Below are 55,771 nucleotides of genomic sequence, written 5' to 3'. Positions count from 1 at the left end.
CCAGCCGGCGCGAGCTCGTGACCGGCGAGGTGAGCGTGACCGGCGCCTGGGCGCTCCTCGCCGGCTCCTCGGCCCTGTTCGTGGCCGCCGCCGCGCTCATCGCCCCGCTCTGCGGCGCGCTGGCGCTGCCGGTGCTCGCGATCCTCCTCGGCTACTCCTACGCCAAGCGGTTCACCTGGGCGGTGCACCTCTGGCTCGGGGTGGCGCAGGCGCTCGCGCCGATCGGCGTCGCCATCGCGCTCACCGGCCGCGCCACGCTGCCGGCGGTGGTGCTCGGCGTCGGCGTGGGAGCCTGGATCGCCGGCTTCGACGTCTTCTACTCGCTGCAGGACATGGAGTTCGACCGCGGCGAGGGGCTCCAGTCGATCCCGGCCCGGTTCGGCGTCAGGGGCGCGCTCGCCTGGGCGCGCGGCCTGCACCTCCTCGCGGCCCTCTGCATCGCCGGGGCGGGGCCGCTCGCCGGCCGGGGCCCGGGCTGGCTCGCCGGCGCCGCCATCCTCGCCGGCGTGCTCGTGGCCGAGCACCGGCACGTCGCCCCCGGCGGCGCGCTCCGGCCGGAGCGGATCGGCGTCGCCTTCTTCAACTACAACGCCTTCGCGTCGGTGGCGTTCGCGGCCGCGGCCCTCGCCGACCTCGCCCTGCGCGCCTGAGAGCCGCGATGAGCCCCGCCCTCGCCGACCCCGGTTCCCCCCGCCCCTTCGCCCGCGCCGAGCTGGCGGTGGCGGACGCCGTCGGCTCGCTCATGGAGCTCTGGGGCTTCCGCCGGCAGCTCGGACGGATCTGGGCGGTGCTCTTCCTCTCGGAGAAGCCGCTCGCGGCGCCGGAGCTCTGCGACCGGCTCCAGATCTCCACCGGCCTCCTCTCCATGAGCCTCGCCGAGCTGCGCCGCTGGGGGGTGGTGCGCCCCGTGGACGTGCCCGGCGACCGCAAGGAGCACTACGAGGCCGAGACCGACGTCTGGAAGATGGTCCGGCGCGTGCTCGCCGAGCGCGAGCACAAGGCGGTGGAGGAGGCCCTCGCGGCCTTCGACCGCGCGCTGCGCGAGGTGAAGGCGGCGCGGGTGGACCAGGACCCCGCCATCCGGGCCGCCGCGAAGTTCAAGCTGGAGCGGCTCGAGCAGCTCGTGGCCCTCGCGCGCACCGGGCTCGCCATGCTCGACAACCTCCTGCGCGAGGCCCGCGCCGAGCTGGGTCCGCTGCGGATGCTGTCCGAGCTGCTCGGGAGACGCCGGGGCTAGCCTCTCCCGGGACGCCCCGCCGGACCGGACCGCCGCCGAAACCCCGCGCCGCGGTCCGGGCTCCAACGATCATGCCCGAGATCCACGGAAGGAAGACGATCGCCCTGGCCCTCGCCTGCCTGCTCGGCGCGGCGTGGGTCGCCTGCTCCTCGTCGTCGAGCGGCAGCGGCACCAGCCTCGCCGACGCCGCCACGGTGGATCAGACCGCCACCTCGGCCGCCGCGGCCGTGACCCAGTACCAGCAGGCGGTCGCCAGCGCCACCACCCCGGCCCAGTGCCAGGCGGCGCTGCAGCAGTACCTCCAGCGGATGCAGCCGCTCATGGGCCAGCTCCCGGGCATGTCCACCCGGATGGACGACTACCTGCGCGGCGCGGGCACGCCCGCCTCCGCCGACCTGTCGTGCGGCACCCAGGCGATGGCGGACGAGATGGCCCATCACCAGGCGGTGGCCTGCACCAGCGGGGACATGGCCGCGAACCAGCAGGAGATGGAGCGGCACGTCCAGGCCATGCAGCAGTTCACGAGCCACATGGAGCTGCGGGCGGGCGGGATGATGAGCGGCGGCGGCATGATGGGCGCCGACGCCGGCTGGATGGCCGGCTACACCGACGGCGGCTGGAGCCTGCCGGACGGCGGCATGATGCGCTTCGACGAGCCGATGCCCGGCTGCACCTACGCCGGCGGCGCCTGGCAGCCGCCCGACGGCGGCTGGTGGATGGACGGCGGCTGGACCCTGGACGGCGGGATGATGGGCGACGGCGGCATGATGGGCGGCGGCCCGGGGGCGGACGGCGGCGTGACGATGGACGGCGGCACGATGATGGACGGCGGCGTGCCGGACGGGGGCGTCATGATGGACGCCGGGACGATGATGAACCGGTGAGGGGCGCGGCGCCGCGCGGCCCGCGCCTCAGCAGGGATACTTCTCGCCCTCCAGCACCGCGTCGGCGAGGAGCCGCTGCGCCTGGAGCAGCCCGGAGGCGTCGTACTTGGTGAACCGGCGCACGCCGGCGAGGAGCATGGTGAGCTCGTCGCCCTCGGCGCAGCAGAAGGCGGCCTTGCGGGCGGCGGTGCCGATCCGCTCCACCGCCCCGAAGGCGAAGACCTTCACCGCGGCGGCCATCACCGCCCGCCGCCGCTCCGGCAGGGCCGCGCCCTTCTCGGCCCGCAGGAGCGCGCTCTCGAGCGCGAAGATCTCGATGGCCACGTCGGCGAGCGCGAGCAGCACCTCCTGCTCGTCCTTGAGGCCGCCCCGGTACCTCTGCACCGCCGCGCCGGCCACCACCAGGAACGCCTTCTTGAGGTGCCCGAGCGCCGCCCGCTCGACCGCGAACGGCACCGCGGCGTCCACCTCCTCGTAGGAGGGCGAGAGGAGCGACTCGACCGCCTTCATCACCTCGCGCTGCAGCGGGATCTCGCCCTTCATGGCGCGCCGGAGCAGCGTCCCGGGGACGAGGAGCCGGTTGATCTCGTTCGTGCCCTCGAAGATCCGGTTGATCCGCTCGTCGCGGTAGAAGCGCTCCGCCGCGTACTCCTGGGTGAAGCCGTAGCCGCCGTGGATCTGGACCACCTCGTCCACCACGCCGGCGAGCACCTCGCTGCAGAACACCTTCGAGATGGCGCACTCGATGGCATAGTCCTCGATCGCCTTCTGGTAGAGCTCGTAGTAGCCCGGCGCGTCCCTGGGGATGGCGGCGAGCCGCCGGTCGAGGAGCCCCGCCAGCCGGTAGACCACCGACTCGGAGGCGAAGATCGAGGCCGCCCCCTCGGCCAGCTTCTGCCGGATGGCGCCGAACCGCGCGATGGGCGTGTCGAACTGCTTGCGCAGGTTGGCGTACCTCGCCCCCTCGCCGAGGGCGTGCTTGGCGGCGCCGGTCACCGCGGCGCCCAGCTTGAACCGGCCCACGTTGAGCACGTTGAAGGCGATCTTGTGCCCCTTGCCGATCTCGCCGAGGACGTTCTCGACCGGCACCCGGGCCCCCTCGAGGATGATCTGGGTCGTGGAGGAGCCCTTGATGCCGAGCTTCTTCTCCTCGGCCCCGACGGTCACGCCGGGGAAGCCGCGCTCCACCAGGAAGGCGGTGAAGTGCTCGCCGTCCACCTTCGCGAAGACGGTGAAGAGGTCGGCGAAGCTGCCGTTGGTGATGAACTGCTTCGTGCCCTCGAGGACGTAGTGCGTCCCGTCGGCCGAGAGCTTCGCGGTGGTGCGCGCGCCGAGCGCGTCGCTGCCCGAGCCGGGCTCGGTGAGGCAGTAGGCGCCGATCCACTCGCCGCTCGCGAGCTTCGTGAGGTACTTCGCCTTCTGCGCCTCGGTGCCGTAGTAGACGAGCGGCAGGGTGGCGATGCCGGTGTGGGCCGACCAGGTCACCGAGAAGGAGCCGGCCGGGGCGATCCGCTCGGCCGCGAGCATGCTCGTCGCCTTGTCGAGCTCGAGGCCGCCGAAGGCCTCCGGCACGTCGATGGCGAGGAGCCCGAGCTCGCCGCACTGCTTCATGAGCGCGACCGCCACCTCGAAGTGCTGCTTCTCCATCTCCTCGGCGCGCGGCCAGATCGAGTCCTGCACGAACCCCTCGGCGGTGTCGCCGATGGCCCGCTGCTCCTCGGTGAAGTCCTCCGGCGTGAAGACGTCCGCCGGGGCCGCGTCGGCGATGAGGTACTCGCCGCCGCCCGGCCGCCTCGGGTCCGCCGCGCGCTTCGCTCCCTGCTCCACCTGCTCGACCTTCGCCACGTCCGCCATGGTTCACGCCCTCTCGAAGACGGCGGCCGCGCCCATGCCGCCGCCGATGCACATCGACACCATCCCGTACCGCTCGCCGGCCCGGCGCATCCCGTGCAGCAGCGTCGCCGTGAGCTTCGCCCCGGTGCAGCCGAGCGGGTGGCCCAGGGCGATGGCGCCGCCCGACGGGTTCACCCTGGCCGGGTCGAGACCGAGCGCCCGCACGCAGGCGAGCGCCTGGGCCGCGAACGCCTCGTTGAGCTCGATCCGCCCGAGCGCGTCCTGCGAGACCCCCGCCAGCCGCAGCGCCGCCGGGATCGCCTCCACCGGTCCGATCCCCATCACCTCCGGCGGCACGCCCTTCACCGCGAAGGAGAGGAAGCGCGCCAGCGGCTCGCGCCCGGTGCGGCGCAGGAAGTCCTCCGAGACCACCAGCACCGCCGCGGCCCCGTCGGTCATCTGCGACGCGTTGCCGGCCGTCACCGTGCCGTCCACCTTGAACGCCGGCTTGAGCTTCGCGAGCCCCTCGGGCGTGGTGTCGGGCCGGACGCCGTCGTCGGCCTCGACCCGCTCCACCGCGCGCTCGAGCTTGCCGCCCACCACCGCCGCCGACTCCGCCTCGACCGGCACGAGCTCGTCGCCGAAGGCGCCGCTCGCCTGCGCCGCCGCGGCGCGCCGGTGGCTCTCGGCGGCGAAGGCGTCCTGGTCCTGGCGCGACACCCCGTGCCGCTCGGCCACCAGCTCGGCGGTGATCCCCATCGCCGCGAACGACTCCGGCCAGCTCGCCACCAGCGCCGGGTTGGCGCTGAACTTGTTGCCGCCCATGGGGACGAGGCTCATGCTCTCCGCCCCGCCGGCGACGATGCAGTCGGCGAAGCCGGCCATGATCCGCTCGGCGGCGCTGGCGATCGACTGCAGCCCGGAGGAGCAGAACCGGTTCACGGTCTGGGCCGGCACCTGGTACGGCAGCCCGGCCCGGAGCGCCGCCACCCGGGCCAGGTTCATCCCCTGCTCGCCCTCCGGGAAGGCGCAGCCGAGGATGACGTCGTCGATCTCGAGGGGGTCCACCCCGGCCCGCTCCATCACCGCCTTCACGGCCGCGGCGGCGAGGTCGTCGGGGCGCACGTGGCGCAGCTTCCCCTTCTTGGCTTTCGTGCCCGGGGTGCGGCAGGCGGCGAGGACGTAGGCGCTCTTCATCGTCGAGTCTCCGTGCGTTCCGGCGGGCTAGTTGCGGAGCGGCTTGCCCTTCTTGAGCATGTGCTGGATCCGCTCCAGCGTGCGCTTCTCGCCGCAGAGCGAGACGAAGGCCTCGCGCTCCTGCTCCAGCAGCCACTCCTCGGTGATGGGGGTGCCGGCCGGCACGTCGCCGCCGGTGATGACCCGGGCGATGGTCTTCCCGAGGTGCTCCTCGTACGCGGTGATGAAGCCGCCCATCCGCAGGTTCCAGAGCTGGGAGGCGAGGCTCGCGGCCACGCCCCGGCCCGGCGCGGCGAGCCCGGTCGCGAGGGCGCGCGGGCGGAAGTTCGCCGCGAGCGCCAGCGCCTTCCGCTTCGCGTCGGCGACGAGGTCGTCGGCGTTCATGGTGACGGCGTCGCCGGGGCGGAGGTAGCCCATGTCGCGCAGCTCGGCGGCGGAGGTGCTCACGCGGGCGGTCGCGATCTGCTTGAAGCTCTTGAAGAGGAAGGGGGACACGTCGGTCTCCCACTGCTCGGCGAGCCGGATGGCCCGCAGCGCCAGCTCCTTCGTGCCGCCGCCGGCCGGGAGCAGCCCCACCCCCACCTCCACGAGCCCCATGTACGTCTCGGAGTGCGGGTTCATCGCCGTGGCGTGGAGGCAGACCTCGCAGCCGCCGCCGAGGGCGAGCTGGTGCGGCGCCGCCACCACCGGCACCTGCGCCAGCGCGAGCGCCATCGTGGCCCGCTGGAACCGCTGCACGGTGAGGGCGATCTCGTCCCACTCCCCCTCCACGATGGCCATGGCGAGCAGCGCCAGGTTCGCGCCGGCCGAGAAGGCCGCGCCCTGGTTGGCGATGACGAGCGCCTGCCCCTCCCGCTCGGCGCGCGCGAGCGCCTTGTGGACCATGGCGAGCGTGTCGTTCCCGATGGCGTTCATCTTCGAGTGGAACTCGAGGCCGAAGACGCCGTCCCCGAGGTCGAGCACCGAGGCGCCGGGGTTCCGCTCCACCACGCCGCCCGCCTTCACGAGGGCGAGGTCGATCCGCCCCTCCGGCCGCGGGACCTCGCGGAAGGCGCCGGTGGCGAGGTCGAGCACCTCGCGCCGGCCGCCCTCGACCCGGTAGAAGCGCTCCACCTCGTCGAGCCGCGCCGGGATGGCGCTCCCGTCCTTGCGGGCCCGCTCGCGGAAGCGCGCCACGCCGATGGCGTCGAGCATCTCGAACGGGCCGAGCTCCCAGTTGAAGCCCCAGCGCATGGCCCGGTCCACCGCCGAGACGTCGTCGGCGATCTCCGGCACGCGCCGGAAGGCGTAGAGGAGCGTGTCGCGCAGGTTGCGCCAGGCGAGCTCCGCCGCCGGGTCGTCGCCGGCGAGCACCGCCCGGAGCCGCGCGGCCGGGTCGTCGATCCCCTTCGTCGCTTCCACCGAGGCGAAGCGCGGCCGCCTCACCGGCTCGTACCGGCCGGCGCGGAAGTCGAAGTAGCGCTCCGTGGTGGCGCCGCCCTCGCCCTTCTCCTTCTTGTAGAACCCGGCCTTCGACTTGTTGCCGCGGAGCCCCTGCTTCACCATCTCGCGCAGGAAGTCGGGCAGCCGGAAGACCTCGCGCTCCTCGTCCTGCTGGAGCACGGCGTGGGAGTTGTCGGCGACGTGCAGGAGGGTGTCGAGCCCGACCAGGTCGGCGGTGCGGAAGGCGGCGCTGCGGGGCCGGGCGGTGGCCGGACCGGCGGCGGCGTCGGCCTCCTCCACGGTGAGCCCAAGCTCCAGCACGTGCTTCACCACGTTGCAGAGCGCGAAGACGCCGATCCGGTTGGCGACGAAGTTGGGCGTGTCCTTGGCCCGGACCACCCCCTTGCCGAGCCGCCGCTCGAGGAACGCCTCCACCCGCGCGACCACCTCGGGGTCGGTGTCGGCGCAGGGCACCACCTCGACGAGCCGCAGGTACCGCGGCGGGTTGAAGAAGTGGGTCACGAGGAAGCGGCGGCGCAGGTCGGCGGGGAGCGCCCGGGCCATCGCCTCCACCGAGAGGCCGCTGGTGTTGCTCGAGAGCACCGCGTCCGCGGAGAGGTGGGGCGCCACCCGCTCGAAGAGCCTCTGCTTCACCGAGAGGTCCTCGAGCACCACCTCGATCACCCAGTCGCACCCGGCGAGGCGCGGGAGGTCCTCGTCGAACCCGCCCACCTCCACGAGCGCCGCCTCGGCCCCGGTGAAGAAGGCGGCCGGCTTCGCCGCCTTCGCGGCGTCGAGCCCGGCCTGGGCCTGCGCGGCGGTGAGGTCGAGCAGGAGCACCCGCGCCCCGGCGTTGGCGAGGTGGGCGGCGATCCCGCCCCCCATCACACCCGAGCCGAGCACCGCCACCTTGGAGAAGGGTCTCATCGACAGGCTCCGTCCTTTCGCTTCGGTCACGGGCGCACCAGCTCCTTCAGGATCTCGCGCGCCACGATGAGGCGCTGGATCTCGTTGGTGCCCTCGTAGATGGAGGTGACGCGCACGTCGCGGGCGTAGCGCTCCACCGGGTGATCGCGCAGGTAGCCCTGGCCGCCCATGAGCTGCACCGCGGAGCGGCAGGCCCGCTCGGCCGCCTCGGTGGCGAAGAGCTTGGCCATCGACGCCGCCTTGGCGTAGGGCCGGCCGCGCTCCTTCTGGAAGGCCGCGCTCGCGAGGAGGAGCCGCGCCGCCTCGAGCTCGGTGTAGGCGTCGGCGAGCATCCACTGCACGCCCTCGAACGTGGTGACGGGCTCGCCGAACTGCACACGCTCCGACGCATACCGGGTGGCGTAGTCCATCGCGGCGAGCCCGATCCCGAGCGCCAGCGACCCCACGCCGATGCGGCCGCCGGCGAGCTCGGCCACCGCCACGCGGAAGCCGTCGTTGAGCCGCCCCAGGAGCGCGCCGCGCGGGACGCGGCAGCGCTCGAGCCGGACCTCGTTGGTGGCGGAGGCCCGCTGCCCCATCTTGTCCTCCTGCCGGCCGACGACGAGGCCGCGGGTGCCGGCCTCGACCAGGAAGCAGCTGATCCCCTTCCCCTTCGGCGCGGCGCGGTCGGTCACCGCCCAGACCACGAAGACGCCGGCGTAGGGGGCGTTGGTGATGAACCGCTTCTCGCCGTCGAGGACGAAGGCGTCGCCGTCGGCCACCGCCTGGGTGACCATCCCGGCGGGATCGGAGCCGGCGCCGGCCTCGGTGAGCGCGAAGCTCGCCGCCGGGTACTCGCCGGAGCTGATGCGCGGGAGGTAGGTCGCCTTCTGCTCCTCCGACCCGACCGCCTGGATCACCTCGGCGACCATGTTGGTGACCGAGACGCTGGCGGCGGTGGCGGCGCAGGCGCGGCCGAGCTCGGTCAGCACGAGGGAGAGCGCCACGGTGCCGGCCTCGGCCCCGCCGTAGCGGCGGCGCACGTTCATCCCCATGAAGCCCTGGGCGGCGAGCTTCCCCAGGTTGCCGACGAAGGTGCGCCGGTCGAACTCGCGGTCGAGGAGGCCGGCGACCGGCTCGAGCTCGGCCTGGGCCAGCTCGCGCGCCGCCGCCTGGATCGCCTTCTGCTCCGGGGAGAGGTCGAGGTCCATCGCCGCTGCTCCAGGAGAGCAACGGCCGGGCCAGGGGCACACCCGTCGGACGCGCCGCGGCAAGCGGCCGTGTTTCCGCTGATTTTCAAGACTGACCTCAAAATCGACCCGCCCGGAACTTCCAGACGCGGAACGATCCGTTCCATTATTGGAACAGGTGGCTTTCCCGAACCCGGAACACGGAGGAGCGATGCGCCAGGACCTCGACCGCAAGCCCATCGTCTGGGCCTTCAGCACGAGCCGGCTGCGCCACGTCTTCGAGAGCGTCGCCCCCACCTACGCCGACCGCGCCGACGTCCGCGTCTTCCACTCCGGCTTCGAGGAGGCGCTCGCCACCGCGCGCGAGCTCACCGAGTCGGGCGAGGAGGTGGACGCCTTCATCGCCGCCGGCGCCAACGCCGCCTACCTGCGCGACCACGCCGCCGTGCCGGTCTCCTTCGTGCGCGCCACCACCCTCGACGCCCTCGAGGCGCTGGCGCGGGCCCGGCGGCTCTCGCCGCGCGTGGGGGTGGTGAACTTCCGCAAGGTGGTGCCGGGGCTCGACCAGGCCCGCCAGTTCCTCACCGGCCTCGAGCTCGAGCAGCGCCCCTACCTCACGCTCGAGGAGGCGCGGGCCGCGGTGGCCGACCTCGCGGCGCGCGGCTTCGAGGTGGTGGTCGGCACCGGGCCGGTCTGCGACCTCGCCGAGCGCGCCGGGCTCCAGGCGGTGCTGCTCTACTCGCAGGACTCGGTCGCCGAGGCGATCTCCCGCGCCGTCGAGATCGCCCGCATCGCCCGGGCCGAGGAGCTGAAGCGCGAGCGGCTCCAGGCCATCCTGGCCCACCTCGAGGAGGCGGTGCTGGCGGTGGACCTCGACGAGCGGATCCGGGCGCTCAACCCGGCCATGGAGCGGCTCCTCGACCGGAGCGCGCGCGAGCTCGAGGGGCAGCGGCTCTCCGAGGTGGCGCCGGCGCTCGGCGCGACCCGCGTGCTCGAGACCGGCGCCGCCGAGCTCGACGGCGTCGCGCGGCTCGGCGCGCGCACGCTGGTGGTGCACCGGCGGCCGCTGCGGGAGCGCGGCCAGCTCTCGGGCGCGGTGCTCACCTGCCAGGACGCCACCTCGGTGCAGCGGCTCGACCGCACCGTGCGCGCCCAGCACCGTCCGAGCCGCTTCGTGGCGCGGCACCGGCTCGACGGGCTGGTGGGCGGCTCGCCGGCCATCGCGCGGGTGCGCGCCCTCGCCGCCCGCTACGCCCGCACCGACGCGACCGTGCTCATCACCGGCGAGAGCGGCACCGGCAAGGAGGTGGTGGCGCAGGGGATCCACAACGCCAGCACCCGCCGCGATCACCCCTTCGTGGCCATCAACTGCGCCGCCTTCCCGGAGACGCTGCTCGAGGGCGAGCTGTTCGGGCACGAGGAGGGCGCGTTCACCGGCGCGCGGCGGGGCGGGCGGCCGGGCCTCTTCGAGTCGGCCCACCGCGGCACCCTCTTCCTCGACGAGGTGGGCGACGTGCCGCTCACGCTCCAGACGCGGCTCCTGCGCGTCCTTCAGGAACGGCAGGTGCTCCGGCTGGGCGGCAACGAGCCCACCCCCATCGACGTGCGGGTGATCGCCGCCACCCACCGGGACCTCCCGCGCGCGGTCGAGGCCGGGCAGTTCCGCGGCGACCTCTACTACCGGCTCGCCATCCTGCCGCTGCACCTGCCGCCCTTGCGCGAGCGGGGCGACGACGCGGCCGCCATCGCGGGCGAGCTGCTCACCCGGGCGCTCCTGCGCCACGGGGTGCCGGCGGCGCAGCCGCGGGCGCTCTCGCTGCTGCTCCCGCTCCTCGGCCGCCACGCCTGGCCGGGCAACGTGCGCGAGCTCGAGAACGTGGTGGAGCGGGTGGCGGTGCTCTTCGCCGATCGCGACCCCTCGGCGCGGGTCAACGAGGAGGAGCTGCGGGCGGTGCTGCCCGAGCTCCACGGCGCGGCGGCGCCCTCGCCGGCGCTCGCGACCGCGGCCGCCGCGACCCCGGCGGCGCCGGCCCCCCCGGTGGACCTGCGGCGCGCGCGCGAGGAGCAGGAGCGGAGCCTCATCCGCCGCACCGTGGCCGAGTGCGGCGGCAACCAGGCCGAGGCGGCGCGGCGGCTCGGGATCGGGCGCTCCACGCTCTGGCGCAAGCTGAACGGGGAGCGGTGAGGGCGCCTCGGGCGCGCCTCGATCGCCCCGGCGACGCGGTCCGGCCGGTCCTCAGTGCCGGAGCAGCTCCAGCGCCGGAGCCTCCGCCGCCGGAGCCGGCGACTCGCCCTGCCCCGCCTCGCCGGCGCGGACCAGGGCGGCGCGGTAGACCGCGGGCGCGAGCAGCTCGTTCAGCGCCACCACCCCGAGGGTGAGGGCGCTCGCGGCCGCGCCGAACTCGGGGAAGGTCTTCGCGAACAGGGTGGAGAGCGCGAGCGCGAGCCCGGCCTGGGGCAGCAGCCCGAAGCCGGCGTACCTCACCACCGTCGCCGGGGCGCGGGCGAGGCGGGCGCCGGCGCGGGCCCCGGAGAGCAGCCCGGCCGCGCGGACGAGCACGATCACCCCGGCCGGCACCCAGGCGGTGGCGAGCACGTCGAGGTGCAGGCTGGCGCCGGCCACGGCGAAGAAGACGATCGAGACCGGGAGCGACGACGGCTGGAGCTCCCGGTGGAGGACCTCGGCCACCTGGGTGGCGTTGCGCACCAGCATCCCGGCGGCGAGCGCCACCAGCAAGGGATCGAAGTGGAGCCGCCGCCCGATCTCGGAGACCACCACCGTGGTGAGGAACACGAAGAGCGGGGCGCCCCCGGCCACCTTGCGCAGGTAGGTCGCGAGCACCACCCCCACCAGCGCGCCCGCGCCGAGCGAGCCCAGGATCTCCCAGGCCAGGGTCGCCGCGGTGTGCGCCGCGTCGGCGCCGGCGCCGAAGGTGGCCTTGGCGACGGTCGAGGTGACGGCGAAGAGGACGATCACCATCAGGTCGGCGAGGACCACCACCCCGAGCGCGGTGCGCGCCACCGGGCCGTCGGCGCGCAGCTCGTCGCGCAGCGCCACCACCACCGCGGGCGACTGGGCCACCGTCACCACCCCGAGCACCAGGGAGACCGCGGCGGCCTGCGCCGGCGCGAGGTGGGCCATGAACGGCAGCAGCGACCGCAGGAGCCAGACCGCGGCCGAGAGCAGCGCCGCCGTGCCGAGCACGCCGAGCAGCGCGATCCAGCGGATCGACCGCAGCAGCGGGCGGATGGCCCGCAGCTCGAGCTCGCTGCCCGCGGTGAGCGCGATCATCGACACCGCGATCCCGTTGACGACGTCGAGGCTCCCCACCATCTCGCGGGAGAGCAGGCCGAGCCCCATGGGGCCGGCGACCACCCCGGCCACGATGTACCCGGTGAGCCGGGGCAGCCGGAGCTGGCCGAAGAGCCGGCCGGCGAAGAACGCGGTGACGAGCACGTACCCGAAGGCGAGGAGCGTGCTCGCGCCGCCCTCGGGCCCCGCCGGTCCGAAGGAGCGGGCGGCGTGCATGAGCCCGCCCAGGGCCACCAGCAGGAGCGCGTTCATCCGATCGCCTCGCGCGAGCCGGCCGCGGACGCGGCGGGGCGCGGCGCCGCGATCCGCCCGACCGCGCCCGCCTCCCGCTCCATCGTCGAGAGCTTGCCGCGCGTGACGAGCTGCACCACCACCTCGGTCAGGATCCCGCCGCCCACCACCGCCGGGGCGATGAGCGAGCTCGCGAGGTCCGGGTAGAGCAGGTGGGCGTTCACCACGATGGCGATGGCGAGCGGCCCCATGGGCGCGACCGCGAGCGCCTCGCGCTCGCGGGGACCGAGCCGAAGCCCGCCCCACGCCGCGGCGGCGTTGGCCCCGAGCCGCTTGCCGATGAGGCGCGCCGCCATGAACACCGGCATGACCACCCAGCCCCGCCAGTCGGACGGGTCCCAGAGCGCGCCGATGGCGAAGAGCGAGAGCAGGTAGACCGGCCGCTCCAGCCGCCGCAGCGCGGCCCCGAGCGCCGCCCGGTGGACGCCCGGGAAGTTCGCGAGCAGCGCGCCGGCGAGGAAGGTGACGCCGATGGGCGAGAGGCGCAGGCAGCCGGCCACGCCGGCGGCGAAGCTCACCGAGCCGAGCGTGAGCACCACCAGCTCCGGCCGGCTCCGCGCGGTCGAGAGCATGGCGTACATGAGGAGGCCGGCGGCCGCGCCGAGCCCCACCGTCAGCAGCAGCCAGGCCGTCCCCGGCAGCTGCCACCCGCCGGCCTGCGGCCGGAAGTAGGCCGCCACCGCCGCCAGCCCGAGCACGCCCACCAGCTCCTCGATGCGGGCGATGCGCGAGACCAGCCCCGCCGACTCGGCCGCCCCGAGCAGCCGGGCGCCGGTCTTGGCCGTCATGGCCCCGGCCGTGCCGAGGATGAGGGCGTCGCGCGCCAGGGTGGGGAGGTGGGCGGGGACGCCGGAGATGGACAGGAGCGCGAGCCCGGTGAGCAAGGCCACGCAGGCGCACGGGATCGAGGTGGCGAGCCCGACGATCCCGGCCACGCCCGGCGGCAGCCCGCCGAGGAGGCGCGGGTCGAAGCGGAACCCGGCCACGAGCCCGATCCAGCCGAGCGCGAACCCGAAGAGCGTCCCCAGCTGCGCCAGCACCGGCGCCGTCACCACGCCGACCGCCGGGTGCCGCGCCGCCAGGCCGAGGAGCACGAACGGAAACCCGGCGGTGACGACGTGCGCCACCCGCCACCGCTCCTCCCAGGCCCGGACCCGCGGGTGCCCGCCCAGGTAGGCGAGCCCGACGAGGAAGAGCACCGCCAGCGTGGTCCGGATGACCATCGCGGGCGCGTCCTGGACGGGACTCGGCGCGTGGGCGGTGGAGGCGGCGGCGAGCGCGGGAAGCAGGGAGGCGAGCGCTGTGACCAGAAGCTTCGCCGCGCTCGAAAACCGGAGCCACCGTCGCTGGATCATGTGACGCGGGAATATGGCAGTCCCGTCCCGACATGCTCTACAGGCGACCGGGCGAGCCCCCGCCCTACCCGCTCGGGCCATCCCCCTCGAGCACCAGTCCGGACGGGAGGATCCATTCGCGTGACGTGCCGCGTCGAAACGCGCCGGCTAGCACTCCCCCTGCGTCCGGCCCGCCTTGGGAGGGCCGCCCACCTACCCCGACGCACGTGGAGGAGACATGGATTTCGAGCGCGAGGTCGCCGAGCTCCGGCGCTGGTTCGAGAGCCCGCGGTTCGCGGGCATCACGCGCGTCCACACCGCCCGCGAGGTGGTGGAGCAGCGCGGCACCATCCCGGCGGACTACCCGGTGGCCCGGACCGCGGCCGAGGCCTTCCACGCGCGGCTCCGCCAGCTCTTCGCCGAGCGGCGCTGCATCACCACCTTCGGCCCGTACTCGCCCGGCCAGGCGGTGGCGATGAAGAAGATGGGGATCGAGGGCATCTACCTCGGCGGCTGGGCCACCTCCGCCAAGGGCTCCGCGCAGGAGGACCCGGGCCCCGACCTCGCGAGCTACCCGCTCTCGCAGGTGCCGGACGAGGCGGCGCCGATCGTCCGCGCCCTCCTCACCGCCGACAGGAACCAGTTCCACGCCCGCGCCCGCATGACCGAGGAGCAGCGCCGCGCCACGCCGGAGGTGGACTTCCGGCCCTTCATCATCGCCGACGCCGACACCGGCCACGGCGGCGACGCCCAGGTGCGCAACCTCGTCCGGCGCTTCGTCGAGGTGGGCGTGCCGGGCTACCACATCGAGGACCAGAAGCCGGGCGTCAAGAAGTGCGGCCACCAGGGCGGCAAGGTGCTCGTCTCCGAGGACGAGCAGCTGAAGCGGCTCTCCGCGGCCCGGTTCCAGCTCGACCTCATGGGCGTGCCGGGGATCATCGTGGCCCGCACCGACGCCGAGTCGGCCACGCTGCTCGACGGGCGCGGCGACGACCGCGACCAGCCGTTCATCCTCGGCGCCACCCACGTCACGCTCCCCACCTTCAAGGCGGCCTTCCTCGCCATCCTGCGCCGCTTCCAGGCGGCCGGCGTGGAGGAGCTGAGCGGGCACCGGCTCTACGCCCTCTGCGACGAGGAGTACGCCGCCGCCGACGCCTGGCTCGTCCGCGCCGGCTTCGACCAGAAGATCGCCGCCGCGGCGGCGGATCTGAAGAAGGGGGCGCTCGGCGCGGTGGACGCGGCGCTCGACCGGGTCTTCAACGGCTTCGTGGACGCCTGGCAGGCGGAGGCCGGGGTCTGCACCTACGCCGAGGCGGTGGGCAACGCCATCGCCTTCCGCGCCGCCGAGGGCGATCCCCCCTCGATGAGCCGGGACGAGTGGATGGCCTTCGCGGCGCGCGCGCCCTTCTACCGGATCCGGGAGAAGGCCCGGGCCATCGGCGTGCAGGTCACCTGGGACTGCGAGCACGCCAAGACGCCCGACGGCTACTACCAGGTGCGCGGCGGCATCGACTACGCCATCGCCAAGTCGCTCGCCGCGGCGCCCTTCGCCGACCTGCTCTGGATGGAGACCAAGACCGCCGACCTGAAGGACGCGAAGCGGTTCGCCGACGCCATCCACGCCGTCTTCCCGGACAAGATGCTCGCCTACAACCTCTCGCCGTCCTTCAACTGGGACACCACCGGCATGGACGACGCGCAGATGCGCCGCTTCCCCGAGGAGCTCGGGAAGATGGGCTACGTCTTCGACTTCATCACCTACGGCGGCCACCAGATCGACGGGCTCGCCTCGGAGGAGTTCGCGACGGCGCTCCGCCAGGACGGCATGCTGGCCCTGGCGCGGCTGCAGCGGAAGTTCCGCCTGCTCGAGTCGGGCTACAAGACGCCGCAGACGCTGGTGGGCGGGCCGCGGGGCGACGCCGCGCTCATGTCGATCACCGGCCGCACCGCCACCACCAAGGCGATGGGCCAGGGCTCGACGCAGCACCAGCACCTCGTGCAGACCGAGGTGCCGCCGAAGCTCCTCGAGGAGTGGCTCGACCTCTGGCGGAAGCAGCACGGCGTGCCGGGCAAGCTGCGGGTGGCGCTCAAGCCGGTGTCGGCCGGCTCGGACCTGCTCGAGCTGTCGCTCCTCTCGGCGGACGGCGAGAAGAAGCTGGACGTTACCTTCGCGAGCATCCACGACCGCCGCGGCCGGAGCATCCTCTCGATCCGCGACCAGAACAACTTCGACCTGGCGCTGCGGCGCAAGCGGCTCATGACGCTCGTGCAGCTCTACCTGTTCCACCGCTACAAGGTGGACTCGGCCCACTACGTCACGCCGACGCCCGACAACGAGCGGCAGGCGGAGGGGATGCGGGCGGAGGGGCTCTTCCGCTCGGTGGCCCAGGAGGTCGGCGAGATCATCGTCGCCGACGTGGACCGGGCCCGGGTGAAGGAGCTGGTCGGCCCGGATCGGGCGGCGCTGCAGGCGTTCATCGCGAGGAAGTGAGGGGCGCCCTCCTCCCCTCTCCCGCGAAGCGGGGGAGGGCCAGGGAGGGGGTCACCGCGGCGCCGCGCGGCGCCTACGCCGCCAGCACCCGGGCCGCCGCCTCGCGCGCCTTGGCGGCGATCTCGCGCTCGTCGCCGCCGAGGAGGTGCCCCTCGCGCAGGCGCACCTCGCCGTTCACGATCGCCCAGGCGGCGGGGGCGCCGGCGTGGAGCATGGCGAGGTCGCCGGCGAGCAGGTCGGGCAGCGGGGCCGGGGGGCGCCAGTCGAGGAGGACCAGGTCCGCCGCCGCGCCGGGCGCGATCTCGCCCAGCCCGACGCCGAACAGGCGCGAGGCGACGTGCCCGCCGCCCGGCCAGATCTCCTTCGTGACCACGTCGCCCGACGCCGTGGCCCGGTGCTCCGCCATCCGCAGGCACATCGCCGCGGCGAGCGCCTCGCCGGCGACGTCCGGGAAGAGCCCGTCCGTGCCGAACGCCATCGGCGTGCCGGCCGCCGCGATGTAGCCGAGCGGCGGGAACTCGCCGCCCCAGAAGAGCGCCGCCCGCGGCGAGAGCGCGAGCCACGAGCCGGTGTCGGCGAGGAGCGTGACCTCGCGGCTCGTGAGCGCCGCGTCGCGCGCGATCACCGCGCCCGGGCCGAGCCCGCCGCAGCTGCCGACGAGCGCCACCGGGTGGAGCCCCGACATCCCGAAGGCGTGGGCCACGTCCTCCTCGTCCTCGGCCAGGCAGGCGTGGAGGCCGTGCTCCCCGCCGAGCTCGCCGGCCGCCTCGATGCTCGAGCGGCCGAGCTCGCAGAGCCCGTCGATCCCGATCACCCCGCGCACGAGCGGGTCGCCGCGCGAGAGGGCGGCGAACGCGGCCGAGGCCGCCACCCCGGCCCGGCCCGAGCCGCCGCCGCGCCGGTCGGTGGGGCCGTAGGCGAGCGACGCCCGGAGCCCCACCCGCCGCACCCCCGCGGCCGCCGCCGGCAGGGTGCGCTCCTCGTCGCCGGCCGCCCCGCGCACGAGGTCGCAGGCGCAGGTGACCCCGGCCCGGAGCGCCGCCAGGGCGCCGGCCGCGGTCAGCGCCTCCACCGCCGCGGCGTCGAGCCGGTCCTCGATGCGCGCCCGGAGCCGGTGACGGTACTCGGCCTCGCTCTCGGGGCTCCTCGCCGGGAGCCCGGCCAGGCGGCCGAGGGCCCCCACGGCGAGGCGCGTGTGGGCGTCCACCATCCCCGGCACGAGGAGCCGCCCCTCGCCGGCGACGTCCCAGTCGTCCGGGCGCGCCGCGACCTTCGTCCCCTCCGGCGCGACCTCGGCCACGAGGCCCCCCTCGACCACGACCGTGGCCCGCTCCAGCAGGGCGGCGGGGGTGGCGACCAGGGCGTCGCGGACGACGAGGCGAGGCGGCATCGAGCCCTCCATATTCACCGGACTCCCCCGGCCGGTCCACATTCCGGTTTTCGGGTATAAAGCGCCCATGCTTTCACCGGAGATCCTGAAGAAGCTCGAGTCGATCGAGCAGCGCTACGAGGAGCTGACCGCCCTGCTCTCCGACCCGGCGGTCACCTCGAACGGCGACCGCTTCCGCAAGGTCGCGAAGGAGCGCGCCTCGACCGAGCCGACCGTGCTGGCGCTGCGCGCCTACCGCCAGGCGCTCCGGGAGATCGAGGACAACGAGGCGCTGCTCGGCGAGAAGGACGCCGAGATCCGGGAGCTCGCCCGCGAGGAGCTCGCGTCCCTGCGCGCGCGCATGCCCGCCGCCGAGGAGGAGCTCAAGACCTACCTCGTCCCGCGCGACCCGAACGACGACAAGGACGTCATCCTCGAGATCCGCGCCGGCGCCGGCGGCGACGAGGCGGGGCTCTTCGCGGCCGAGCTGCTCCGCATGTACCTGCGCTTCGCCGAGCGCCACGGCTGGAAGAGCGAGATCGCCGACACCTCGCCCGGCGCGCTCGGCGGCATCAAGGAGGCGCTCGTCAACATCAGCGGCGACTCGGTCTACTCGGCCCTCAAGTACGAGTCGGGCGTCCACCGCGTGCAGCGCGTGCCGGCCACCGAGCAGCAGGGGCGCATCCACACCTCCACGGTCACCGTGGCGGTGATGCCCGAGGCCGAGGACATCGACATCCAGATCAACCCGGCCGACATCGAGATGGACGTGTTCCGCTCCACCGGCTCCGGCGGGCAGAGCGTGAACACCACCGACTCGGCGGTGCGCCTCACCCACAAGCCGACCGGCGTGATCGTGAAGTGCCAGCAGGAGAAGAGCCAGCTCAAGAACCGCAACATGGCGATGCGCATGCTGCGGGCGAAGCTCTTCGAGATGGAGCTCGAGAAGCAGAAGAGCTCGCGCGACGCCGCCCGCAAGAGCCAGGTCGGCTCGGGCGACCGCTCCGAGAAGATCCGCACCTACAACTTCCCGCAGGACCGGCTCACCGACCACCGGATCAACTACACGCGCCACAACCTGCCGGCGGTGATGGACGGCGACGTGCAGGATCTCGTGGACGCCTGCCGGACCTACTACGCCGCCGAGGCGCTGCGCGAGGCGTCGCGCGCGGAGCAGCCGGGCGCGGTGGAGCGGCGGGCGTGACGACGGAACGGGGCGCCTGCGAGCGCCCCTCCTCTCCTCTCCCGCGCGAGCGGGGGAGGGTCAGGGAGGGGGCGGCGGGCCAGGGCGGCGTCGTCCCAGCGTTGTGCAGCGGCGAGCGCAGGCCCAGCCGGATGAGGCTGGGTCGAAGCGAGCGGGGGGCCCGGGGGGGCCTCATTCCCCCGGTATGAAGGACACCTGGACCCCCCTCAAGCTCCTCGCCTGGACCCAGGGCTTCTTCGCCCGGGGCGGCGTGGACGCGCCGCGCCTCACCGCCGAGGTGCTCCTCGCGCACGCCCTCGGCTGCGACCGGGTGCGGCTCTACCTCGACTTCGACAAGCCGCTCGGCGAGCCCGAGCTGGCCGCCTTCCGCGCCCTGGTGAAGCGGCGCGCCGCCGGCGAGCCGACCGCCTACCTCGTGGGCCGGCGGGAGTTCTACGGCCGCCCGTTCGCCGTCGACCGGCGCGTGCTCGTGCCCCGCCCCGAGACCGAGCTGCTGGTCGAGGCGGCGCTCGCGGCGCTGCCCGAGGGCGGCGCCGCACTCGACCTCTGCACCGGGACGGGCTGCGTCGGCATCACCCTCGCGCTCGAGCGGCCGGGGGCGCGCGTCACCGCCGTGGACTTGTCGCCCGACGCGCTGGCGGTGGCCCGGGCGAACGCCGCGGCGCTCGGCGCCTCGGTCGAGCTCCTCGAGGGCGACCTCTTCGCCCCGGTGCCCCCGGAGCGCCGCTTCGACGTCATCGCCTCGAACCCGCCCTACGTCCCGACCGGCGAGCTCGCCGGGCTGTCGCGCGAGGTCCGCCAGGAGCCCGCGCTCGCGCTCGACGGCGGCGCGGACGGGCTCGCGGTGGCGCGCCGGATCGTGGCCGAGGCGCCGCGCCGGCTCGCGCCCGGGGGCACCCTCCTCGTCGAGCTGCACGAGAGCCACGCCGAGTCGCTCCCGGCCCTGTGCCGCGCCGCCGGCTTCGCCGAGGTGGAGCTCCGCAAGGACCTCGCCGGCCTGCCGCGCCTCGCCGTGGCGGTGATGGTATAAGGGCCCGCTTTCCCGAGAGAACCAGATGGACAAGATCATCGTAGAAGGCGGCGTCCCGCTCCGCGGCACGGTCGAGGTCTCCGGCGCCAAGAACGCCGCCCTGCCCGTGGTGGCCGCGGCCCTGCTCGCCGAGGGCGACCACGTCGTCCACAACGTCCCCGACCTGGCCGACGTGCGCACGCTCGGCCGCATCCTGCGCCACATGGGCTGCACGGCGGAGCGCGGCGACGGCCGGACCGTCCACATCCGCGTCCCGCCCGACCTGAAGCCCGAGGCCCCCTACGACCTCGTCCGCACCATGCGCGCGGGCGTGGTGGTGCTGGGGCCGCTCCTCGCGCGGTGGGGGAAGGCGCGAGTCTCCCTGCCGGGCGGCTGCGCCATCGGCGCGCGCCCCATCGACCAGCACCTGAAGGTGCTCGGGGCGATGGGCGCCGAGATCGCGATCGAGCACGGCTACGTCGAGGCGACGGTGCCCGGCGGGCGGCTGCGCGGGACCGAGTTCGTCTTCGACCTGCAGACCGTCACCGGCACCGAGAACGCCCTCATGGCGGCCGTGCTCGCGGAGGGCGAGACGGTGCTGCGCAACTGCGCCCGCGAGCCCGAGGTGGCCGACCTCGCGCTCGCCCTCAACGAGATGGGGGCGAAGATCGAGGGCGCCGGCCGGACCGAGATCCGGATCCAGGGCGTGGAGACGCTCCGGCCGCTCCGGCACACCGTCATCCCCGACCGCGTCGAGGCCGGCACGCTGCTCGTCGCCGGCGCGCTCACCCGCGGCGACGTGGTGGTGAAGGGCTGCGACCCGTCGCACCTCGCCGCGCTGCTCGAGAAGCTGCGCGAGGCGGGCGCCCACCTCGAGCCGGTGGAGGGCGGGCTTCGCGTGCGCGGCGAGGGGCGGCCCAGGCCGTTCAACGTCCGCACCCTGCCGCACCCCGGCTTCCCCACCGACATGCAGGCGCAGGTGATGGTGCTCGCCGCGGTGGCCGACGGGTCGTCGGTCATCACCGAGACCATCTTCGAGAACCGCTTCATGCACGTGCTCGAGCTCCGCCGGCTCGGCGCCGACATCACCGTGGACGGCAAGACCGCGGTGGTGAAGGGCGTGCCGCGCCTCTCCGGCGCGCCGGTGATGGCGAGCGACCTGCGCGCCTCGGCGGCGCTGGTGCTCGCCGGCCTGGACGCCGCGGGCGAGACCGAGATCCAGCGCGTCTACCACCTCGACCGCGGCTACGAGCGGCTCGAGGAGAAGCTCGCGCCCCTGGGGGCGCGCATCCGGAGGGTGCCCGCGTGACCGATCGCCTGCCGTCCAACCGGGAGCTGGCCCGCCGGGCCCGCACCGCGCTCGCCGACGGCCCGCTCCTGACGGTGGCGGTCCCCAAGGGCCGGCTCACCGACGAGGCGTCGCTCCTGTTCGAGAGCGCCCTCGGCGTCTCGCCCAAGGCGCTCCTCGGCAAGACCCGCAAGCTCTTCGCCGACGCGCCCGAGGTCGGGCTCCGCTTCATCTCGATCCGCGCCGCCGACGTGGCGAGCTACGTCGAGCACGGCGCGGCGCAGGTGGGCATCGTCGGCCTCGACGTGCTCCGCGAGGAGCCGCGCGATCTCTACGAGCCGCTCGACCTCGGCATCGGCCGCTGCGAGGTGATCGTGGCGCGGCCCCGGGGCGCGAAGCCCCTGCCGCGCGGCGTCACGCCGCGGATCGCCACCAAGTACGTGAGCCTCGCCGCCGCCCACTTCGCGAAGAAGGGGCTGCCGGCCGAGGTGATCGCCCTGCACGGCTCGATCGAGGTGGCCCCGTCGCTCGGCCTCGCCGACGCCATCGTGGACATCACCGAGACCGGGGAGACCCTGCGCGCCAACGGCCTCGAGGTGGAGGAGTCGGTGCTCCCGGTGTCGGCGCGGCTGGTGGTGAACCGGGTCGCGCTGAAGCTCCACCCGGAGCGGCTCCGCCTGCTGGTGGCGGCCCTCCGGGAGGCCTGCCGGCCGTCGCCCCGAGAAGGTTGATCCTGGCGCACCTTCCCGCCTATCATCCACAGTCCGGTAAACCCCCTCACCCCCCGCAGCTCCCAAGGTCCCAAGGAGAACCGACTTCAGATGGATTGCCCTCGGTGCAACGTCGAGATGGCCGAGATCAGCGGTGATGAGAACACGGCCCAGCGCTGCCCCGACTGCGGGGGGCTCTGGATCGACGCCGCCGACCTGAACCGCGTGCTGCTGCACCACAACCTGCGCGCGCTGTCGGCGCTCGGCGGCTGGGTCAACCCGGACGAGATCGCGGGCATGTGCCCCGCGTGCAACGTGGACCTCGTGGCCATCGAGGGCGGCGAGCGGAAGTCGCTCCACTACGACACCTGCGAGAGCTGCGGCGGGATCTGGCTCGAGGGCCCGGACGAGGACGAGATCGCCGAGACCATCGAGTGGAAGCAGGCGGCGAAGGAGATCGTCGACTTCTTCAAGGCCTTCTCGAAGAAGTAGGCGTTTACCGTCACCACTCCCGATCGTTGCGCCAGGGGTACGCGGTGTTGGAGTAGCCGCGGATCTCCCAGTAGCCGCGCCGGTCCTGGGTGAGGAGCTCGATCCGGTTCACCCACTTCGCGCCCTTGTAGGCGTAGAGCTGCGGCGTGATCACGCGCGCCGGGCCGCCGAGCTCCGCCGTGAGCGGCGCGCCGCCGAGCGCGTGGACGAGGAGGACGTCGTCCTTGAGCGCCTCCTCGAGCGGGAGGTTGGTGGAGTAGCCGTCGTGGGAGTGGAACATCGCGTGCGTCGCCTCGGCGGTGGGGCGGGCGAGCGCGAGCAGCGTCGAGACCGGCACGCCGCGCCAGGAGAGCCCCAGCACGCTCCAGCCGGTGACGCAGTGGAAGTCGGCGGTGCGGTCCTCCTGCGGGAGGGCGAGGAGGTCTTCGAAGCCGAGCGTCACCGGCGCCTCGACCGCTCCGTCCACGGTGAGCTTCCAGCGGTCCATCGCCACCGCCGGCACCCGGCCCAGGTCCATCGGGATGAGCTCGTCCTGCTCGCCCTGCTGCACCGGCATCCTCGGCATCCCGTGAGCGTTGCGCGGCCCCTCGCCCTTCGGCGCCGGGTCGGCGAGCGACGGGGTGGCGCGCATCTTCTCGGCGAAGCGGGCCAGGAGCGCGGCGCGCGAGGCCTCCAGCCGGCGGAGCTCGGACTCGTCCATGCCCCGACTCTAACGCCCTCCCGGGCCGCCGCAGCGGCTCCCGCGCCGCGCCCTCGCGGGGCGCGCGCTCTTCCTTGACTCCGGGGGTCGTTCACGGCAGAAAGGGAGCCGTCGCGCGGGAATAGCTCAGTTGGTAGAGCATCAGCTTCCCAAGCTGAGGGTCGCGGGTTCGAATCCCGTTTCCCGCTCCAAGAATATCAAGGGGTTCCGCTGCCAAAGCGGGACCCCTTGTCGTTTCTGGGCAACCTTCTGGGCAACCTTTTCGCAGCGGGCTGCAGCGCGTCTGCAATTACAAGAGTGCGGAGCGCCGGCCAGCTGCGCAGGCAACTGGGTCTTCGACTGTACCCGCGTGGCCGGACCCGGCCAGAGCCTCCCGCGAGGTCCATGGCTATGGTCGAGTGCGCAGCGCCGGGCCATCCCTGGGTACGCGGGGAACGGTCGGCGGGCGGAGCTCGCCACCGCCAATCTCACCGGCTCATCCCCGCGTGCGCGGGGAACGGGAGCCGTGCCGCGCGCTGCATAGCGCAATTCGCGGCTCATCCCCGCGTGCGCGGGGAACGGCGGTCCGGCGAGAACGTGAACGTGCGGCACACCGGCTCATCCCCGCGTGCGCGGGGAACGGCGGACCTTCGACTTGAGCGCGCCCGAGATCACCGGCTCATCCCCGCGTGCGCGGGGAACGGCGCGGCACGGGCCACGCCGCGTACCGCGACAGCGGCTCATCCCCGCGTGCGCGGGGAACGGGCCGCGCCCGGAGAGTCCGGCGGAGAACGTCGGCTCATCCCCGCGTGCGCGGGGAACGGGAGGGCCGCGAGATCGTGCGGTGCAGCTTGACCGGCTCATCCCCGCGTGCGCGGGGAACGGGAGGCCACGCCCGCGAGTCCGGCGGTGAACGACGGCTCATCCCCGCGTGCGCGGGGAACGGTCAGCCGGGGCGGACTGCACGGCCCGGTAGTGCGGCTCATCCCCGCGTGCGCGGGGAACGGCAGCGCGGCAGCGTCTTCGACTCGGCGGGGGTCGGCTCATCCCCGCGTGCGCGGGGAACGGGTGATGTGGATCTGAGCGTTCGTCCCGTCGATCGGCTCATCCCCGCGTGCGCGGGGAACGGCCGTCGAGGGCGGCTCTCACGAAGCGGCGGCTCGGCTCATCCCCGCGTGCGCGGGGAACGGTCGGTCCCGGCCTTCTGCTTGATCTTCCCGCGCGGCTCATCCCCGCGTGCGCGGGGAACGGCGCGCGAGCGCGCAGGCCATCGAGAGCATCCTCGGCTCATCCCCGCGTGCGCGGGGAACGGTCACCCCTGGCTTCGCGGATCGCTCCGTCTCCCGGCTCATCCCCGCGTGCGCGGGGAACGGGGCCGGCGCGTCCGGGCGCGGCGCCCTGGTGACGGCTCATCCCCGCGTGCGCGGGGAACGGCGCTCGGCCGAGCGGCTCGGGCTGCTCTTCTGCGGCTCATCCCCGCGTGCGCGGGGAACGGGGCCGAAAAACACGGCTAGTGGTCGCGGCCAGCGGCTCATCCCCGCGTGCGCGGGGAACGGTCGCGCATCGCCCTACCCGCCTCGCCCTCCAGCGGCTCATCCCCGCGTGCGCGGGGAACGGTCGCGCATCGCCCTACCCGCCTCGCCCTCCAGCGGCTCATCCCCGCGTGCGCGGGGAACGGGCCGGTAGCTACTGCGTGACGGTCGCCCCGAACGGCTCATCCCCGCGTGCGCGGGGAACGGGCGGCGATCGGCGGGCACACGCTGTTGCCGACCGGCTCATCCCCGCGTGCGCGGGGAACGGATCATCTCGTCGCCGAGGCCGGTCCCGGAGAGCGGCTCATCCCCGCGTGCGCGGGGAACGGCTGGTGATCGATGTCACCGGCTCCAAGACCGCCGGCTCATCCCCGCGTGCGCGGGGAACGGGTGACCATGTTCCGCTCCGAGCTCGGCCGGTACGGCTCATCCCCGCGTGCGCGGGGAACGGGCCGCGTTACCCGCCCAGAGGCTTCCAGCCACCGGCTCATCCCCGCGTGCGCGGGGAACGGCGCAGCGTGCCCGGCCCGTTGATCGTGATGCGCGGCTCATCCCCGCGTGCGCGGGGAACGGTGCCCTCGCCGCTGGCCGGGACGGCAGGAGGGCGGCTCATCCCCGCGTGCGCGGGGAACGGTCCCGCTCGTGCCAGACGGTCTGGGTTCCAGCCGGCTCATCCCCGCGTGCGCGGGGAACGGGGGGGTGCCGGGGGTCACGGCTCAGGGCCTCACGGCTCATCCCCGCGTGCGCGGGGAACGGCGCGGGTGTTCACCGCGCGAGTCGTTCAGCGCCGGCTCATCCCCGCGTGCGCGGGGAACGGAGCCCGTTCCCGGCTGCGACTGCCGCCGCTGCCGGCTCATCCCCGCGTGCGCGGGGAACGGCAGCAGGGGCAGACGCCGCGCGCGACCCGGCGCGGCTCATCCCCGCGTGCGCGGGGAACGGACTTCGTCAAAAGTCACGTCATTGTATGGGTTTGATGTCAAAGAGCTAGCTCACCGAAGCATTTCGGTGACGGACGTTCAGCGCCGCTTCCCCGGCGTTGAAGCAGCGCCTCGCTCCGCCAAAACCACCTCTGGCGAGAAAGCCACTAGCTTCAGCCCGTCGAAATCGACCGGCACTCGCCGGTTCGCACCGGCCGTGGCCAGATCGAAGCCAGACTCGTTGGGCGCGCTCCAGGCTGCGACGGCGTTGCCGCCATCGAGGCCGGCTTCCACCTGATCCCAGAGCATCTGTCGCACGCGCTTCGACACGTCGCCGACGTACACCCCCGCCCTCACCTGCAGGAGCCAGCACGCCAATCGACCGCGGAGCCGGTCCGGGACGTTCTCAACCACGATGACCAGCATCGCCCAGGCCTTTCTGGTCCTGGATGGCCGGCGGGACCTGGTCCGCACCGGCTGCCGGCCGCTGGATCCCGCCCGCCTCGAGGACCTCCTCGATCAGCGGAATCATCCTCTCGAGCAGCTTCGACTGGCGGAACACGTCGCGACACGCCAGGCGCACCGCGCGCTCCGGATCGAACGGGAGCTTCGCCGCCTGGGCAAACGCCACCGGTACCACCGTCTCGAACTTCACGATGTCGCCGATGTCGTAGACGAACGATAGCGGCTTGCCGGTGTGGATGAATCCGATCGCAGGCGCGTACCCGGCCGCCAGCACCGCCGCCTCGGTGATGCCGTAGAGGCAGGCGGTCGCGGCGCTCAGGCATCGGTTGGGTATGTCGCCAGACTCCCAGGTGGACGCGTCGTATTCGCGGTGCACCCACTCGACGCCGTACTTGCGCGCGAGCTGCTTGTACGTCTCGCGCACCCGAGCGCCTTCGATGCCACGAAGCTGCTCGACGCTGCGTCTGGCCGGCGGCTCCTCTCCGAACCGGAGCGCGTACATCTTGCGAACGACCTTCAGCCGGAGCTCCTCGTCGAGCGCCAGTCGCGCCTGGTACAGGAGCCGGTCGCTCCGGGCACCCCCGGGCTGGCCGGCGGCATAGAGACGGACCCCCGCCTCCCCCACCCACACGAGCAGCGTTCCGACCCGGGCGGCCAGGGCGATGGCCGCGTGCGAGACCCGGGTGCCGGGCTCGAGCATGATGCAGGCAACGCTGCCCACCGGGATGTGCGTGCGGACGCCATTCTTGTCCACGAGCACGAAGGCGCCGTCGAGGACGTCGAGGTTCCCGTACTCCAGGAACACGAGCGAGACCCGCTCCTTGAGCTGGATGGGCCCCGGCGGAGGTAGCACTCACGCCCTCCGGAGCAGCATCAACCCGCAGCCGAAGGCCTTCTGGGGTCCGAACCCTTGGGCCACTCTCGCGAGGAACGCTGCCGGATTGGTCACTTCCAGTACACCTTCGAAGTCGAGGGTGCTGAAGCGAACCGGCTGCTCGCCGCGTCGCAGGATCCGGTGCTGCCGGTACCCGCCGACCCGCAGGGAGGGCCGCTCGCGGTTCTCGAAAAGCCCATCGTCCGCGAGCTCCTCGATGGTCGTCGTGGCGAGCTTGAACCCGGCGCGCTCGCCCTGGGAGATCAGCCAAGCGGTGCCCGCTTCGCCAACCAGCACCGGCTCCGGCGGGACCGGTCGCCCCTCGGACTCGAGGCGCTTGGCGAGATCCATGACCACGTCGTGCCGTTGGACCTTCCGGTTCTTCCTCTCCGGAACGCGCTTGCCTCTGCGCACTACCGGGCTCGCTCGGAGCCTGAACGCGAGCCGCTGCCCTTCCTTCAGCGCAGGTGCGAACTCCTTCGACTCGACCCGCCACATCCCGTTCCCGTGGGCGGCGGGGGGCGCGGCCGAGAGGACGAGGAAGGTGGGCTGCCGCGAGGACTCCTCGGCCCGGTAGAGGAAGTCCCGCTTCTGATCGGCCGAGCGCGACAAGAGCTTCCAAATAGCCTGGTGCGAGCCGTAGGGACTCGACACCTCGCGCCAGAACTCCTCGTGCTCCGCCGCGCGCGCGTCCAGCTCAACCCTGCTCAGGAACATGATTTCCTTTCTCGGGCGCGGCGCTCCACGCCTTCTGGTGCTCCTCCCGCTCCGTGAACTGCCAGCGGCTCCTGCTCAGCACCCGGTCACGGCGCCGGACCGTCTGCTCAGGGGCGAGGCCCGGCCAGGCGCCCTCCCACTGCACCGTGGCGCTTCCGCGCCCGCCGGCGATCACCATAGCCAGCAGCTCGTCCGTCCCGAACCCGGCCGAGGCGATCGCAGTCACCGGATCCGGCGCCTCCACGACTTGCGGCTCCAGAGGTACGTCGAGCGGGCAGCTCTTCCGACCCAGGTACGGGACGAACGTCGGGCGGCGCAAAGCATCCCTCATCGCGTCGATCGACCAGGGTAGCGCAGCGCCCTCCTTCGCCCAGAGGGCCACCGTCCAGAGCGCATCCAGCCGGTACTGGCGACTGCTCAGCAACGTGTCGAGGTCGGCGCGGGCGAAGGCGAGCTCTTCCTTCCTCGTGGCGGGGCGGTGCCACGGGGCCTTTCGCTTCCTGGCCTCTCGCTCATCGGCCCGGAGCAGCTTCTCGCCGGGCCCCTGGGCGGTGTGGAAGTCGACGAGCAACTGGCCCGGCGCCTCGGTCCGGGACGCGAAGCCGATCCCCGCGTCGAGGGATCCCCAGGCGTCCGAGTCATCTCGGCGCACCCCGAGCGCCGCCGCCAATATCCCGAGCACGGCGGACCGGGAGGGGTGCGGCGCGGATGGGCGTCGCTCGCCAACGGCGATCTCTCCCCAGGAGGCGAGCGGCCCGTGCAGGCGGAAACAGAGGAACGATGGCATGGCTCAGGGGGTCGACAGGAAGTCGAGCAGCGCGGACTTGGTGCCCTCACCCGCCGCGACGTCGAAGGAGCAGGAGCTCGCCGCGTCACCGTAGACGCGATCGAGCTGCGCCCGCGTCTGCTGCAGGGCCGCCACGCCGGAAGCGAGCAGGTCGTCACCCGTGACCGGCCGGAGGAAGGCGGAGGCCAGAGAGCGCGGCTGGGCGGGCCCCTTCTCCGCAAGAGCGAAGTGCGCCCGCGAGCGCGCGGCGAAGCTGTTCTGCTTCCCATTCGGCGCCACCGTGAGGCACGCCTCGCCGAGCGCGCGCAGCGTCCGCGTGACCAGCGCCTCGTCGCCCCCGAAATTCTCGGAGAGGAGGTTCCTGTCGATGCAGACGTAGTGGTACAGCACCGCCGAGGCGAACTCCTGCGTGCCCACGTGGCCCGCGCCGGCGTCCTCCTCCGCGCCCTTGAGGTCGTCCACCGCTGTGAAGTAGTCGTCCTCCAGCGCGACCTTGTGGATCGAGAGGGCGTGCGCGACCTGGCAAGCCGCCTCGACGTTGAACTTGGCCTTGGCAGCGAGCATCCGGCCGAAGAGCGCGATGTCGGCGGCGCCTCCGCTCAGCCCGAGCAACCCTTCCAGCTCCTCCTCGGTCGGCGCGCGCTTCTCCTCGGCCAACTTCGCGGCGAGCGACTCGAGCTCCCTCTTCTCGTCCGGGCTGATGTGGGCGAGCTGCTCGGTGCGGAGCCCCGAATCCTTCACCGCGCCAAACACTTCGGCGAGCTGGCTCGCCACCTTGGAGGCCTGCTTCTCGCCGAGCCCCCTCGTGAGGACCGGAAGCACCAGCTCCCCGAACCGCTTGGTGCGGATGCCGAGATGCTCGGACAGCTCCGCCGCAAACGCATCGGAGGTGCGCCAGGCGCGCTTGAGGCTCTGCGAGCTCACACGGAGCCGCTGGCTGCCGCCGAACAGCGCGGTCTTGGGCCGGCCGAGGTCGTCGCGGTTCAGGTTGGACGGCGCGTAGGGGGTGAGGAAGTGGAGCTGGACGAAGGTGGTGGGCATGTGTGTCTCCGGTTCAGGGCGGTTGAGAGGGCGGTGTTGGGGTCACTTCTTCTCGGTCAGCGGCGCGGCCTCATAGAAGTCCTGCGCCCAGCGGACTCGGGTGCGCTCGTTCCAGCTCATGAGGTCCTTGAAGAGCCGGTCGACCGCGGCACACCGGTCGAGCTGGCGGACCACCCGGATGACCTCACGCATGATCACCTCCGGATCCTCCTCGCGCAGGATGTGGCGGAAGTGGCTGTCGCCGATCACCGGCCCTTGCCCCTCGGCCTTGGGGGTTCCCATCTGGCGAGCCAGCGAGACCTCCTGGGTCGGCTCTCGTTCCACGTGCGCCAGGATCGCGGCCACGGCTGCCACCCGGCGCGCGTCGTCCTCGCCGAGGCGCGAGCCGAGGCGGCGCAGCAGTGCGTGGTAGGCGGGCGCGAATGCCACTTCAGCCGGGGTGCCGCAGCGCCGCAGCTCGGCGCGTCCGGCGCGGTCCTCGTCGAGGGACTTCCACCACCGCCAGAGGGTCGAGCGCTGCTCCTCGGGTGTAGATGCAGCCTGCTGTTCACTCATCAGACGCTCTCCTGGGTGGGGCGACGGCTCGCGCTCTTCCCGCGCGGCGCCTTCGGGGTAGGTTCGTTCGGGGTGGAGAGCCCGAGCAGCTTTCGCAGCTTCGTCGCGTCCGGGCTCGTGAAGTGGATCAGGCTGTGCCGGGCAAGCACGACCCGCCGAAGGTCGGGAGCCGCGAGGTCCGCCGAGGAGCCGGTGAAGCGGTCAAACAGGGCGAGGGCGGAGTCGTGCAAGCTCGACAGCCAGGCCTGTTTCGGCTCGTCGGCAGTCTTCCCCGCCTCGAGCTCCGCCTTGACCGCATGTACCGTCCGGAAGAAGGCAGGTTCGGTGGCGGACCAGAAGGCCGGGTTCACCTGGTCGAAGACGTCGAGGTCCGCCGGTCGATCGCTCAGGGCGGCGCGCACCTGCGCCGCCAGGGTCTTCCGGACCTCCTCGCTCGCCTCAACGAGTTTCTCCACCTGCCCGGAGAACATTGGCGCGAGCTGCTCATCGACGGTGACGAGCGGGGTCTCTGCTCGGCACCAGCGCAGCGGCTTCATGTTGTCCATCGCGTATCCGAACGCCACGAGTCGCGCGACGCCGCCGAGTAACGCGCGACGGTGAGTCGAGGCGAAGTAGCTGACGACTGTTGCCGGACGGCGCTTCTCGCTCCCAGTGACGAGCAGGGGCCAGTCGCGGTACGGCAGACCGTCGGCGCTTCCCTTCTTCGGATTCCAGGGCTCGCCCGGCTTACTGTAGGAGTACGGCGTCCACGGATGGCGGTAGTCCCCGTCGTAACTCATCCCCTCTGGCCGGCCGACGTAGCCTCGGACTGCCGGGCCGGCCTGTGCGCCGTAGACGGCGCATGGCTCCTCGTCCGACTGGGCGATCTCCAGGCGGCAGCGGCGTGGCAGTCCCCACAAGTGCTGAAGGGGATGAACGCTGCTCGGCGGCGTATCGCCCCGGCGCGTCTTCTCCATCCAAGGGAAGATGGCCGCGTCCGACGTGAGCGTCGCATCTCCCGGAACACGAGCCTCGAACTCGCGCCTCGGCAGCACGTTGAGCCACGCTGTCGCCCAGAGGGTCTCCCCGAGTATCAGCGTCGTGAGAGGGCCGCCCCCTCGCAGCGAGGTGAACTGCCCCCTTCCGCCCGCCGGGGCGTAGGTCTGTAGCGCCATGAGGCTGGCCGCAGCTGCTGGAAGGCTCAGGGAGTCGAACAAGCCTGGCTTGGCGAAGAGCGTCGGGGAGTCGCTGAGCCCTTCCTCTCCGATCCTGTCGATGAGGAGCGCGCCGATAGGGAGCCGAGCGACCCGGGGGTCTTGCGCGACAGTAAGATCCTGCATGAATCTCGGCCCGTCCCCGTCGAGGAAGAACGCCCCCCGGACGGCGTCCAGCCTGCTCTTGAGCTGGCCCACGCCGGGCGGGCTCTCGAGCGCGTCTTCCCATTCGCGCTCGGTCGCTGGCGCGCCCGCGGTCTGCAAGAGGCCGATGAGAAACTCGAGGAGCGCCCCATCGAAGTCCGGCCGAGGGCTGGCGATGCGGAGCGGAGGGTCCTCCCTCTCGACCACCTGGGCGGGCGAGATCATCTCCACCTTGCCGCTGCGACGGAGCACGGGGATCCAGCGCTCGTCGATCAGGTTGTAGGCCACGTGCTCACGCTCCTTGGATGACCGACAGCCCGCGAACGGGCGAGTAGAGGATCTGGACGGGGACTTCGCGGGGGTTCTCGGGCGGGCCTCTCTCGGCCACCGCGCGTCCTGTCCAGGTGCCATCCCCCTGAAGCCGCAGCGGCACCGTCACGATGTCATCGCCCACGAACGGCTGGGTCCGCTCGAGCTGCGCAACGAGGTCGGCTTCATCCGGAGATGGACGCGCGACGAGCCGCCGTGTGACGCTCAACTGGCTCAAGGGCCACTGGAGATGTCGCGCCACGCCATCGAGCCAGGGCGCGGCCGCTTCGGCCCGGGCGAGGCGCACGGTCACGGTCGGCTCCCCGAGGCGGGTGGGCGTGTGGGCCTCGCTCGACCAGTCCATCCCCTGACGCAGGTACCCGAGGTCGAGGCACAGGACCGCCCCTTGTGCGACTGAAGCCTGGGAAAGCTGCTTCCCCACGGCCTGGCCGGATCTGGGCATCAGCGCCGCAGGCGTTTCGTCGGATCCGAACACCGCCTCGACCAGGGCGCGCGCCTCGCCGGGCAGTGCGAACTGTTGGCGATTCTTGAGCTCGCGCAGCGTGCGCCAGAGGACCGCGGGGTCGGGGTAGACCACCGCAGTGCGCTGGAACGGAGCCGAGAGCCAGCCCGCAGACGGGTCTTCGGACCAGGGCGGGGCGAGGACCTCGAGGGCCGGCGGATCCCGGTCGAGGTCCGCTCGGGCGTGGCGCTGGAGCCTGCCCGCCCGCTGGATCAGCCGGTCGATGGGACAGAGATCCGACACGAGCACGTCGAAGTCGACGTCGAGCGACTGCTCGATCACCTGCGTCGCGATCACGACCCGGCCGCACCGCTGGGCGGCCTCGCCGCCGGTCCCGAACCTGGCCAAGACGGCGTCCTCGATTCGAAGGCGGTCCCCGAGGGCGAAGCGCGCGTGGAACAGGGTGACCGCGTCTTCGCCCAGGATCGCGGCCAGGAGGTCGCGCGCCTCCACTGCGTCCGCCACGCTGTTCCTCACCCAGCAGGCGCACCGCCCGGCCCGGGCCGCTTCGGTGAGCCGCGCGACGACCTCCGCGACCGAGCGGCGGAACACGATCGGGAGCGTGCGCGGCGCGCCGTTCCGCGCCGCCACGGCCCGCTCCTGCACCCGATCCCCGGACCAGGCGGTGAGCAGCGGATACTCCTCGCTGGTCGGCAACTCCGCCCCGTGCGCACCGGCACCTTCGGCGAACGCCCGGGCGAGTTGCCTCCGCTGCTCGAGCGGAAGCGTGGCGCTGAGGAGTATGGCACTCCCGCCGAGCCCCGCGTGTGCGCGGAGCAATCCGCAGAGCACCCGGAGCATGTAGACGTCGCAGGCGTGGACCTCGTCCACGACGAGCACGTGCCGGTGCAATCCCAGGAGCCGGAACGCGGCGTGCTTGCTCTGGAGAGCGGCGAGCAGCGCCTGGTCGATGGTGCCTACGCCCAGCTCGGCCAACAGCGCCTTCTTTCTCCCGTCCGCGAGCCAGGCGCTGGCGGTCGCGGCCGCCTCTTCCTCGCCCGCCGCGTCGTCTGCCGAGCGCTGACCGAGCGCGATCCGATCCTTGCAGGTCAGGCGAGGGCCGCTGTGGGTGAGGAGATAGGACGGCTCCCCCTTGAAGAGCTTGTTCAGGAGCGGCTCGACCCGGCGGTGCATCGCGTTGGCGGTCGCCATGGTCGGCAGGGCGAAGAAGATCCCGTCGCTTCGGCCGGCGTCGAGGAGCCGGTGGGCGAGAATGAGCGCGGCCTCCGTCTTCCCGGAACCGGTCAGGTCCTCGAGAACGTAGAACTGCGGGCCATCGCCGATCTCTATGGTGGCCGCCGCCCCCTGCAACGGACTTGGACTCGCGGCGATCTGCGGGAAGAGGTGCTCCACGCCCGCATACGCCCGAGGCGTGCTTCGGCCCAGCCCGCTGTGCTCGACCGCGCGCGCGGCCGAGGTCCTGGCGCGCTGCCAGTACTCGGCCAGGTCCATCTCGGTCCGCTGCGGCTGGAAGAAGTCGGTGTCGGAGCCGATCCAGTCGCAGAGGATGGCGAAGCCGGCGAGCCACCAAGAAGAGCGGCGCATCCGCTGGAGCTGCTTCTCGAAATCCGGCTCCGAGCCGCGCAGGGGTGCGGGCGCGAGCAACTTCCTCGCTGCCAGCGCGAAGGCCGTTGCGTCTCGGCGGCTCCGGTAAGCCGGGTGCGCCTGCAGGATCCCGGGGCCGAGCGTGCCCTCTTCCGGCGGCTTGCCGTGGTGACCCAGGACCGCGGCCATCCAGGGCTGCATCAGGTCGCCCAAGTCCCTGTGGCCACGAGCGCCCCCAGCGAGCTCGACCTGGTGCAGCTGGCAGAGGAGTTGCGCCTCGTCGGGTGCGGGTCGCAGCGTGGCCCAGCTCCGCCAGAGCTGGTACCCGAGGCTCGAATGGTGAACGGCGCACACGCGCGCCGCCCGCGGGCCTTGCAGCTCTCGCACAAGATCAGGCATCAGATCCTGGAAGGGCTCTGCGAACTTACCGAGGTCGTGCAGCGCGAGGACGAAGGGGATCGCCGAGCGGAGGTCCTCTGCTCGGAAGCCCGAGAGGTGGGCCATTCGCGGCAACAGGGCCGTATCCCGATCGAGGATCTCGGCGCCGACAGCGGCGACGTCGAACCCGTGGAAGGGGAGCAGGTGAACCCGCCCCTCGCCTTCCGCTCCGGCCTTCCCCCAATAATCGAAGAATCCGCTCACCCCACGGCCCCCCTTCGAATCGAGAGAGGCTACTCCAGACCCCGGACATGCCAAGAAAGCGAGCCACCTGCATTGCGGCAGGCGTCATGCGTTTTCGGTTTCGGCCGCCCGAAGCTGTCCCTCGGGCTCGGCGGCTGGGTATGGGCTTGATCCGGCCAAGTGGACACCGACCGAAAGGCGGATACGGTGTCCTGACGTCCCCCGGCAGTCTCAACCGGTAGAAGCAACAGAGTTTTGGCCGTATTTTGCCCGGGACCTTCGGTCCCAGCAGCGGAGCATCGCGCGTGCTCACTTCGCCTGTCGCACGGCGAGCTCGCGGGCCGCCTCGACAAAGAGCCGCAGGGGTGCCGACCGCTGTGCACGACTGGGAAAGTAGAGGAAGTACCCGGGGACCGTCGCTGCGTACTCCTCGAGGACGGGCACCAGGCGACCGCTTTGCAGGTGCTCCCTCGCGACCGGCTCGAACGCATACGCCAACCCCGCTCCTCCCGACGCCATGGAGAGGGCGACCTTCTCATCGGTGGTGACGATCCCACCGCGCACCGGGACGCGCCACGACTTGCGACCCCTCTCGAGCTCCCAGGCATAGAGCGCGCCCGTCGTCGGCGATCGCAGGTTGATGCACTCGTGACGCAGCAGGTCCTGTGGACGCTGCGGGGTGCCGCGTCGCGACAGGTACTCGGGCGAGCCCACCACGAGGAACCGGAACGGATCCGTCAGGCGCACCTGGACCATGTCGCGCTCGATCGCCTCGGTGAGCCGCACACCGGCGTCGTAGCCTTCGGCTACGATGTCGACGAGGCGCTGTTCGACGACGACCTCGACCTCGACGCGCGGGTGACGCTCGCGGAGGGTCGGGACCACTGGGTCGATGACGAACGGAAGCGCCGCCTGCGGCACCGACAGCCGCAGGCGCCCGACGGCCTCGCCGGGCTTCGCGGAGGCCTCGCCGAGCGCGGTCAGGACCTCCCCGATCGCCGGCCCCGCGCTCTCCACCAGACGCCGGCCCGCCTCCGTCACCGAGACGCTCCTCGTCGTCCGGCTCAACAGCGGCACGCGAAGCTGACCCTCGAGTTGCTGGACGGCGTGGCTCACGGCGGAGCGCGTCACGCCCAGCTCGCGCGCGGCGGCACTGAAGCTCCGCAACCGCGCCACGGCCAGGAACGTCTGCAGCGGGACGAACGGGACGGTGTTCATGCGCAGGTTCTCCCCACCACTGGCTCCGCCGGTGCCTCTCGCGCGCCCATCATCGCACGGAGCGCGCACGTTGTTGAGGTTGGCTCAACAGCCTGTCAGGCCCGGCGCGTCTACCGGCGCCGGCGCCCCCGCCCGTATATCTGCTCCACGCCGGGCGCGACCGTTCGGTCACGCGGGCGAGTCTCGAGCACAGCGAGGCCTGAGCGATGCGCGCAACGATCATGTACGGCGCCGGCGATGTCCGCGTCGAGAACGTCCCCGATCCCACCCTCGTCGAGCCGACGGACGCCATCCTTCGCGTGGTCCGCGCCTGCATCTGCGGCAGCGACCTTTGGCCGTACAACGACATGCCGAAGAACGAGCGAGGCCAGAGCATGGGCCACGAGGCCATCGGCGTGGTGGAGGCGGTCGGAAGGGACGTTCGCGCCGTCAAGCGCGGTCAGGTCGTGGTGATGCCATTCGCGATCTCCGACGGCACCTGCGAGTTCTGCCGGGAGAAGCTGCCGACCGCATGCGTTCACGTCGGGTTCGTCGGGAACAGGGGTCTGAACGGCGCGCAGGCGCAGGCGCTCCGGATCCCGTTCGCCGACGGGACCCTCTACCCGCTCGACGTCACCGAGAACGACGCGCGGATGCCTTCGCTCCTCACCCTGTCCGACGTGATGGGCACCGGCCACCACGCCGCGGTCGTTGCGCGCGTCGCGCCGGGGAAGCGCGTCGCCGTCGTCGGCGACGGCGCGGTCGGCCTGTGCGGTGTCATCGCCGCGAAGCGTATCGGCGCCGAGCAGATCATCATCCTGGGCCACCGACCCGACCGTCTGGCGCTCGCGCGTGAGCTCGGCGCGACCGACGCCGTCACGGAACGCGGACCTGAGGCCGTCGAGCGCGTCCGGCAGCTCACCGGCGGCCACGGCGCGCACTCGGTGCTCGAGTGCGTCGGCACCGGCGATGCCACCTCGACGGCGGTCGAGATCGCTCGCCCCGGGGGAGCCGTCGGCCGCGTCGGGGTGCCGCATTACGAGGCCACCCCCGGCGCCCTGCCGACCTTCTACAAGAACGTGACCGTCGGCGGCGGGCCGGCTCCCGTCCGCGCCTACATCGACGAGCTGCTGCCGGACGTCCTCGAGGGGCGGATCAACCCGGGACGCGTCTTCGACCGCACCGTGTCGCTCGACGGAGTGCCGGATGGCTACCGCGCGATGAACGCGCGAGAGGCGATCAAGGTGATGGTCACGCCCGAATGATTACGCGAGCGCTGGTACGCGCGTTCTCGCTGCTGCAGGTTCCTCAAGAGGAGTATCGCAATGAAGATTGCAGTCATCGGAACGGGCATGGTCGGCCGCGCGCTCGCGGGCCGGCTGGGGGGCCTCGGACATGACGTCGTCGTGGGCACGCGACACGTGGACCAAACGCTACAGCGCACCGAACGGGACGCGATGGGAACCCCGCCATACAGGGAGTGGCAGCGAGCCCACCCCGCAGTGCGACTGGCGACCTTTCCGGAAGCAGGCGCGCACGGCGAACTCGTGGTGAACGCGACGGCAGGCGCCGTGTCCTTGTCCGCGCTCGAGGCGGTCGGCAAGACCCACCTGGCCGGCAAGGTCCTCCTCGATCTCGCCGTCCCTCTGGACCTCTCGCACGGCATGCCGCCGCGACTGCTCTTCGCGAACACCGACAGTCTCGGTGAACAGATCCAGCGGGCCTTCCCCGATGCCCGCGTCGTCAAGACGCTGAACACCGTCTTCACGGAGGTGATGATCGACCCCAGACGTGTGCCCGGACAGCACAACATCTTCGTCGCCGGCGAGGATGCCGCAGCCAAGCTGACCGTCGAAGGCCTGCTGCGCGAGCTCGGCTGGCCCAAGGAGGCGATCATCGATCTCGGGGGCATCCAGACCGCTCGCGGGACGGAGATGTACATGCAACTGTACTTCATCCTCGCAGAAAAGTTCGGCTTCGACTTCAACATGGCAGTCGTTCGCGCACCCTGATGGTGTCGCGATGCCGTGGCGCGTCGATTCCTGTCGTTGAGTTCGAATTCTGCAGACGCGACGGTGCGGCGCACTCGGCGAGACCCCGCTGTCGAGCTGGGCTCACCAGCCTGTCGACAGACGGGCGTCTAGTTCACCGACGCTCGGGAGCGCATCCTCTCGTCAAGACCGACGAAGGAGAGGAATCCTCGATGAAAGAGCTCGTGATGCTGATCACCGCACTGACCACCACCACTGCCGCAGCGGCTGGCAAGCCGCAGGACGCTGCGAACTTCTATGTCAGCGACAAGGTGACCGTCGAGAAGGTCACGTTCCAGAACCAGTACCACATGAAGGTCGCGGGAAACCTGTTCACGCCGAAGACGCTCGACCGTGGAGCGAGGCACCCGGCCATCGTGGTCGGACACCCGATGGGTGCCGTGAAGGAGCAGAGCGCGAACCTGTACGCCACGAAGATGGCCGAACAGGGGTTCGTGACGTTGTCCCTGGACCTGTCGTTTTGGGGTGACAGCGAAGGTCAGCCGCGCAACGCGGTCTCACCCGACCTCTACGCCGAGGACTTCAGCGCGGCCGTGGACTTCCTGCGGAGCCGCCCGTTCGTCGACAGGGAGCGCGTCGGCGCGATCGGCATCTGCGGCAGCGGGAGCTTCGTCATCAGCGCGGCGAAGATCGATCCGCGGATCAAGGCCGTCGCGACGGTGAGCATGTACGACATGGGCGCGGCGAGCCGCAACGCGCTCCGGCACTCGCAGACGATCGAGCAGCGCAAGCAGCTCATCGCCGAGGCCGCCGCGCAGCGCGACGTGGAGTTCGCGGGCGGCAAGCCACGCTACACGAGCGGGACGGTGCACGAGCTGAAGCCCGACACCCACCCCATCCAACGCGAGTTCTTCGACTTCTATCGCACGCCGCGCGGCGAGTTCACGCCCAAGGGCTCGTCTCCGGAGCTCACGACGCACCCGACGCTGACGAGCGCCGTGAAGTTCATGAACTTCTACCCGTTCAACGACATCGAGACGATCTCCCCGCGGCCGATGCTCTTCATCACCGGCGCCGACGCGCACTCGAGGGAGTTCAGCGAGGAGGCGTACCGGCTCGCCGCCGAGCCGAAGGAGCTCGTCGTCATCCCAGGCGCGGGTCACGTCGACCTCTACGATCGCGTGGGCCTCATTCCGTTCGACCGCCTGACCGCCTTCTTCAAGTCGAACCTTCGGTAGTCGGCGAACCGCAAGCCCCTCCACGGAGGCCACGCCCGGAGGCGTGGCCTCTTCACATTCAGACCGAGCTGACATGAAGAGCACAGCAGCACGGGGCCGCTCCACGCGGCGCCCCTACGTCATCTGCCACATGGTCCCGTCCCTCGACGGGCGAATCGCGGCAGCCGCGCGGCCGCAGTCCTGGAGCGCGGTCGGCTCGCTCGCGCTGTGTGTCGCGATGCTGATCGCCTCCGAGTTCATGCCCGTCAGCTTGCTGACGCCGATCGCCGCCGATCTCGGCGCGACCCAGGGCACCGCAGGACAGGCCATCTCGGTGTCGGGCCTCTTCGCCGTGGTCGCCAGCCTCCTCATCCCTACGGTCGCCGGCCGCTTCGATTCCCGCCGCGTCCTGCTGACCTTGACCGGCCTCATGCTGGCCTCGCTCCTCTTCATCGCGACGGCGACGAGCTTCGGGATGCTGATGGGCGCGCGCGCGCTGCTGGGTGTCGCGATCGGTGGCTTCTGGGCGCTCGCCACCGCGACGATCATGCGCCTCGTGCCCCCGGGCTCCGTCGCCCGCGCCCTCGGAATCCTGTACAGCGGCAACGCGGTCGCCACCGCGTTCGCAGCCCCCATCGGCAGCTACGTCGGTGGGCTCATCGGCTGGCGTGGCGTTTTCTGGGCGCTTGCGCCTCTCGTCCTCATAAACCTCGCGTGGCAATGGTGGGCCCTCCCCTCGCTGCCCCCGCGCGCGGCGAGCTCCGTGGGCAAGGTCCTCGGCCTCCTGACGCGACGCCACGTCGCGCTCGCGATGGCGGCGGTGATGCTCAGCTTCGCGGGCGCCTTTGCGAGCTTCACGTACTTCCGGCCGTTCCTCGAGACCTACACGCGGGTGAGCGTGCCGCAGCTCTCGCTGTTGCTGCTCGGGCTCGGGGTGGCCGGGTTCGCAGGGACGTACGGCGCGACCGCGCTGCTCGGACGCCATCTCGACGCCCTCCTCTGCTACCTCCCGCTCGCGCTCGGCGCGGCGACGATGGCGCTGCTCGCCGTCGGGCACGCACTCTGGGGAGTCGGCGCGATGATGGTCCTCTGGGGCGCGGTGAACTCTGCGATTCCGGTCTGCTGGTCGGCCTGGCTGGCTCGAGGTGTCGGGGACGATCCGGAGAGCGGCGGTGGCCTGATGGTCGCGGCCATCCAGCTCGCGATCATGCTCGGGGCGGCGTTCGGCGGGGCGCTCTTGGACCACGTCTCGATCGCGGCACCTTTCGTCGGCGGCACGGTCCTGCTGGCGCTTGCGTCCTTGGCGGTGAGCGTCGGCCGCAACAGCCCCCTCGCTGCGGCGGCGACCTCCACCTCGGAGGGCGTGACCGCGTGGCAAGGTCGTCGACTGGATGGACAAGGTGACTGACGAGAGTACGGGACGACAACGAAGTCGCCTCATGAGGCGGGCCCCCGAGGCGCGACTGGCGACGTGGGTGCGGTCGCCCCGGCGCTAGCGGCGTACACTTCTGACGTCGTCGCAGGCGACCTGTGGAAGCGTCCCGACCTCTCTTCCCGGGATCGTAGCTTGGTGACCGTCGCGGCGCTCGTGTCTCGCCAGCAGACGGCCGGGCTCGCGCGGTACTCGCCCTGGCGCTCGACAGCGGCGTTCGCCCGGGCGAGCTCTCCGAGCTCGTCACGCACCTCGCGTTCTACTCCGGCTGGGGGAACGCGATGGCGGCCGCTGCGGTCGCGAAGCAGGTCTTCGCGGAGCATGGCATCGGGGCCGATCTGCTTCCTGCGGCGTCGGGCGAGCTCCTCCCGCTGGACGAAGCGGCCGGGGCGAAGCACGCGTCGCTCATCCAGGGGCAGTTCGGTGATGTCGCTTCCGGTGTGGTGGGACACGACGAACCTCGTGTTCCCATGCCGTGATCCACCTGACCGCATCCCCTCATCCGCGAGAGGCCAGTTCGTGCACTTCGGGCTCGAGGGGCTCGCGCAGCGGCGTCGTTCGGTTGGCAGGCAGGATGAAGATGGCGGTCAGGACGAGAGCAACCACGTTCATGACCGCCGCGCCCAGGAACACTGCGCTCACCTGGCGGCTCATCTCCACCGCGCCCGTCAGCCGAGGGTCGGCACTGGCGGCGAAGACCACGATCAGCACGCTCAGACCGATAGAGCCACCCAGCTGGTGCGCGACGTTGACGAGCCCCGACGCAGCGCCCTGGTCGCCGGCTTCCACGCCCCGCACGCCGGAGGTGGTCAGCGGGGCCATGGCGCCACCGTTGCCGATGCCGATCAAGACCATTGGCAACGCGAGCTGCCAGACGGAAGCGTCGGCGCCCGCTTTCGCCAACCAGAACAGGCCGGCACTGATGACCGCCAGCGACCCCATGAGCATTTGAGCCCCGCCCAGCCCGCGCGTGACTCGGGGGACGGCCATCGCGGCGACGAACTGGACCAGCGTCATCGGCAGGAAGCCCAGTCCGGCCTGCAGCGCCGAATAGCCCAGCACCCGCTGCATGTACAACGTGCCGAAGAAGAAGAAGGCGACGATCGAGCCGACGTACAGCATGCGTGCCAGATAGGCAGCGGACCGTTCACGGCTACGCAGCAGCCGCAACGGCAGGACCGGTACTTCCACCCGGCCCTCGTGCCACACGAAGAGGCCGAGGACCACGACCGAGAGCGCCAAGGTTGCCAGCGTGACGCGATCCAGCCACCCCGCCTCAGCGGCGTTGACCATGCCATATACCAACAGCCCTACGCCCACCGTCGACGCAATGGCACCCACCACGTCGAACTCGCCCTCTTCAGGAATGCCGTCGGGGATGTAGCGCGCAACGGCGAACAGCAATCCGATACCGATCGGTATGTTCACCAGAAAGCCGATGCGCCAGGACAGGAGACCGGCGCAGATGCCCCCCAGCACCAAGCCGAGGCTCGCGCCAGCTCCAGCGATGATCGAATACCAGGCCAGCGCCCGGGTCCGCTCAGCGCCTTCGGGGAACGTGGTCGAAATGAGCGCCAGCACACTCGGAGCGAGAATCGACGCACCCACCCCCTGGACCGCTCGTGCCGCGATCAGCTCGTAGGGCGATTGGGCGATGCCGATCACCAGAGAAGCCACCGTGAACAGGATGACGCCCACCCGCAGGATCCGGCGACGGCCGAACGTGTCACCCAGGCGGGCGGACAGGAGAAGACAGCCGCCGAAGCAGAGCAGATAGGCGTTTTGCACCCAGGTCTGCATCACGGGACCCATGTTCATCGACTTACCGATTTCCGGCATGCCGGTATAGACAATGGACAGGTCCAGCAGAATCATCAGATAGGCGACCAGCACGACGACCAGAATGGTGTTCGGGCTGGCTGGCCGCACGGTGCGCTGGAGTGTCAACAATTGGCTCACTTTGGTCCGGTATGCCCGGCATTGCAGGGTCAGGGGGCGCCATCGCTTCGCGGGGTCAGGGCGCCTCCCCGGCCGCGCGATACTGGTCGTCGCTCACTTGTTCCATCCACTGCACGGTCTCGTGGTCGAGTCGCTCCTGAACGGCCATGTGCGTCATCGCTGCAGTCGCGATCGCTCCGTGCCAGTGCTTGACCCCCGGAGGGATCCACACGACGTCGCCCTCCCTGATCGTCCTCGCCGCCTCCCCCCACTGCTGAACCAAGCCCGCTCCAGCGGTCACCACGAGCGTCTGGCCCAGCGGGTGGGCGTGCCACGCGGTCCGAGCGCCAGGCTCGAACGCGACCGAGGCGCCCGACGCGCTCGCCGGATCGCTGGCCTGGAAGAGCCGCTGGATTCGAACGGAGCCCTTGAAGTGATCCAGAGGTGCGTCCTCGACGGACTGTTCTCGGCGTGGACAGATGCTGATCCGCGCCTCCGCTGCCGAGCCGCTCCCGGCGGAGAGCACTGAATCCGGCTGCGGCCCGGCCGACCTCTTGCCGATGACCTGCTCCAGCACGTGGCGAGCGTTCTCTCCGCGAGCCTTCCCGACCGCGTCGTCGATGGCGAAGGTCACGCCCTTCAGCTGAGCCTCGGTAAGGCCGGTGTTGAGACCCACGTTGAAGTGGGACGTCAGCTGCGGGTTGACGCCCTCGAGAGTGGCCAGAGCTGAGATCGTTGCGATCTCTCGGCTCTGCACATCCAGGTTGTCGCGGCCGAAGATGTCTCCGAAGAGATGTCCTTTCAGAAAGGCGTCGATCGCCGGACTGAATGCGACATATCGGCCGGTCGCAGGCCCTCCCACCAGCTTCGTCTGGATCTCGGTTCCGAGCTCGATGCTGCTCTTGTGGGCCGGCATGGGGCTCGGTTCGGGGCCCACGTCGTCGGCGACGCCTCTTCGCTGCCGGTCATCGAGGACGTCGATGAACGTGTTGATCCCGTTCAGGCTGCGCGGGAATCCGGCGTAGGCGTACAGCTGGACGAGGACCTCCTTGATCTGGTTGATGGTCCAGCCAGCATCCAGCCCCCTGGCCAAGGCCGTACTCAGCTTCGGCAGGTCGCCGTTGGCCGTGAAGGCCGCGATCGCCACGAGCCGCTGCTGCTTGACGCTCAGCCCGCCGGAGGTCACGGTCGTTGCGCCCGTAGTCCCCTGCTGATGCGCGCACCCGTGCACGAACACCGCCATCGCCAAGAGGACGACCGGCGGAGACATCCTGAGCGATCTCATATGCGCCGCGCTCCCGCGCCGCGGCCCCTCCGAGTCCTCTCTGCCCACGTGCTTCTGGTCGAAGAGGCTCGAGAGAGATCCGCGATTCGCAGGTTGTTCAGATCCGAGAAGAGGAGGTGGGTGTTCCCGCGGATCTCGAGGGCCGGGAGATGATCACTTCCCGAGGGACCTTCCGTAGAAATCCGTCATCTTGTTGACCGCAGTGGTCACGTACCTGGGGACCCAGTACGTCTCGATGTGTGTGGCGCCTTCGACCTTGAAGAGCTCCTTGTCCTTCGTGCCGGTGGCCTTGGCGAACGCATCTTCGGTCATGTACAGGCTGTCGGCCTTGCTGCCCGCGATCATGAGCAAGGGCTTGTCGAGCAGCTCCAGTCGGTCGGTCGCATCGAAGCTCATGAGATCGAGCAAGCTGCTCGTCGTGTACCTGGACGTCGAGCGTGGGTGCGCGTGCGTCTTCCCGTAGTACTCGTAGCCCTGCCGGTACAGATCGAACGGCAGCTTCGCGATCTGCTCATCGGTCAGGTTGGCGTCGCCCGAATAGAGGACGTTCCCGCCGGCTGCCTCCTGGGCGCGCGCGTCCGAGGCCTGCTGCAGGCGTACCTGGATGGTGGACAGCTGCGAGTCGTTGTAGCCGTTGCGACGAACTCGCCCCGAGTTGAACATGCTCAAGGTCGCGATGGCCTTGAAGCGCTTGTCCGTCTGCGCCGCCTTCAACGAATAGCCGCCGCCGCCGCAGATGCCGAGCAACCCCAGGCGCGCGGCGTCGACCCCCGGATACCGGGCGACGAAGTCCGCCATGCCGTGGATGTCCTCGATGCGGTAGCTGGGCTTGTCCACGTTGCGCGGCTGACCGCCGCTCGCGCCCTGATACGCCGCATCCGCGGCGATGGTGATGTAGCCCTGCTCCGCGAGGCGCTGGGCATAGAGGCCCGCGACCTGCTCCTTGACACCGCCGTCCGGGTGCGCCACGACGACCGCCGGGTAGAGCTTCCTCGGATCGTAGTTCGCCGGCGTGTAGACGTTGGCCGAGATCTCCAGGGCGTTGAGGCTGTAGGTGACCGGGTGAATGTTGACCTTGCCCGGCTCGTTCTTCGTGATCGCGCCTTCGTAGACCAAGGTGAAGGGGTTCTGCCTGTCCGCCGCCCCGGCCTTGCCAGTCATGAGCACCCCCATCGCCGACCACATGGTCGCCTTCAAGATCATGCTTCTCATCTGGAGACTCCTCTCGTTGACCACCTGTAAGCACACCGCGCGGTGCGGTTCGCGAGAGCTCGAAGGGCCTTCGCGTCAGCGGTCGATCATCGCCTGCATGCGCGCGGGATACCGGATGCCTTGAACGGCGAGCCGGGACACCGCGTCGTGGATCTCGCGCAGGTCGGAGGGTGAGAGCTCGACACTCACCGCGCCAAGGTTCTCCTCGAGGCGATGCAGCTTCGTCGTACCGGGGATCGGCACGATCCAGGGCTTCTGTGCGAGGACCCAGGCGAGCGCGATCTGCGCTGGTGTGCACTGCTTCCGCTCAGCGACCTGCTTGACGAGCTCGACGAACGCCTGGTTCGCCTTGATGTTCTCGGGCGTGAAGCGCGGGAACGTCGTGCCGCGCAGGTCGCCGGCCTCGAATTTCGTGGCGTCGGTGATCTTCCCGGTGAGGAACCCCTTCCCCAGGGGGCTGAATGGGACGAAGCCGATGCCGAGCTCCTCGCACGCCGGCAGCACTGCCTCCTCGGGCTCACGCCACCACAGCGAGTACTCGCTCTGGACAGCCGCGACAGGCTGCACCGCGTGCGCGCGCCGGATCGTCTCGACGCCGGCCTCGGAGAGCCCGAAGTGCCTCACCTTGCCCTCGGAGATCAGCTCCTTCACCGTCCCCGCGACGTCCTCGATCGCGACATTCGGGTCGACGCGGTGCTGATACAGCAGATCGATCGTCTCGACCCCGAGCCGCTTCAGCGAGCCTTCGGTGCTCCGACGGATGGACTCGGGCCGGCTGTCGAGGGCGCCCGTCTGCTTCCCGTTGGCGTCGAAGGCGAAGCCGAACTTCGTCGCGATCACCACCCTGTCGCGAAGAGGCGCGAGCGCCTCGCCCACGAGTTCCTCGTTCGTGAAGGGGCCGTAGATCTGCGCGGTGTCGAAGAACGTGACGCCACGATCGAACGCCGCGCGGACGAGCGTGATCGCTTGCTGCTTGTCGGTGGCCGGCCCGTAGCCGCGGCTCAGCCCCATCGCGCCGTAGCCGATCGACGACACTTCGAGTCCACTCTTTCCCAACGCACGCTTGTTCATTCGTATCTCCGGTCCGGCACGAGGTACTCCCGACTCACTTCTTCGGAGGCGCCTCGACCCCCGAGAAGACCAGCACCTGATCAGGGAGCCGGGCGCCGCGAACCTGGACCGCCGACAGGGCTCCATTCAGCTCGGCGACCTCGCTCGACGTGAAGCGCAGGTCAGCCGCCCCGATGTTCTCGAGCATGTGCGCCACCTGCGTCGTTCCGGGGATCGGCACGATCCACGGCTTCCGCGCCATGAGCCAGGCGAGCGCGATCTGTGCCGGCGTCGCACGCTTCCGCTCGGCCCAGCGCTTGAGCAATGCGACCAACGCCAGGTTGTGCGGGAGGTTCTCCGGAGAGAAGCGGGACTCGACGCCGCGGATGTCCCCCTGAGCGAAGCGCGTCCTCGCGTCGATCGATCCCGTGAGGAACCCCACTCCGAGTGGGCTCCACGGAACGAGGCCGATCCCAAGCTCCTCGCAAGCCGGAATGACTTCGTTCTCGGGTCCTCGCCAGAGCATCGAGTACTCGTTCTGGACGGCGGTGAGCGGCAGCGTCGCGTGAGCCCGGCGCAGCGTCTCGAGCCCCATCTCCGAGAGGCCCCAGTGCATGACCTTGCCCTGCTGCTTCAGGTCCTTCACCGCCCCGGCGACGTCCTCGATCGGCACCTCGGGATCGACCCGGTGCTGGTAAAGGAGGTCGATCCGGTCCGTCCGCAGCCGCTTGAGCATTCCTTCGACGGCGAGCTTGACGTGCTCGGGCTTGCTGTTGAGGCCGGGCCTCCGCTCACCCGTGTCGAGGTCGATGTTCCAGCCGAACTTGGAGGTGATCACCACCTGGTCCCGGAACGGCGCGACGCCCTCGCCGAGGATGCGCTCGACCTCGTGAGGGCCGTACGCCTCGGCCGCGTCGAAGAACGTGACGCCCCGGTCGAACGCGGTCCGGATGATGTTGAGCATCTCGGGGCGGGTCGGGATGGTCGTCTGGTAGGTGCGGCTCATGTTCTGGACGCCGAGCCCGACGCTGGAGACCTCGAGCGACCCTAGCCTCCGCCGCCCCGCCACCTTCGGTGCGGGAGTCCTGGCCTGCGCCGCCTGCTGCGCAGGGGCCTTCGTGGCCGCGCCAGCGAGGAGAGGCGTCGCCGCGAGCGCTCCCGCCGACAGCAGGAAGGAGCGGCGACCGAGGGCGCACTTGCGATTCGAGGCGGCCATCACATCTCCTGCCGTGTCGGGCGGAAGAGGATCTCGTTGATGTCCACGTCCTCCGGTTGCTCGATCGCGAACGCGACGGCCCGGGCGAAGGAAGACGGGGGGATGGCGTAAGCCCCGTAGAACTGCGCGACCCCCTTCGCGATGTCCGGCTCCGTGATGCTCTGCGGCAGCTCCGTCGCGACCGCGCCCGGGGAGATGATCGTGGTGCGGATGTTCCAGGGCTTCACCTCCTGTCGCAGCCCCTCCGAGATCACGCGCACCGCGGTCTTCGTCGCGGAGTAGACGACTCCCGCCGGACCGACCCGGTGGCCGGCGACCGACGAGACGTTGATGAAGTGCCCGCTCTTCTGCCGCTGCATGTGGGGCAGCGCGGCCGCGATCCCGTAGAGGACGCCCTTGATGTTCACGTCGATGGTTCGGTCCCAGTCGGCGATCTTGCGGCGCTCGAGCGGCGAGTTCGGCATGAGCCCCGCGTTGTTGAGCATCACGTCGATACGGCCCCACCGCTCGACGGCCGCGTCGACCAGGCGCTGAACCTGTGCAGCGTCGGTCACGTCGGTGGCGACGGCGAGCGCCCTGCCGCCGCCCTTCGCGATCTCGCCCACCAGCGCTTCCAGGCGATCCACGCGACGGGCGCCGAGCACGACGGTCGCGCCCCGCGCGGCGAGATGACGGGCCGCCGCCTCGCCCATGCCGCTGCTGGCGCCGGTGATGACCACGACCTTTCCCGAGATGTTGGCGCCGTCCACGTTTCCGTTCATGTCACGCTCCTGTCTCCTGATGCCCCGGTGGGCTCACGCCTCGGGGATCGGCCTGCCGTAGTTCTCGAGGGTGATGGTCTCGGGTTCGGGTCCGGCGCGGACGCCCGTGTCGAGCGCGTCGATCGCGGCCAGCTGCTCCCGCGTGAGCTCGAAATCGAACACGGCGAAGTTCTCGGCGATGCGGACGGGCTTGACGGACTTCGGGATGGCGGAGCGGCCCTGCTGCAGATGCCACCGCAGCATCACCTGGGCTGGCGACTTCCCATGCGCGCGCGCGATCTCGAGCAGCTTCGGGTCCGCGAACGAGTTCTTCTCGAGACCCCTGTAGGCGGTGATGCCGCCGATCGGCGACCAGGCCTGGGTGGCGATGCCGTGCTCGGCGTGTATGCGCTGGAGCGCGGTCTGCTGGAAGTAGGGATGCACCTCGATCTGGTTCACGGCCGGCACGACGGGCGCGACGCTCAGCAGCCGGGCGAGGTGCTCGGGCATGAAGTTGCTGACCCCGATCGCGCGCACCCTGCCGTCCGCGAGGAGCTTCTCGAGCGCCCGGTACGCCTCGAGGGTGCGGTCGAACGCAGACGGCAGCGGCTGATGCAGGAGCAGCAGATCGAGGTGGTCGACGCCGAGCTTGCGGGCGCTCTTGTCGAAGGCATGCAGCGTCGCGTCGTAGCCGTAGTCGCTGATCCAGACCTTCGTCTCGACGAACACCTCGTCGCGCCGGAGGCCCGAGCGACGGATGCCCTCGCCGACCTCACGCTCGTTGGCGTACGCGGCGGCAGTGTCGATGAGCCGGTAGCCGGCCGCGATGGCCGCCTCGACGGCGCCCGCGGTCTCGGCCGGCGGGCTCTGGAAGACGCCGAGCCCGAGCGCCGGCAGCTGGACGCCGTTGTTGAGGGTGATGGAGGGGCTCCTTGCGCCCATGTCGGTTTCCTTTCGGGTGCACGGTCTCTCGCTTCGGCCGAGACTCCGCGCTGACCGGCTGGAAACTAGCGCCCACGTGAGCCGGGCAGTAGACGCGGGACGGGAATGGGCTTTTAAGCTGTGCTTGAAGATCCGCCCCCGCTAACGCGCTACGCTCCACGGGCGAGGGAGCGGGCTCCCTCCCCCACCTCCGAGCCTCTCCATGAAGACGACACTTCTGCCCCAGCTCCAGACCTTCCTCGTGGCGGCCCGCACCAGGAGCTTCAGCGCGGCGGCGCGCGAGCTCGGCGTCTCACCGGCAGCCGTGAGCCAGTCGGTTCGCCAGCTCGAGGAGCAGCTGCGCGTCGTGCTCTTCACCCGCACCACGCGCAGGGTGGCGCTCACCGACGCGGGGCGCCGGCTGCTGGACGGGGCAGGACCAGGCCTCGGCCAGGCGCTCGCCTCGATGCAAGAGGTCTCGGCGCAGCCGGGGGAGGCGGTCGGTCGGCTGAAGCTGACCGTGCCGGAGATCGCGGTGCCCTACGTCGTCACGCCCGTGCTCGGTGCTTTCCGCGCACGCCACCCGCGCGTCGAGGCGGAGGTCGTCGTCGAGAATCGCCTCGTGGACGTCATCGCGGAGGGGTACGACGCGGGCGTGCGCCTGCACGAGGCCATCGAGCGGGACATGGTGCAGGTGCGTCTCACTGAAGCGTTCCGCTTCGTCGTGGTGGGGGCGCCCTCGTACCTCGAGCGCCACGGCACGCCGCGGCGTCCCGAGGACCTGCTGCGGCACGATTGCTTCACGTTCCGCATCCCGTCGAGCGGGGCGCTGTTCGCGTGGGAGCTGGAGCGTGGTCGCAGGAACTGGCGGGTGCCAGTCCGAGGCAGCGTGGTGACGAACGACCGCCGGTTGACGCAGGCGTTGGTCGAGCAGGGGCTGGGACTCGCGTACGCGTTCGGACCAGCCGTGAAGGAGGAGCTGCGCACCGGGCGGCTCGTGCGCGTGCTCGAGGAGTACGCGCCGACCGTCCCCGGGTTCTTCCTCTACTTCCCGAGCCGGGCGCAGCGTTCGGGCCCCTTGCGCCTCTTCATCGACGTGGCGAAGGAGCTTGCGACGAGAACGCCATGAATCGGAGGGATGGCGACGGCTCCCCTCTCCTTTCCTTCCCGTCAGTCACTTTCGGTCATCATTTCGGGCAACCTTTGGGCAACCTTCTGCTGCAGGAAGCCCCATCTACCCCCCGCCCTTACGATTGAAGTGGCGCTGGGGGGCGAGTCGGCCTGGAACGGACGGTCCCGCCCCGCGTTCGACGCGGAGGCACGCGTATCCGTGGGCCGCCTCGCGAGAGTCCGGTCCGGGAGGATCTGCGGTTCCGAGGAAGATGACACCGGCTCCGCTGCGAGCGCGGCCGCGGAGATGATCGCGACGAGCAGCATGAGTTCCCTCCCGGCTCGAAAGCGTACACCGCCCGACCGCCTTCGCATCTGCGGACAGTCACACTGCGGTGCCCGCCCGGGATGCGACAGGGTCCGCCGGGGAAGGCTTCTGGGCGGCGTTCGTTGTGCCCGGCGTGGCCCGGGAAGAACCTCACATCGCCAGCGCCCCCCCGAGCAGCACGACCCCGAGGACGCTCACCAGCGGCTGGAGCGGACTCACGTAGCCGATGAGCAGAACCTGCACCGCGATCCACCCGACGACGATGGTACCCGCGACGACCGTGGCCATCCGGGCCGAGCGAGCTCGCCGCGCAAGGAGGACCGCGGCGAACAGGGTGCTTCCGCCGACGACGGTCGCGAGGACGAGCCCGGGAATCCGGAAGCTCTCGAAGGGAGAGCCCGCGAGCACGGCCCGGGGAATCCCGACGAGCGACCCGTCGGGCCGCAGGAAGAACGCGACACCGACGGGTATGGCGCTCGCGGCGAGCAGAGATGCGATCGCCCCCAGCAGCGCTGCGCGAATCGAACGGCGCATCTGGCCATCCTGCCGGATGCTGGAAGGGCCGGGGCGAGCGCGCGTGAACGGTGGGCTCCGGTCCGCGCTTCGACTCGCCCGGCGACCTGCCGGTCAGGTCTGCGGGATCCGCGGCGCGAACGACCGGGCGCCGGTAGACCCCGAGGACCCGATCGCGGCCGCGGAGGGCCCATGTGCGACCACCTGAAGCAGTTCGAGCGGAAGCGGGCAGCGCCCGTGCGGCCCAGCGGGCACGGCTGCCAGGAGTGCCTCGAGACCGGCGACCCGTGGGTGCACCTGCGCCTGTGCATGACGTGCGGGCACGTGGGGTGCTGCGACGATTCGCCGAACCGCCACGCCACGCGCCATCACCACGCGACGAGCCACCCGGTCATCAAGTCGTTCGAGCCGGGCGAGGACTGGGCTTGGTGCTACCTCGACGAGGACTCGCTCGACGCCATCGCCGCCTTCCCGGAGGAGTCGCCGCGCCGCCACTACGACCCGCCGGGCGCGGGCGCACCGGGGCGCTGACGGTCTCCACTGCTCAGGCTTCGAGCGCAGCGCTGGCCACCTGCGCTGCGCCCGGGCGCTGCGAGGCCGGATGACCGCCCCCGCTCCGGCCGCGCGCGGCGGCCGGAGCAAGCTCCGCCTCAGCCGTGGCACGTGCAGTCGCTCTTCATCGAGCCGGCGCGGTGCTCGTGCTTCGGGGTCGCGCTCGCCTCGCGGTCCTTGCTCGAGGCGGCGAGGGTGGCGCCGCGGGGCGCCGCGGCGGGCGTGGCCGGGTCGTTGGCGTAGCCGTACTGCGCATCGTCGAAGTTGCCGGCGAAGGGCGGCAGGTCCGCCGCGAGCGCGGGCGTGGCCGAGGCGACGAGCAGGGCGGCGAGGGTGGTGTTGAGGATCCGGGACATGGGAACGACCTCCGTGGATGGTGGAACGGCTCGATGCCGTCCCCGGATCACTTTGCAGCGCGAGTGCCAGCCGACGCTCACTGCTGAACGCAGCGGTTCGCCGGCGTTCGGGCTTCGTCCGGCGGGCGCGGAAGCGTGACGCGCCGGGTGCCGATGTCTCCCGGCGAGTTACCCCCCGCTGGCGACGAGCGCCACCGGTCGGGCGCGGTTCGATGGACCCCGCGACCGTGAGATCGCGGGTTACACCGGAACCGCCGCGGTGCCTCCGCCAGCGGGCCCCGCCGCGCCATCCTGAGCATTTCGAGGCCTCGAGCGGCTGGCACCCAGGATGCAGCGCCTCCTCGCGTCGGAATCGAAGCCCAACTCTCCGACGGAGGAATGATCATGCTGAAGAAGATCGTGGCCGCCGCGGCTCTCGCGATGATGGTGACCCCCGCGTTCGCCGGGCCGAGCTGGGAGGAGCGGAACGCCTGGCGTCTCCAGAAGTCCGGCAACCAGTCAACGGGGCAGACCGCCAGGCCGGAGGCGGCCCCCGCCCAGGCCGCGCCGAGCGCGCCGAAGCCGCACGAGCACGGCGCGTGCTCCTGCGCGCACAAGTGATCCCGCCCGGCGCGCCGGGGGCGAAGGTCGTCGCGCCTCCTGTCCCTGAGCGACAGGAGGCGCACGCCTGGCCTGCCCCCGCGACGCGCTCGAGCCGAGCCCGGCTGCGTCGCCGGGAGCGGGCGCACCGCGGCGGTGACGATCTCAGATGCCCAGCTTCGAGCGCAGCGCCGACAGCCCGGCGCCGACGCCGCCCTGCGGCACCTGCCCGTTCGGCGTGAGGTGGTCGATGAGCCCGGGGAGGAACTGCGACAGCGCGTGGCTCACCGCGTCCGTGCTCATCCCGTGCTGGCTCGCGAGCTCCTGCACCTTCGGCCCGAGCGCCTGCTGGACCTGCCCCGGCGAGACCGGGAGGTTCTGACCCGTTCCTATCCAGGAGTCCATCAGGTGGCCGAGCCCGTTCTGCTGGAACGCCTGGACGAGGCCGTTGAGTCCGCCGCCCTGCCCGCTCGCGATCATGTCCATCACGGACCGCGCCAGGCCGGAGCTCGCGGACCCGCCGGACAGTGAGCCGGTGAGGTTGTCGAGGAAGCCCATGGTTCACCCCCTCGCAGAGTCGTGGCGCGCCGGTGCGTGGCCGGCAACGGCTCACACGGGGGGCTCGGCGCGCGCTCCCGGTCGAGACGCGCCGCCGTCCCGCGGCACTCCGCGCAGCCAGCCCCCGAAGAGCAGCTGCTCCTCCAGGCGGCAGGACCAAGCCCGGTGACCGGAGGGGCCCCGGCTACCGCCGGACCGGCCAGACCTGGAAGAGCGCCGTCGGCGGCACGTCGAGGTAGCGCCCCTCCACCACGTTCACCGCGCCCGCGTACCCGATGCAGGGCTGGAACGACGACCAGTAGCCCTCGGCCCCGACGTGGACGAAGGGGCCTTGCGCCGCCAGCACCGACCCGAGGCGCAGGAGCTGGAGCGGACCGGGCAGCAGCCAGTCGCCGGGCGCGGAGCCGTCGGCCAGCCCGCAGGCGCCGGACGCCAGCCCGGCCACCCAAGCCTGCGCCTCGTCCCAGGGCATCGCTCCGGAGCAGCCCCCGTCGGCGAGCCAGGTGGTCCGGCCCAGGTCGTCGAGGAGGGTGACGGTGCCGTCGCCGTTGTCGAAGCTCTGGACGACGACGGGCGGCGGCGGCACGGCCACGCAGGCACCGTCGCTGACGGTGTAGCCGGCCTCGCAGACGTAGGTGCACGGGGTCGGGACGCAGGCGCCGCCGCAGTCGCAGGAAGTGCCGGTGACGACGCGGGGCGCATCGCGCACGAGCCCGGCGTCGGCGCCGGGGCACATCACGGCGTTGGCTGGAATGGACCCGGTGCAGGAGGCGACCGCGGGAGTCGTCCCACCGTCGGCGTGGCCAGGACCGGCCTGGCCCGCCTGGCCGCCGCACGCGGCGACGGCCAGGGCGGCCAGGCTCAAGAGGGCGTCGCGCGGCGCCATGGGAGCGGCTCAGCCAGGTCCAAGCCGGCGGTCCAGCCTGGACCTGGCTGATCCCACGTCCCCGCCCCTACCTTCCGCCGAGCCCCGGGTGACACTGGAAGTTCGAGCAGTCGCTCTTCGACGGGTGGCAGCCCTGGCAGGAGCGCAGGTTCCTGCGCGCGTCCGTCTTGTGGAACGAGACCCAGCTCGGGTCCGGCTGCCCGCCGCTGAAGACCGGCTTGTGCGGGCGGATGCTCATGCCGGGCCGGTTCTGCTGGATCTGCCGGGCGTGACAGTCGGAGCAGAACTTCGGCTCGTGGCAGCGGTTGCACGACTGCGGGTCGTCGGTGGCCTTGATCGCGTGGGTCGAGATGAAGTCGGCCGCGTGCGACTTGGGCATGTACTCCCCGCGCCGCGAGAAGGTCTTGGAGAGGTCGGCGTCCACGTTGCCACCGTTGTGGCAATCGAGGCAGTAGGACTGCTGGTGGCAGTCGGCGCAGTTGTTGTTCGCCTTGCGGGCCACGAGCCGGTGCTGGCGCTTGAAGTCGGGGGCGTTGTGGGTGTCGGTGACCCCCGACGCGCCGTGGCAGTCCCGGCACTCCGACGGCTTGGAGGCCTTGTAGTCCTTGTGGTCGGTCGCCCGGGCCAGCGGCGCGCCGGCGAGGACCAGGGCCGCGGTGAGCAGACGAAGCAGTCTCGATGCGTTGCTGCGTGACATTGAGTCCCCTTCCGCTCTTAGAGATGCACGTTGACCGCGAGGAATCCGCGGAAGGCGTGGCTGAAGTAGAAGTTCAGGTTGTTCTCGGCGCGGAGCGAGGCGCTGACCGCCTTGCACACGTCGTAGGATACCGCGGCCCAGTACTTCTTGGCGGTGCCGTCGCGCGAGTCCTCGCGGCGGAAGTCGTCGAAGTCCGCGCCCGCCTGGAGCAGCGCCTTCTGGAGCCGGTAGCCGCCGCTGAAGCGAAGCCCGCTGATCCGGCCGGCGTAGCCGTCGCGCCACTCGTAGCTGGCGTTGACGGTCAGGTTCTCGATCGGGGCGAGGTGGACGCCGGCGTCCACCAGGTTGGCCGAGGAGTTCCCGTTGAAGTCCTCGTAGGCGTACCGGGCGTTCAGCGAGTACCGGGGGTTGAAGCGGTACTCGGCCGCCACGCTGTACTGCTGGTAACGGTCGACGTTGAAGAACCGGTAGAAGGAGAACTGATCGAAGGTCGGCTTGCTGTTGTAGTACTCGCCGTGCAGCGTGAGGTCGGCGATGGGGGTGAGGTCGGCGCCCACGAGGAGCTCGGCCCAGCGCATGGAGGCGAAGTCGTACCGGGCGCGTCCCACCAGCCCCAGCATCGAGAACGGCGTGCTCGACACGTCGAGGGCCGCGTACTCCTGGGCCAGCTCGCTGTCGGCGTAGCGGCGCGAGTAGCTCGCCTCGACGTGGGTGTACTTGACGGTGTCGAGGTAGACGCTGCCGCCCCAGACCGAGTCGCTGCCGTCGAGCTCGCTCTTGTTGTCGAAGACCACCCGGCGGCCGCCGAACAGCGTCACGCCGGCCGGCCCCAGGTTCTTGAGGTTCAGGTAGCCGCCGTCGATCGTCGCCGGATCGGCGGCCACGCTCACGAAGCTCCGGCCGAGCCGCAGGTCGAGCCGGTCCTGGATGACGTCGTGGTAGTCGAGGTACAGGTAGTAGAGGCGGCCGACGACGTTCGACACCAGCTCGGGGCGAGACTCGTTGCTGGTCGTGAGCTGCCCGACCAGCCGCCCGTATCCGCGGACGCTGATCTTCCCCGCCGGATCGATCTTGGTCAGGCTCAGCCGGAAGTACTCGGCGACGTCGTCCTGATCCTTCGAGCCGCTCTGGAAGTCCTGATAGTGGAGGTATTGCGTCGAGCTGGTCGCATCGACCTCCACGGCGCGCGCCGTCCACGGTGCGCATAGCACGGAGAGCAGGGCGACCGCTTTTGTCGTGATCCTCATTCGTTCGCCTCACCGTGAGAAAAGGTTTCCGGCACCGCCCAAGCGAGCAACGAGCGTGCCACGGCCTGCGCCGCTCCAAGCGCCGGTGTTTCCTGTGGGTTGAGCGCGGCCCTCCGCCCGGCGCCGGCCGGGACACCGTGGAAAGCCCATGCCCTCTGGTCATTTCACCGTGAGGCGCCGGACGCGTCGCAATGGCCATGGGAGGTGCTACGATCGCTGCAATCCATGAGCGCCCGGGGAACACTACGCGATGGCTTCGGCCGGTCCCTCCAGTACCTCCGGCTCTCGGTGACCGACCGCTGCAACTTCCGCTGCGTCTACTGCCTCCCGGGCGGCTGCCCCAAGGCGCGCGGCCAGCCCCTCTCGGCCGAGGAGATCGCGCGCCTGGTCCGCGGCTTCGCCGGCCTCGGCTTCTGGAAGGTCCGCGTGACCGGAGGCGAGCCCTGCACCCGCGCCGACATCTGCGAGGTGGTGGAGCGGATCGCCCGCACGCCGGGGGTGCGCCGGGTGGGGCTCACCACCAACGGCCACCGGCTCGCCTCCCTCGCCGCCGGGCTGCGCGACGCCGGGCTCCACGCGCTCAACGTCAGCCTGGACAGCCTCGATCGCGCCCGCTTCGCCGAGGTCACCGGCCGCGACCGGCTCCCCGAAGTAGTCGCCGGGATCGAGGCGGC

49 protein-coding genes, 1 tRNA gene, 1 pseudogene and 1 CRISPR repeat array (2 of these 52 only partly in view) are annotated in these 55,771 nt (G+C 71.6%); of the genes and pseudogenes, 21 read left to right on the top strand and 30 right to left on the bottom strand.

The window, feature by feature from the left end; translation table 11 throughout:
- The 3 genes from AMPC_RS16490 to AMPC_RS16480 all read left to right on the top strand — a co-directional run.
- Positions 1 to 650 carry the 3' portion of a 4-hydroxybenzoate octaprenyltransferase gene (locus AMPC_RS16490; protein ID WP_248342509.1) on the top strand. The gene continues 217 nt to the left of window position 1, outside the view, so only the last 650 of its 867 coding nucleotides appear in the window; its start codon lies off the left edge, out of view; it ends in the stop codon at positions 648 to 650.
- A gap of 8 nt (positions 651 to 658) precedes the next feature.
- Positions 659 to 1,237 (top strand): GbsR/MarR family transcriptional regulator, encoded by a 579-nt coding sequence (locus tag AMPC_RS16485; protein ID WP_248342508.1) that lies wholly within the window; start codon positions 659 to 661, stop codon positions 1,235 to 1,237.
- A gap of 71 nt (positions 1,238 to 1,308) precedes the next feature.
- Positions 1,309 to 2,121, top strand: coding sequence for a hypothetical protein (locus tag AMPC_RS16480; RefSeq protein ID WP_248342507.1), 813 nt, complete (start codon positions 1,309 to 1,311; stop codon positions 2,119 to 2,121).
- 27 nt (positions 2,122 to 2,148) lie between these two features.
- On the opposite strand, the gene AMPC_RS16475 is transcribed toward AMPC_RS16480, so the two are convergent.
- From AMPC_RS16475 to AMPC_RS16460, 4 genes are read right to left on the bottom strand one after another with little or no spacing between them, the layout of a single operon-like run.
- A complete protein-coding gene (locus tag AMPC_RS16475) occupies positions 2,149 to 3,975 on the bottom strand; it encodes an acyl-CoA dehydrogenase family protein (protein WP_248342506.1) in 1,827 nt (608 codons plus the stop codon).
- A 3-nt stretch (positions 3,976 to 3,978) separates the two neighbouring features.
- On the bottom strand, positions 3,979 to 5,151 hold the full coding sequence (locus AMPC_RS16470) for an acetyl-CoA C-acyltransferase (RefSeq protein ID WP_248342505.1): 1,173 nt from the start codon (positions 5,149 to 5,151) through the stop codon (positions 3,979 to 3,981).
- 27 nt (positions 5,152 to 5,178) lie between these two features.
- On the bottom strand, positions 5,179 to 7,500 hold the full coding sequence (locus AMPC_RS16465) for a 3-hydroxyacyl-CoA dehydrogenase/enoyl-CoA hydratase family protein (RefSeq protein WP_248342504.1): 2,322 nt from the start codon (positions 7,498 to 7,500) through the stop codon (positions 5,179 to 5,181).
- A gap of 26 nt (positions 7,501 to 7,526) precedes the next feature.
- Complete coding sequence (locus AMPC_RS16460; RefSeq protein ID WP_248342503.1) at positions 7,527 to 8,690, bottom strand: acyl-CoA dehydrogenase family protein; 1,164 nt, start codon at positions 8,688 to 8,690, stop codon at positions 7,527 to 7,529.
- Positions 8,691 to 8,880: 190 nt separating this feature from the next.
- On the opposite strand from AMPC_RS16460, the gene prpR reads away from it, so the two are divergent.
- The gene (gene prpR, locus AMPC_RS16455; RefSeq protein WP_248342502.1) at positions 8,881 to 10,854 is read left to right on the top strand and encodes a propionate catabolism operon regulatory protein PrpR; all 1,974 of its coding nucleotides are present in this window, start codon (positions 8,881 to 8,883) and stop codon (positions 10,852 to 10,854) included.
- 51 nt (positions 10,855 to 10,905) lie between these two features.
- Here the strand turns inward: prpR and AMPC_RS16450 are convergent, their stop codons facing one another.
- Positions 10,906 to 12,234, bottom strand: a complete 1,329-nt coding sequence (locus tag AMPC_RS16450) for a cation:proton antiporter (RefSeq protein ID WP_248342501.1) — start codon at positions 12,232 to 12,234, stop codon at positions 10,906 to 10,908.
- Complete coding sequence (locus AMPC_RS16445) at positions 12,231 to 13,628, bottom strand: cation:proton antiporter (protein ID WP_248342500.1); 1,398 nt, start codon at positions 13,626 to 13,628, stop codon at positions 12,231 to 12,233. The genes AMPC_RS16450 and AMPC_RS16445 overlap by 4 nt, the downstream gene beginning before the upstream one ends.
- Positions 13,629 to 13,845: 217 nt before the next feature.
- Between AMPC_RS16445 and aceA the strand changes: the two genes are divergently transcribed.
- The gene (gene aceA, locus AMPC_RS16440; protein WP_248342499.1) at positions 13,846 to 16,098 is read left to right on the top strand and encodes an isocitrate lyase/phosphoenolpyruvate mutase family protein; all 2,253 of its coding nucleotides are present in this window, start codon (positions 13,846 to 13,848) and stop codon (positions 16,096 to 16,098) included.
- A 73-nt stretch (positions 16,099 to 16,171) separates the two neighbouring features.
- On the opposite strand, the gene AMPC_RS16435 is transcribed toward aceA, so the two are convergent.
- Positions 16,172 to 17,488, bottom strand: a complete 1,317-nt coding sequence (locus AMPC_RS16435; RefSeq protein ID WP_248342498.1) for an amidohydrolase family protein — start codon at positions 17,486 to 17,488, stop codon at positions 16,172 to 16,174.
- 67 nt (positions 17,489 to 17,555) lie between these two features.
- Between AMPC_RS16435 and prfA the strand changes: the two genes are divergently transcribed.
- The 5 genes from prfA to AMPC_RS16410 all read left to right on the top strand — a co-directional run bounded on the left by prfA (position 17,556) and on the right by AMPC_RS16410 (position 22,170).
- Entirely contained in the window at positions 17,556 to 18,671 is a 1,116-nt protein-coding gene (prfA, locus tag AMPC_RS16430) for a peptide chain release factor 1 (protein ID WP_248342497.1), read from the top strand.
- A 184-nt stretch (positions 18,672 to 18,855) separates the two neighbouring features.
- Positions 18,856 to 19,701 carry a peptide chain release factor N(5)-glutamine methyltransferase gene (gene prmC / locus AMPC_RS16425; protein WP_248342496.1) on the top strand — a complete coding sequence of 282 codons (846 nt, stop codon included), beginning with the start codon at positions 18,856 to 18,858 and terminating at the stop codon, positions 19,699 to 19,701.
- A 25-nt stretch (positions 19,702 to 19,726) separates the two neighbouring features.
- On the top strand, positions 19,727 to 20,989 hold the full coding sequence (gene murA, locus AMPC_RS16420) for a UDP-N-acetylglucosamine 1-carboxyvinyltransferase (protein ID WP_248342495.1): 1,263 nt from the start codon (positions 19,727 to 19,729) through the stop codon (positions 20,987 to 20,989).
- A 26-nt stretch (positions 20,990 to 21,015) separates the two neighbouring features.
- Positions 21,016 to 21,699, top strand: coding sequence for an ATP phosphoribosyltransferase (hisG, locus tag AMPC_RS16415; RefSeq protein ID WP_248346348.1), 684 nt, complete (start codon positions 21,016 to 21,018; stop codon positions 21,697 to 21,699).
- A gap of 90 nt (positions 21,700 to 21,789) precedes the next feature.
- Positions 21,790 to 22,170 carry a zf-TFIIB domain-containing protein gene (locus AMPC_RS16410; RefSeq protein WP_248342494.1) on the top strand — a complete coding sequence of 127 codons (381 nt, stop codon included), beginning with the start codon at positions 21,790 to 21,792 and terminating at the stop codon, positions 22,168 to 22,170.
- Positions 22,171 to 22,180: 10 nt separating this feature from the next.
- Here the strand turns inward: AMPC_RS16410 and AMPC_RS16405 are convergent, their stop codons facing one another.
- Complete coding sequence (locus AMPC_RS16405) at positions 22,181 to 22,870, bottom strand: molybdopterin-dependent oxidoreductase (protein WP_248342493.1); 690 nt, start codon at positions 22,868 to 22,870, stop codon at positions 22,181 to 22,183.
- 115 nt (positions 22,871 to 22,985) lie between these two features.
- Between AMPC_RS16405 and AMPC_RS16400 the strand changes: the two genes are divergently transcribed.
- Positions 22,986 to 23,061 (top strand) — tRNA-Gly (locus AMPC_RS16400).
- A 218-nt stretch (positions 23,062 to 23,279) separates the two neighbouring features.
- Positions 23,280 to 25,320: a CRISPR direct-repeat array (repeat unit 29 nt; unit sequence CGGCTCATCCCCGCGTGCGCGGGGAACGG).
- A gap of 77 nt (positions 25,321 to 25,397) precedes the next feature.
- Here AMPC_RS16400 and cas2e read toward each other — a convergent pair.
- The 9 genes from cas2e to AMPC_RS16355 form a co-directional block, all read right to left on the bottom strand.
- Complete coding sequence (cas2e, locus tag AMPC_RS16395; protein ID WP_248342492.1) at positions 25,398 to 25,724, bottom strand: type I-E CRISPR-associated endoribonuclease Cas2e; 327 nt, start codon at positions 25,722 to 25,724, stop codon at positions 25,398 to 25,400.
- Complete coding sequence (gene cas1e, locus AMPC_RS16390) at positions 25,705 to 26,568, bottom strand: type I-E CRISPR-associated endonuclease Cas1e (RefSeq protein ID WP_248342491.1); 864 nt, start codon at positions 26,566 to 26,568, stop codon at positions 25,705 to 25,707. The genes cas2e and cas1e overlap by 20 nt, the downstream gene beginning before the upstream one ends.
- A gap of 48 nt (positions 26,569 to 26,616) precedes the next feature.
- Positions 26,617 to 27,354, bottom strand: a complete 738-nt coding sequence (cas6e, locus tag AMPC_RS16385) for a type I-E CRISPR-associated protein Cas6/Cse3/CasE (RefSeq protein WP_248342490.1) — start codon at positions 27,352 to 27,354, stop codon at positions 26,617 to 26,619.
- On the bottom strand, positions 27,335 to 28,141 hold the full coding sequence (gene cas5e, locus AMPC_RS16380) for a type I-E CRISPR-associated protein Cas5/CasD (protein WP_248342489.1): 807 nt from the start codon (positions 28,139 to 28,141) through the stop codon (positions 27,335 to 27,337). The genes cas6e and cas5e overlap by 20 nt, the downstream gene beginning before the upstream one ends.
- Before the next feature lie 3 nt (positions 28,142 to 28,144).
- Positions 28,145 to 29,182, bottom strand: coding sequence for a type I-E CRISPR-associated protein Cas7/Cse4/CasC (gene cas7e, locus AMPC_RS16375; RefSeq protein WP_248342488.1), 1,038 nt, complete (start codon positions 29,180 to 29,182; stop codon positions 28,145 to 28,147).
- A gap of 42 nt (positions 29,183 to 29,224) precedes the next feature.
- The gene (gene casB, locus AMPC_RS16370) at positions 29,225 to 29,737 is read right to left on the bottom strand and encodes a type I-E CRISPR-associated protein Cse2/CasB (protein ID WP_248342487.1); all 513 of its coding nucleotides are present in this window, start codon (positions 29,735 to 29,737) and stop codon (positions 29,225 to 29,227) included.
- The gene (casA, locus tag AMPC_RS16365) at positions 29,737 to 31,362 is read right to left on the bottom strand and encodes a type I-E CRISPR-associated protein Cse1/CasA (RefSeq protein ID WP_248342486.1); all 1,626 of its coding nucleotides are present in this window, start codon (positions 31,360 to 31,362) and stop codon (positions 29,737 to 29,739) included. The genes casB and casA overlap by 1 nt, the downstream gene beginning before the upstream one ends.
- Positions 31,363 to 31,366: 4 nt before the next feature.
- A complete protein-coding gene (gene cas3, locus AMPC_RS16360; protein WP_248342485.1) occupies positions 31,367 to 34,093 on the bottom strand; it encodes a CRISPR-associated helicase Cas3' in 2,727 nt (908 codons plus the stop codon).
- A 288-nt stretch (positions 34,094 to 34,381) separates the two neighbouring features.
- Positions 34,382 to 35,290, bottom strand: coding sequence for a LysR family transcriptional regulator (locus AMPC_RS16355; protein WP_248342484.1), 909 nt, complete (start codon positions 35,288 to 35,290; stop codon positions 34,382 to 34,384).
- 206 nt (positions 35,291 to 35,496) lie between these two features.
- Between AMPC_RS16355 and AMPC_RS16350 the strand changes: the two genes are divergently transcribed.
- From AMPC_RS16350 to AMPC_RS16330, 6 genes and pseudogenes are all read left to right on the top strand, one after another.
- Complete coding sequence (locus AMPC_RS16350; protein ID WP_248342483.1) at positions 35,497 to 36,534, top strand: zinc-dependent alcohol dehydrogenase family protein; 1,038 nt, start codon at positions 35,497 to 35,499, stop codon at positions 36,532 to 36,534.
- A gap of 60 nt (positions 36,535 to 36,594) precedes the next feature.
- The gene (locus tag AMPC_RS16345) at positions 36,595 to 37,281 is read left to right on the top strand and encodes an NADPH-dependent F420 reductase (protein ID WP_248342482.1); all 687 of its coding nucleotides are present in this window, start codon (positions 36,595 to 36,597) and stop codon (positions 37,279 to 37,281) included.
- Positions 37,282 to 37,472: 191 nt separating this feature from the next.
- Positions 37,473 to 38,498: an alpha/beta hydrolase gene (locus AMPC_RS16340; RefSeq protein ID WP_248342481.1), complete on the top strand. Its 1,026-nt coding sequence runs from the start codon at positions 37,473 to 37,475 to the stop codon at positions 38,496 to 38,498.
- Between the two features lie 130 nt (positions 38,499 to 38,628).
- On the top strand, positions 38,629 to 39,885 hold the full coding sequence (locus AMPC_RS16335; RefSeq protein WP_248342480.1) for an MFS transporter: 1,257 nt from the start codon (positions 38,629 to 38,631) through the stop codon (positions 39,883 to 39,885).
- Between the two features lie 221 nt (positions 39,886 to 40,106).
- Positions 40,107 to 40,154 (top strand): annotated as a pseudogene (locus tag AMPC_RS20615) (hypothetical protein); the annotation flags it as partial.
- 36 nt (positions 40,155 to 40,190) lie between these two features.
- The gene (locus AMPC_RS16330; protein WP_248342479.1) at positions 40,191 to 40,388 is read left to right on the top strand and encodes a hypothetical protein; all 198 of its coding nucleotides are present in this window, start codon (positions 40,191 to 40,193) and stop codon (positions 40,386 to 40,388) included.
- 19 nt (positions 40,389 to 40,407) lie between these two features.
- Here AMPC_RS16330 and AMPC_RS16325 read toward each other — a convergent pair whose 3' ends face one another.
- The 7 genes from AMPC_RS16325 to AMPC_RS16295 all read right to left on the bottom strand — a co-directional run bounded on the left by AMPC_RS16325 (position 40,408) and on the right by AMPC_RS16295 (position 48,292).
- Positions 40,408 to 41,868, bottom strand: a complete 1,461-nt coding sequence (locus tag AMPC_RS16325; protein ID WP_248342478.1) for an MFS transporter — start codon at positions 41,866 to 41,868, stop codon at positions 40,408 to 40,410.
- Positions 41,869 to 41,923: 55 nt separating this feature from the next.
- On the bottom strand, positions 41,924 to 43,117 hold the full coding sequence (locus AMPC_RS16320; protein WP_248342477.1) for a (R)-mandelonitrile lyase: 1,194 nt from the start codon (positions 43,115 to 43,117) through the stop codon (positions 41,924 to 41,926).
- Positions 43,118 to 43,285: 168 nt separating this feature from the next.
- The gene (locus AMPC_RS16315) at positions 43,286 to 44,329 is read right to left on the bottom strand and encodes an alpha/beta hydrolase (RefSeq protein WP_248342476.1); all 1,044 of its coding nucleotides are present in this window, start codon (positions 44,327 to 44,329) and stop codon (positions 43,286 to 43,288) included.
- A gap of 90 nt (positions 44,330 to 44,419) precedes the next feature.
- Positions 44,420 to 45,415, bottom strand: coding sequence for an aldo/keto reductase (locus tag AMPC_RS16310; protein ID WP_248342475.1), 996 nt, complete (start codon positions 45,413 to 45,415; stop codon positions 44,420 to 44,422).
- 34 nt (positions 45,416 to 45,449) lie between these two features.
- Positions 45,450 to 46,610 carry an aldo/keto reductase gene (locus AMPC_RS16305; protein WP_248342474.1) on the bottom strand — a complete coding sequence of 387 codons (1,161 nt, stop codon included), beginning with the start codon at positions 46,608 to 46,610 and terminating at the stop codon, positions 45,450 to 45,452.
- Positions 46,610 to 47,371: an SDR family oxidoreductase gene (locus tag AMPC_RS16300; RefSeq protein ID WP_248342473.1), complete on the bottom strand. Its 762-nt coding sequence runs from the start codon at positions 47,369 to 47,371 to the stop codon at positions 46,610 to 46,612. The genes AMPC_RS16305 and AMPC_RS16300 overlap by 1 nt, the downstream gene beginning before the upstream one ends.
- A 33-nt stretch (positions 47,372 to 47,404) precedes the next feature.
- Positions 47,405 to 48,292 carry an aldo/keto reductase gene (locus AMPC_RS16295; protein ID WP_248342472.1) on the bottom strand — a complete coding sequence of 296 codons (888 nt, stop codon included), beginning with the start codon at positions 48,290 to 48,292 and terminating at the stop codon, positions 47,405 to 47,407.
- A 202-nt stretch (positions 48,293 to 48,494) separates the two neighbouring features.
- On the opposite strand from AMPC_RS16295, the gene AMPC_RS16290 reads away from it, so the two are divergent.
- Complete coding sequence (locus AMPC_RS16290) at positions 48,495 to 49,400, top strand: LysR family transcriptional regulator (protein WP_248342471.1); 906 nt, start codon at positions 48,495 to 48,497, stop codon at positions 49,398 to 49,400.
- A 459-nt stretch (positions 49,401 to 49,859) separates the two neighbouring features.
- On the opposite strand, the gene AMPC_RS16285 is transcribed toward AMPC_RS16290, so the two are convergent.
- On the bottom strand, positions 49,860 to 50,243 hold the full coding sequence (locus AMPC_RS16285; protein WP_248342470.1) for a hypothetical protein: 384 nt from the start codon (positions 50,241 to 50,243) through the stop codon (positions 49,860 to 49,862).
- A 171-nt stretch (positions 50,244 to 50,414) separates the two neighbouring features.
- Between AMPC_RS16285 and AMPC_RS16280 the strand changes: the two genes are divergently transcribed.
- Positions 50,415 to 50,753 (top strand): UBP-type zinc finger domain-containing protein, encoded by a 339-nt coding sequence (locus tag AMPC_RS16280; RefSeq protein WP_248342469.1) that lies wholly within the window; start codon positions 50,415 to 50,417, stop codon positions 50,751 to 50,753.
- Between the two features lie 119 nt (positions 50,754 to 50,872).
- Here the strand turns inward: AMPC_RS16280 and AMPC_RS16275 are convergent, their stop codons facing one another.
- Entirely contained in the window at positions 50,873 to 51,130 is a 258-nt protein-coding gene (locus AMPC_RS16275; RefSeq protein WP_248342468.1) for a hypothetical protein, read from the bottom strand.
- A gap of 384 nt (positions 51,131 to 51,514) precedes the next feature.
- On the opposite strand from AMPC_RS16275, the gene AMPC_RS16270 reads away from it, so the two are divergent.
- On the top strand, positions 51,515 to 51,730 hold the full coding sequence (locus AMPC_RS16270) for a hypothetical protein (RefSeq protein ID WP_248342467.1): 216 nt from the start codon (positions 51,515 to 51,517) through the stop codon (positions 51,728 to 51,730).
- A gap of 144 nt (positions 51,731 to 51,874) precedes the next feature.
- Here the strand turns inward: AMPC_RS16270 and AMPC_RS16265 are convergent, their stop codons facing one another.
- The 4 genes from AMPC_RS16265 to AMPC_RS16250 form a co-directional block, all read right to left on the bottom strand.
- Positions 51,875 to 52,267: a YidB family protein gene (locus AMPC_RS16265; RefSeq protein WP_248342466.1), complete on the bottom strand. Its 393-nt coding sequence runs from the start codon at positions 52,265 to 52,267 to the stop codon at positions 51,875 to 51,877.
- A gap of 184 nt (positions 52,268 to 52,451) precedes the next feature.
- Complete coding sequence (locus AMPC_RS16260; RefSeq protein WP_248342465.1) at positions 52,452 to 53,153, bottom strand: hypothetical protein; 702 nt, start codon at positions 53,151 to 53,153, stop codon at positions 52,452 to 52,454.
- A 67-nt stretch (positions 53,154 to 53,220) separates the two neighbouring features.
- A complete protein-coding gene (locus tag AMPC_RS16255) occupies positions 53,221 to 53,850 on the bottom strand; it encodes a NapC/NirT family cytochrome c (RefSeq protein ID WP_248342464.1) in 630 nt (209 codons plus the stop codon).
- Between the two features lie 17 nt (positions 53,851 to 53,867).
- A complete protein-coding gene (locus AMPC_RS16250) occupies positions 53,868 to 55,031 on the bottom strand; it encodes a hypothetical protein (protein WP_248342463.1) in 1,164 nt (387 codons plus the stop codon).
- 291 nt (positions 55,032 to 55,322) lie between these two features.
- On the opposite strand from AMPC_RS16250, the gene moaA reads away from it, so the two are divergent.
- Positions 55,323 to 55,771, top strand: the 5' portion of a protein-coding gene (moaA, locus tag AMPC_RS16245; protein ID WP_248342462.1) for a GTP 3',8-cyclase MoaA. The gene runs 538 nt beyond the window's last position; 449 of the gene's 987 nt are visible here — the first part of the coding sequence; its start codon is at positions 55,323 to 55,325; its stop codon lies beyond the right edge, outside the window.

Origin of the sequence: Anaeromyxobacter paludicola (genome assembly GCF_023169965.1) — a bacterium.
GTDB classification, from domain to species: Bacteria; Myxococcota; Myxococcia; order Myxococcales; family Anaeromyxobacteraceae; genus Anaeromyxobacter_B; species Anaeromyxobacter_B paludicola.
The sequence above is the reverse complement of the archived record's forward strand: the minus strand, read 5'-3'. Positions and strand labels throughout refer to the sequence as shown.

Coding starts and splice junctions, on each gene's coding strand:
- AMPC_RS16275 (WP_248342468.1), bottom strand. CDS start 51,130: ATGTCCCGGATCCTCAACACCACCCTCGCCGCCCTGCTCGTCGCCTCG.
- AMPC_RS16405 (WP_248342493.1), bottom strand. CDS start 22,870: ATGGACGAGTCCGAGCTCCGCCGGCTGGAGGCCTCGCGCGCCGCGCTC.
- AMPC_RS16265 (WP_248342466.1), bottom strand. CDS start 52,267: ATGGGCTTCCTCGACAACCTCACCGGCTCACTGTCCGGCGGGTCCGCG.
- AMPC_RS16355 (WP_248342484.1), bottom strand. CDS start 35,290: ATGAACACCGTCCCGTTCGTCCCGCTGCAGACGTTCCTGGCCGTGGCG.
- AMPC_RS16445 (WP_248342500.1), bottom strand. CDS start 13,628: ATGATCCAGCGACGGTGGCTCCGGTTTTCGAGCGCGGCGAAGCTTCTG.
- AMPC_RS16350 (WP_248342483.1), top strand. CDS start 35,497: ATGCGCGCAACGATCATGTACGGCGCCGGCGATGTCCGCGTCGAGAAC.
- AMPC_RS16340 (WP_248342481.1), top strand. CDS start 37,473: ATGAAAGAGCTCGTGATGCTGATCACCGCACTGACCACCACCACTGCC.
- murA (WP_248342495.1), top strand. CDS start 19,727: ATGGACAAGATCATCGTAGAAGGCGGCGTCCCGCTCCGCGGCACGGTC.
- AMPC_RS16310 (WP_248342475.1), bottom strand. CDS start 45,415: ATGAACAAGCGTGCGTTGGGAAAGAGTGGACTCGAAGTGTCGTCGATC.
- AMPC_RS16300 (WP_248342473.1), bottom strand. CDS start 47,371: ATGAACGGAAACGTGGACGGCGCCAACATCTCGGGAAAGGTCGTGGTC.
- AMPC_RS16410 (WP_248342494.1), top strand. CDS start 21,790: ATGGATTGCCCTCGGTGCAACGTCGAGATGGCCGAGATCAGCGGTGAT.
- AMPC_RS16270 (WP_248342467.1), top strand. CDS start 51,515: ATGCTGAAGAAGATCGTGGCCGCCGCGGCTCTCGCGATGATGGTGACC.
- AMPC_RS16335 (WP_248342480.1), top strand. CDS start 38,629: ATGGTCCCGTCCCTCGACGGGCGAATCGCGGCAGCCGCGCGGCCGCAG.
- prpR (WP_248342502.1), top strand. CDS start 8,881: ATGCGCCAGGACCTCGACCGCAAGCCCATCGTCTGGGCCTTCAGCACG.
- AMPC_RS16460 (WP_248342503.1), bottom strand. CDS start 8,690: ATGGACCTCGACCTCTCCCCGGAGCAGAAGGCGATCCAGGCGGCGGCG.
- AMPC_RS16290 (WP_248342471.1), top strand. CDS start 48,495: ATGAAGACGACACTTCTGCCCCAGCTCCAGACCTTCCTCGTGGCGGCC.
- aceA (WP_248342499.1), top strand. CDS start 13,846: ATGGATTTCGAGCGCGAGGTCGCCGAGCTCCGGCGCTGGTTCGAGAGC.
- casB (WP_248342487.1), bottom strand. CDS start 29,737: ATGAGTGAACAGCAGGCTGCATCTACACCCGAGGAGCAGCGCTCGACC.
- AMPC_RS16480 (WP_248342507.1), top strand. CDS start 1,309: ATGCCCGAGATCCACGGAAGGAAGACGATCGCCCTGGCCCTCGCCTGC.
- prmC (WP_248342496.1), top strand. CDS start 18,856: ATGAAGGACACCTGGACCCCCCTCAAGCTCCTCGCCTGGACCCAGGGC.
- AMPC_RS16465 (WP_248342504.1), bottom strand. CDS start 7,500: ATGAGACCCTTCTCCAAGGTGGCGGTGCTCGGCTCGGGTGTGATGGGG.
- AMPC_RS16260 (WP_248342465.1), bottom strand. CDS start 53,153: ATGGCGCCGCGCGACGCCCTCTTGAGCCTGGCCGCCCTGGCCGTCGCC.
- AMPC_RS16305 (WP_248342474.1), bottom strand. CDS start 46,610: ATGGCCGCCTCGAATCGCAAGTGCGCCCTCGGTCGCCGCTCCTTCCTG.
- AMPC_RS16295 (WP_248342472.1), bottom strand. CDS start 48,292: ATGGGCGCAAGGAGCCCCTCCATCACCCTCAACAACGGCGTCCAGCTG.
- cas5e (WP_248342489.1), bottom strand. CDS start 28,141: ATGCCATCGTTCCTCTGTTTCCGCCTGCACGGGCCGCTCGCCTCCTGG.
- cas7e (WP_248342488.1), bottom strand. CDS start 29,182: ATGCCCACCACCTTCGTCCAGCTCCACTTCCTCACCCCCTACGCGCCG.
- AMPC_RS16450 (WP_248342501.1), bottom strand. CDS start 12,234: ATGAACGCGCTCCTGCTGGTGGCCCTGGGCGGGCTCATGCACGCCGCC.
- AMPC_RS16330 (WP_248342479.1), top strand. CDS start 40,191: ATGGCGGCCGCTGCGGTCGCGAAGCAGGTCTTCGCGGAGCATGGCATC.
- AMPC_RS16435 (WP_248342498.1), bottom strand. CDS start 17,488: ATGCCGCCTCGCCTCGTCGTCCGCGACGCCCTGGTCGCCACCCCCGCC.
- AMPC_RS16320 (WP_248342477.1), bottom strand. CDS start 43,117: ATGTCTCCGCCGGTCGTCCTCTTGGCGATGGCGGTGTTCGTGCACGGG.
- cas2e (WP_248342492.1), bottom strand. CDS start 25,724: ATGCTGGTCATCGTGGTTGAGAACGTCCCGGACCGGCTCCGCGGTCGA.
- AMPC_RS16255 (WP_248342464.1), bottom strand. CDS start 53,850: ATGTCACGCAGCAACGCATCGAGACTGCTTCGTCTGCTCACCGCGGCC.
- AMPC_RS16485 (WP_248342508.1), top strand. CDS start 659: ATGAGCCCCGCCCTCGCCGACCCCGGTTCCCCCCGCCCCTTCGCCCGC.
- AMPC_RS16345 (WP_248342482.1), top strand. CDS start 36,595: ATGAAGATTGCAGTCATCGGAACGGGCATGGTCGGCCGCGCGCTCGCG.
- AMPC_RS16285 (WP_248342470.1), bottom strand. CDS start 50,243: ATGCGCCGTTCGATTCGCGCAGCGCTGCTGGGGGCGATCGCATCTCTG.
- AMPC_RS16470 (WP_248342505.1), bottom strand. CDS start 5,151: ATGAAGAGCGCCTACGTCCTCGCCGCCTGCCGCACCCCGGGCACGAAA.
- cas6e (WP_248342490.1), bottom strand. CDS start 27,354: ATGTTCCTGAGCAGGGTTGAGCTGGACGCGCGCGCGGCGGAGCACGAG.
- AMPC_RS16280 (WP_248342469.1), top strand. CDS start 50,415: ATGTGCGACCACCTGAAGCAGTTCGAGCGGAAGCGGGCAGCGCCCGTG.
- prfA (WP_248342497.1), top strand. CDS start 17,556: ATGCTTTCACCGGAGATCCTGAAGAAGCTCGAGTCGATCGAGCAGCGC.
- AMPC_RS16475 (WP_248342506.1), bottom strand. CDS start 3,975: ATGGCGGACGTGGCGAAGGTCGAGCAGGTGGAGCAGGGAGCGAAGCGC.